Annotated in this window: 59 protein-coding genes and 1 other annotated feature (1 of these 60 cut by a window edge); of the genes, 32 read left to right on the top strand and 27 right to left on the bottom strand. The window is 46.5% G+C overall.

What is annotated here, in order from left to right; genetic code table 11:
- Together B4F99_RS03615 and B4F99_RS03610 are read right to left on the bottom strand one after the other, a co-directional pair.
- Positions 1-1486 carry the 5' portion of an MMPL family transporter gene (locus tag B4F99_RS03615; RefSeq protein ID WP_290755382.1) on the bottom strand. 605 nt of this gene lie to the left of the window's left edge, so the window shows 1486 of its 2091 coding nt (coding positions 1-1486); the start codon lies at positions 1484-1486; its stop codon lies beyond the left edge, outside the window.
- A 69-nt stretch (positions 1487-1555) separates the two neighbouring features.
- Positions 1556-2350 (bottom strand): hypothetical protein, encoded by a 795-nt coding sequence (locus tag B4F99_RS03610; protein WP_290755380.1) that lies wholly within the window; start codon positions 2348-2350, stop codon positions 1556-1558.
- Between the two features lie 115 nt (positions 2351-2465).
- On the opposite strand from B4F99_RS03610, the gene B4F99_RS03605 reads away from it, so the two are divergent.
- Complete coding sequence (locus tag B4F99_RS03605; RefSeq protein WP_082665887.1) at positions 2466-2639, top strand: YycC family protein; 174 nt, start codon at positions 2466-2468, stop codon at positions 2637-2639.
- 46 nt (positions 2640-2685) lie between these two features.
- Here B4F99_RS03605 and B4F99_RS03600 read toward each other — a convergent pair whose 3' ends face one another.
- Both B4F99_RS03600 and pulA read right to left on the bottom strand, forming a co-directional pair.
- Positions 2686-3168, bottom strand: a complete 483-nt coding sequence (locus B4F99_RS03600) for a site-2 protease family protein (RefSeq protein ID WP_058265683.1) — start codon at positions 3166-3168, stop codon at positions 2686-2688.
- A 183-nt stretch (positions 3169-3351) separates the two neighbouring features.
- Positions 3352-5358 carry a type I pullulanase gene (pulA, locus tag B4F99_RS03595; protein ID WP_290755377.1) on the bottom strand — a complete coding sequence of 669 codons (2007 nt, stop codon included), beginning with the start codon at positions 5356-5358 and terminating at the stop codon, positions 3352-3354.
- 111 nt (positions 5359-5469) lie between these two features.
- Between pulA and B4F99_RS03590 the strand changes: the two genes are divergently transcribed.
- Positions 5470-5964: a YajQ family cyclic di-GMP-binding protein gene (locus tag B4F99_RS03590; protein ID WP_023469671.1), complete on the top strand. Its 495-nt coding sequence runs from the start codon at positions 5470-5472 to the stop codon at positions 5962-5964.
- An 80-nt stretch (positions 5965-6044) separates the two neighbouring features.
- The gene (locus B4F99_RS03585; protein WP_290755375.1) at positions 6045-6641 is read left to right on the top strand and encodes a metallophosphoesterase family protein; all 597 of its coding nucleotides are present in this window, start codon (positions 6045-6047) and stop codon (positions 6639-6641) included.
- Between the two features lie 62 nt (positions 6642-6703).
- Here the strand turns inward: B4F99_RS03585 and B4F99_RS03580 are convergent, their stop codons facing one another.
- Both B4F99_RS03580 and argS read right to left on the bottom strand, forming a co-directional pair.
- Positions 6704-7309 (bottom strand): hypothetical protein, encoded by a 606-nt coding sequence (locus tag B4F99_RS03580; protein ID WP_214856656.1) that lies wholly within the window; start codon positions 7307-7309, stop codon positions 6704-6706.
- 30 nt (positions 7310-7339) lie between these two features.
- On the bottom strand, positions 7340-9022 hold the full coding sequence (gene argS / locus B4F99_RS03575) for an arginine--tRNA ligase (RefSeq protein ID WP_214856657.1): 1683 nt from the start codon (positions 9020-9022) through the stop codon (positions 7340-7342).
- A gap of 59 nt (positions 9023-9081) precedes the next feature.
- Positions 9082-9300, bottom strand: a binding site (T-box leader).
- Positions 9301-9429: 129 nt separating this feature from the next.
- On the opposite strand from argS, the gene B4F99_RS03570 reads away from it, so the two are divergent.
- Positions 9430-11106, top strand: coding sequence for a GGDEF domain-containing protein (locus B4F99_RS03570; protein WP_290755373.1), 1677 nt, complete (start codon positions 9430-9432; stop codon positions 11104-11106).
- Between the two features lie 15 nt (positions 11107-11121).
- Complete coding sequence (locus B4F99_RS03565; protein WP_290755372.1) at positions 11122-11904, top strand: alpha/beta hydrolase; 783 nt, start codon at positions 11122-11124, stop codon at positions 11902-11904.
- A 59-nt stretch (positions 11905-11963) separates the two neighbouring features.
- Here B4F99_RS03565 and B4F99_RS03560 read toward each other — a convergent pair whose 3' ends face one another.
- Entirely contained in the window at positions 11964-12878 is a 915-nt protein-coding gene (locus B4F99_RS03560) for a rhodanese-related sulfurtransferase (RefSeq protein WP_396136368.1), read from the bottom strand.
- Between the two features lie 238 nt (positions 12879-13116).
- Here B4F99_RS03560 and B4F99_RS03555 point away from each other — a divergent pair, with 238 nt between their 5' ends.
- The 4 genes from B4F99_RS03555 (at position 13117) to B4F99_RS03540 (ending at position 17092) form a co-directional block, all read left to right on the top strand.
- On the top strand, positions 13117-13764 hold the full coding sequence (locus B4F99_RS03555; protein ID WP_290755371.1) for a TVP38/TMEM64 family protein: 648 nt from the start codon (positions 13117-13119) through the stop codon (positions 13762-13764).
- Positions 13765-14240: 476 nt separating this feature from the next.
- Positions 14241-14567: a DUF485 domain-containing protein gene (locus tag B4F99_RS03550; protein WP_290755370.1), complete on the top strand. Its 327-nt coding sequence runs from the start codon at positions 14241-14243 to the stop codon at positions 14565-14567.
- Positions 14564-16120 carry a solute symporter family protein gene (locus tag B4F99_RS03545; protein ID WP_035412105.1) on the top strand — a complete coding sequence of 519 codons (1557 nt, stop codon included), beginning with the start codon at positions 14564-14566 and terminating at the stop codon, positions 16118-16120. The genes B4F99_RS03550 and B4F99_RS03545 overlap by 4 nt, the downstream gene beginning before the upstream one ends.
- A gap of 114 nt (positions 16121-16234) precedes the next feature.
- A complete protein-coding gene (locus tag B4F99_RS03540) occupies positions 16235-17092 on the top strand; it encodes a sulfite exporter TauE/SafE family protein (protein WP_214856663.1) in 858 nt (285 codons plus the stop codon).
- A 57-nt stretch (positions 17093-17149) separates the two neighbouring features.
- Here B4F99_RS03540 and B4F99_RS03535 read toward each other — a convergent pair whose 3' ends face one another.
- Positions 17150-18526 (bottom strand): alanine/glycine:cation symporter family protein, encoded by a 1377-nt coding sequence (locus B4F99_RS03535; protein WP_214856665.1) that lies wholly within the window; start codon positions 18524-18526, stop codon positions 17150-17152.
- A gap of 144 nt (positions 18527-18670) precedes the next feature.
- On the opposite strand from B4F99_RS03535, the gene B4F99_RS03530 reads away from it, so the two are divergent.
- The 3 genes from B4F99_RS03530 (at position 18671) to B4F99_RS03520 (ending at position 22161) form a co-directional block, all read left to right on the top strand.
- On the top strand, positions 18671-19888 hold the full coding sequence (locus tag B4F99_RS03530; protein ID WP_035395605.1) for a PucR family transcriptional regulator: 1218 nt from the start codon (positions 18671-18673) through the stop codon (positions 19886-19888).
- 121 nt (positions 19889-20009) lie between these two features.
- Positions 20010-21134, top strand: coding sequence for an alanine dehydrogenase (ald, locus tag B4F99_RS03525; RefSeq protein WP_029342897.1), 1125 nt, complete (start codon positions 20010-20012; stop codon positions 21132-21134).
- A 166-nt stretch (positions 21135-21300) separates the two neighbouring features.
- Positions 21301-22161: a tetratricopeptide repeat protein gene (locus B4F99_RS03520; protein WP_214856666.1), complete on the top strand. Its 861-nt coding sequence runs from the start codon at positions 21301-21303 to the stop codon at positions 22159-22161.
- A 3-nt stretch (positions 22162-22164) separates the two neighbouring features.
- Here the strand turns inward: B4F99_RS03520 and B4F99_RS03515 are convergent, their stop codons facing one another.
- Entirely contained in the window at positions 22165-22812 is a 648-nt protein-coding gene (locus B4F99_RS03515) for a diacylglycerol/polyprenol kinase family protein (protein WP_214856667.1), read from the bottom strand.
- Between the two features lie 111 nt (positions 22813-22923).
- Here B4F99_RS03515 and B4F99_RS03510 point away from each other — a divergent pair, with 111 nt between their 5' ends.
- Positions 22924-23547 (top strand): DUF1836 domain-containing protein, encoded by a 624-nt coding sequence (locus B4F99_RS03510; RefSeq protein WP_214856668.1) that lies wholly within the window; start codon positions 22924-22926, stop codon positions 23545-23547.
- A 45-nt stretch (positions 23548-23592) separates the two neighbouring features.
- Here the strand turns inward: B4F99_RS03510 and B4F99_RS03505 are convergent, their stop codons facing one another.
- Complete coding sequence (locus tag B4F99_RS03505; protein ID WP_214856669.1) at positions 23593-24069, bottom strand: hypothetical protein; 477 nt, start codon at positions 24067-24069, stop codon at positions 23593-23595.
- Between the two features lie 171 nt (positions 24070-24240).
- Complete coding sequence (locus B4F99_RS03500) at positions 24241-24585, bottom strand: restriction endonuclease (RefSeq protein WP_235147606.1); 345 nt, start codon at positions 24583-24585, stop codon at positions 24241-24243.
- A 345-nt stretch (positions 24586-24930) separates the two neighbouring features.
- Between B4F99_RS03500 and B4F99_RS03495 the strand changes: the two genes are divergently transcribed.
- Both B4F99_RS03495 and B4F99_RS03490 read left to right on the top strand, forming a co-directional pair.
- Positions 24931-27063: a PAS domain-containing sensor histidine kinase gene (locus B4F99_RS03495; RefSeq protein WP_214856671.1), complete on the top strand. Its 2133-nt coding sequence runs from the start codon at positions 24931-24933 to the stop codon at positions 27061-27063.
- Positions 27063-28127, top strand: coding sequence for an SDR family oxidoreductase (locus B4F99_RS03490; protein WP_251138013.1), 1065 nt, complete (start codon positions 27063-27065; stop codon positions 28125-28127). Before B4F99_RS03495 ends, B4F99_RS03490 begins: the two co-directional genes overlap by 1 nt.
- A gap of 51 nt (positions 28128-28178) precedes the next feature.
- Here the strand turns inward: B4F99_RS03490 and B4F99_RS03485 are convergent, their stop codons facing one another.
- Positions 28179-29570, bottom strand: coding sequence for a TrkH family potassium uptake protein (locus B4F99_RS03485; protein ID WP_290755368.1), 1392 nt, complete (start codon positions 29568-29570; stop codon positions 28179-28181).
- Positions 29571-29729: 159 nt separating this feature from the next.
- Between B4F99_RS03485 and B4F99_RS03480 the strand changes: the two genes are divergently transcribed.
- The 3 genes from B4F99_RS03480 (at position 29730) to B4F99_RS03470 (ending at position 31601) form a co-directional block, all read left to right on the top strand.
- Positions 29730-29969: a hypothetical protein gene (locus tag B4F99_RS03480; protein WP_214856674.1), complete on the top strand. Its 240-nt coding sequence runs from the start codon at positions 29730-29732 to the stop codon at positions 29967-29969.
- 98 nt (positions 29970-30067) lie between these two features.
- Entirely contained in the window at positions 30068-30853 is a 786-nt protein-coding gene (gene motA, locus B4F99_RS03475) for a flagellar motor stator protein MotA (protein WP_035412066.1), read from the top strand.
- Positions 30828-31601: a flagellar motor protein MotB gene (locus B4F99_RS03470; protein ID WP_035412064.1), complete on the top strand. Its 774-nt coding sequence runs from the start codon at positions 30828-30830 to the stop codon at positions 31599-31601. Before motA ends, B4F99_RS03470 begins: the two co-directional genes overlap by 26 nt.
- Positions 31602-31640: 39 nt before the next feature.
- Here B4F99_RS03470 and B4F99_RS03465 read toward each other — a convergent pair whose 3' ends face one another.
- The 6 genes from B4F99_RS03465 to B4F99_RS03440 form a co-directional block, all read right to left on the bottom strand.
- Positions 31641-32174, bottom strand: a complete 534-nt coding sequence (locus tag B4F99_RS03465) for a DUF420 domain-containing protein (RefSeq protein WP_056064864.1) — start codon at positions 32172-32174, stop codon at positions 31641-31643.
- A gap of 3 nt (positions 32175-32177) precedes the next feature.
- A complete protein-coding gene (locus tag B4F99_RS03460; protein ID WP_035412058.1) occupies positions 32178-33605 on the bottom strand; it encodes a dihydrolipoyl dehydrogenase family protein in 1428 nt (475 codons plus the stop codon).
- Positions 33602-33979 carry a DUF1499 domain-containing protein gene (locus B4F99_RS03455; RefSeq protein WP_056064860.1) on the bottom strand — a complete coding sequence of 126 codons (378 nt, stop codon included), beginning with the start codon at positions 33977-33979 and terminating at the stop codon, positions 33602-33604. The genes B4F99_RS03460 and B4F99_RS03455 overlap by 4 nt, the downstream gene beginning before the upstream one ends.
- Before the next feature lie 93 nt (positions 33980-34072).
- On the bottom strand, positions 34073-35458 hold the full coding sequence (locus B4F99_RS03450; RefSeq protein ID WP_290755366.1) for a sensor histidine kinase: 1386 nt from the start codon (positions 35456-35458) through the stop codon (positions 34073-34075).
- Entirely contained in the window at positions 35455-36147 is a 693-nt protein-coding gene (locus B4F99_RS03445; protein ID WP_035412051.1) for a response regulator transcription factor, read from the bottom strand. Before B4F99_RS03445 ends, B4F99_RS03450 begins: the two co-directional genes overlap by 4 nt.
- 20 nt (positions 36148-36167) lie before the next feature.
- Complete coding sequence (locus B4F99_RS03440) at positions 36168-37373, bottom strand: hypothetical protein (RefSeq protein ID WP_251138014.1); 1206 nt, start codon at positions 37371-37373, stop codon at positions 36168-36170.
- A 178-nt stretch (positions 37374-37551) separates the two neighbouring features.
- Here B4F99_RS03440 and B4F99_RS03435 point away from each other — a divergent pair, with 178 nt between their 5' ends.
- Complete coding sequence (locus B4F99_RS03435; protein WP_290755363.1) at positions 37552-38382, top strand: Cof-type HAD-IIB family hydrolase; 831 nt, start codon at positions 37552-37554, stop codon at positions 38380-38382.
- Positions 38383-38431: 49 nt separating this feature from the next.
- On the opposite strand, the gene ung is transcribed toward B4F99_RS03435, so the two are convergent.
- Positions 38432-39091 (bottom strand): uracil-DNA glycosylase, encoded by a 660-nt coding sequence (gene ung, locus B4F99_RS03430; protein ID WP_197026245.1) that lies wholly within the window; start codon positions 39089-39091, stop codon positions 38432-38434.
- Between the two features lie 80 nt (positions 39092-39171).
- On the opposite strand from ung, the gene B4F99_RS03425 reads away from it, so the two are divergent.
- Entirely contained in the window at positions 39172-39897 is a 726-nt protein-coding gene (locus B4F99_RS03425) for a WecB/TagA/CpsF family glycosyltransferase (protein ID WP_214856679.1), read from the top strand.
- A gap of 55 nt (positions 39898-39952) precedes the next feature.
- On the opposite strand, the gene B4F99_RS03420 is transcribed toward B4F99_RS03425, so the two are convergent.
- Both B4F99_RS03420 and B4F99_RS03415 read right to left on the bottom strand, forming a co-directional pair.
- Positions 39953-40585, bottom strand: a complete 633-nt coding sequence (locus tag B4F99_RS03420) for an NAD(P)H-dependent oxidoreductase (protein WP_023469709.1) — start codon at positions 40583-40585, stop codon at positions 39953-39955.
- A gap of 146 nt (positions 40586-40731) precedes the next feature.
- Positions 40732-41190, bottom strand: coding sequence for a MarR family winged helix-turn-helix transcriptional regulator (locus tag B4F99_RS03415; RefSeq protein ID WP_029342913.1), 459 nt, complete (start codon positions 41188-41190; stop codon positions 40732-40734).
- 171 nt (positions 41191-41361) lie between these two features.
- Between B4F99_RS03415 and B4F99_RS03410 the strand changes: the two genes are divergently transcribed.
- Positions 41362-41622 (top strand): hypothetical protein, encoded by a 261-nt coding sequence (locus B4F99_RS03410; protein WP_290755360.1) that lies wholly within the window; start codon positions 41362-41364, stop codon positions 41620-41622.
- Positions 41623-41636: 14 nt separating this feature from the next.
- On the top strand, positions 41637-42590 hold the full coding sequence (locus tag B4F99_RS03405) for a LacI family DNA-binding transcriptional regulator (protein WP_214856680.1): 954 nt from the start codon (positions 41637-41639) through the stop codon (positions 42588-42590).
- 54 nt (positions 42591-42644) lie between these two features.
- On the opposite strand, the gene B4F99_RS03400 is transcribed toward B4F99_RS03405, so the two are convergent.
- From B4F99_RS03400 to cbpA, 5 genes are all read right to left on the bottom strand, one after another.
- The gene (locus B4F99_RS03400; RefSeq protein WP_214856681.1) at positions 42645-43298 is read right to left on the bottom strand and encodes a C40 family peptidase; all 654 of its coding nucleotides are present in this window, start codon (positions 43296-43298) and stop codon (positions 42645-42647) included.
- A gap of 220 nt (positions 43299-43518) precedes the next feature.
- Entirely contained in the window at positions 43519-46689 is a 3171-nt protein-coding gene (locus tag B4F99_RS03395) for an efflux RND transporter permease subunit (RefSeq protein WP_290755355.1), read from the bottom strand.
- A 14-nt stretch (positions 46690-46703) separates the two neighbouring features.
- Positions 46704-47261 carry a TetR/AcrR family transcriptional regulator gene (locus B4F99_RS03390; RefSeq protein ID WP_290755353.1) on the bottom strand — a complete coding sequence of 186 codons (558 nt, stop codon included), beginning with the start codon at positions 47259-47261 and terminating at the stop codon, positions 46704-46706.
- A gap of 171 nt (positions 47262-47432) precedes the next feature.
- A complete protein-coding gene (locus B4F99_RS03385; RefSeq protein WP_290755351.1) occupies positions 47433-48203 on the bottom strand; it encodes a pyrroline-5-carboxylate reductase family protein in 771 nt (256 codons plus the stop codon).
- A 59-nt stretch (positions 48204-48262) separates the two neighbouring features.
- A complete protein-coding gene (gene cbpA, locus B4F99_RS03380; protein WP_023469717.1) occupies positions 48263-48901 on the bottom strand; it encodes a cyclic di-AMP binding protein CbpA in 639 nt (212 codons plus the stop codon).
- A 341-nt stretch (positions 48902-49242) separates the two neighbouring features.
- On the opposite strand from cbpA, the gene B4F99_RS03375 reads away from it, so the two are divergent.
- From B4F99_RS03375 to queF, 9 genes are all read left to right on the top strand, one after another.
- The gene (locus B4F99_RS03375) at positions 49243-49860 is read left to right on the top strand and encodes a DUF47 domain-containing protein (RefSeq protein ID WP_035412018.1); all 618 of its coding nucleotides are present in this window, start codon (positions 49243-49245) and stop codon (positions 49858-49860) included.
- 16 nt (positions 49861-49876) lie between these two features.
- Positions 49877-50881 (top strand): inorganic phosphate transporter, encoded by a 1005-nt coding sequence (locus B4F99_RS03370; RefSeq protein WP_035412015.1) that lies wholly within the window; start codon positions 49877-49879, stop codon positions 50879-50881.
- A 131-nt stretch (positions 50882-51012) separates the two neighbouring features.
- Positions 51013-51828: a pyridoxine/pyridoxal/pyridoxamine kinase gene (pdxK, locus tag B4F99_RS03365; protein ID WP_214856685.1), complete on the top strand. Its 816-nt coding sequence runs from the start codon at positions 51013-51015 to the stop codon at positions 51826-51828.
- Between the two features lie 61 nt (positions 51829-51889).
- The gene (locus B4F99_RS03360; protein WP_290755348.1) at positions 51890-52258 is read left to right on the top strand and encodes a YojF family protein; all 369 of its coding nucleotides are present in this window, start codon (positions 51890-51892) and stop codon (positions 52256-52258) included.
- Positions 52255-52905, top strand: a complete 651-nt coding sequence (bshB2, locus tag B4F99_RS03355) for a bacillithiol biosynthesis deacetylase BshB2 (RefSeq protein WP_214856686.1) — start codon at positions 52255-52257, stop codon at positions 52903-52905. Before B4F99_RS03360 ends, bshB2 begins: the two co-directional genes overlap by 4 nt.
- A 171-nt stretch (positions 52906-53076) precedes the next feature.
- Positions 53077-53733, top strand: a complete 657-nt coding sequence (gene queC, locus B4F99_RS03350) for a 7-cyano-7-deazaguanine synthase QueC (RefSeq protein ID WP_053452086.1) — start codon at positions 53077-53079, stop codon at positions 53731-53733.
- The gene (queD, locus tag B4F99_RS03345; protein ID WP_023469724.1) at positions 53730-54185 is read left to right on the top strand and encodes a 6-carboxytetrahydropterin synthase QueD; all 456 of its coding nucleotides are present in this window, start codon (positions 53730-53732) and stop codon (positions 54183-54185) included. Before queC ends, queD begins: the two co-directional genes overlap by 4 nt.
- A complete protein-coding gene (queE, locus tag B4F99_RS03340; RefSeq protein WP_214856687.1) occupies positions 54182-54898 on the top strand; it encodes a 7-carboxy-7-deazaguanine synthase QueE in 717 nt (238 codons plus the stop codon). Before queD ends, queE begins: the two co-directional genes overlap by 4 nt.
- A 13-nt stretch (positions 54899-54911) precedes the next feature.
- The gene (queF, locus tag B4F99_RS03335) at positions 54912-55400 is read left to right on the top strand and encodes a preQ(1) synthase (protein WP_035412002.1); all 489 of its coding nucleotides are present in this window, start codon (positions 54912-54914) and stop codon (positions 55398-55400) included.
- 53 nt (positions 55401-55453) lie between these two features.
- Here the strand turns inward: queF and B4F99_RS03330 are convergent, their stop codons facing one another.
- A complete protein-coding gene (locus tag B4F99_RS03330) occupies positions 55454-55741 on the bottom strand; it encodes a helix-turn-helix domain-containing protein (protein WP_214856688.1) in 288 nt (95 codons plus the stop codon).
- Positions 55742-56049: 308 nt separating this feature from the next.
- Here B4F99_RS03330 and B4F99_RS03325 point away from each other — a divergent pair, with 308 nt between their 5' ends.
- The gene (locus B4F99_RS03325; protein WP_396202273.1) at positions 56050-57660 is read left to right on the top strand and encodes a PTS transporter subunit IIBC; all 1611 of its coding nucleotides are present in this window, start codon (positions 56050-56052) and stop codon (positions 57658-57660) included.
- Positions 57661-57671 lie beyond the last annotated feature (11 nt).

The following is a 57671-nucleotide window of genomic DNA, read 5'->3' as shown; positions in this document are numbered from 1 at the left end:
CGTCCGCCTGCACCTTTCGTACCCAGTCTTGCGACGTAGCATCGCCGGGATCTCCTTTTAAATTGACGTTGATCCGTGCTTGATCGTTCTCTGATAGAAACGGCTTCAGTGCATCGCGCCCAGCCGAAACAGCGAGTAACTGCTCGAGCGGAACCTGTTGCTGTTCCGCGATCGTTGCGGCGGACACGACGGAACGCACTTCTGAATCTGATTCGAGTCGAATCGTCACATCTTCGATTTTTTCTCGTCCCACCTCTGAGGAAGCATCCGCAGATAAGATGAGAACGGCGTCCGTTCCATCGTTCCCGAATGTTTTTTCCCACGACTCAAAGGCGAGACGCGACGGATAGGATTCCGGCAAGGCAGTTGCTTGCGGAATGTTCAACGTCAAGTCCCGTAACGGAAATAAACAAGGTAAAAGAAGTAATAAAGATAGAATCGTCACTGTGACAGGGCGCTTCATGACGAAACGTGCGAGGCGGCGCCAACGATCTTCTCCACGACCTGCTCGTTGCCGGAAAAGTCGTCCTTTTTCTAGTACCTTCCCGAAAACGATTAATAGTGCCGGTAATAATGTCAACGCACTGACAACCGCCCCGAGTACCGAAACGAGTGTCCCGATTGCGACAGCGCGGAAGACATCAACATCAATCAACAACAATCCGGCAAGTCCGACGAATACACAGATTCCGGAAAATAAAATCGAGCGTCCTGCCGTCTCGACCGAACGAATCGCTGCCGACCGAATCCCTTGTCCGTCCTGCTGTTCTTCACGGAACCGATTAACGTATAACAGCGAAAAATCAATGCCGAGCGCCAGCGAAATCATTGCGACCGCATTCAAGACGAAGATCGATAACTCTTGTTGTCCGGCAACGAAATAAAGAACACCGGCACCAAAAACAAAAGTGACGAGTCCCATGATCAAGGGTAAGATGGCGGCAACGGGTGTACCGAAAACGAGTAGTAAGACGATCAATGCTGCCGGAATTCCGATTAACTCAGCTCGGATGAGGTCATTTTTGGACGCTGTATTCAAATCATCGACGACGACCGGTTCACCCGTTAACCGAATCGTTCCGGTGTCATCCAGTTGACGTGTGACCGTAGCTGCCCATTTCGCATCAAGTGTCGGTACACCGACCGTCACGTATCCCTTATCGTCCCGAATCGCTCGCGGATTTTCAACAGGTCCAGTGACGTTCCCGACACCTTTGATGTCACGGAAGCGTTCGACATGTTCCACCATCGTTTGTTGTAGATTCTCTTGATTCTCAAATAGGACGATGATCGTATGCGGATCCTGACCGAAGTCTTGATCGAGTACTGTCTCAACGCGTTGAAAATCACCGTCACGTGTAAATCCGTTTCCTTCTAGACGATCGGGTAATTGATAGGCGAAATAACCAAGCACGACGAGCAGTATCGCCCAAACAATCAACACTCCTCGAAAATACGTACTCATCAGATGACCAAGCCGTTCCATGATGCGTCCCCTTTCTGTATAAACGTACAAAAAACATCCTTCTTGCTGAAAAGCGAAAAGGATGTTTCGTTACGTCTTTTGAAAAATTTGAACCCATGTGTTGCCGAATGTCGCCGATGTCGATACGATCGCAAGACGTCGCGCCTCTTCATCGAGTAACACACTTTTGAGTAAAACGGAGGAATGACATCCCTCGAACTTATATTTCAGCTGATTCTTCTCATACAAGTAAAAACGAGATGAATCGGTGATCGAAAACAGTTGGTGCCGGTGATCAACGAGTGAGTACTCCGCGTAATCTGAAAAAGGAATAATCGATTCCTGATTCGTCGCAGCGTCCCAAATCACATACCATTCTTTTAGATCATCATAAGAAATAATTGTCGTAGGTGCGATGAATCGTTCGAACGTCAAACGTGTATCATATCCTCGCTCCACTAAGCGTCCGAACAGTGGCGCCTCTTCATAATTTGAGTACCGCCAGTCCCCTGTTTGAACGTTCACACAGACGACGTCTGTTTCTGCCGTGTACAGGAAGATCTCATCATCTTGCCACAAGAATAAATTACTGAACCATGCTTCGGAAAAAGCAGCGGGTCGCTTGATATAATCTAAATGCCCTTGCTCTAAATCTAGTAAACCAAAATAAGCTGACTCTTCAAATACGATGAACAATCGTCCACCGCCTGGCTCAATGTACCAGGAGAATGGAACATACGCACATGCTGTTTCCCATAGTGGTCTTAAATCCGCATCACATTTCATAAATCCGTGGCGATCTCGAAAAAGAAGCAAATCCTCCCCGATTCGATCGAACAGTGAGACGGATTCATGGAGTAACAGCTCTGCAGCAGGTTTATACATATGCATCACTTCCTACTTCATACGGTATCAACCTTCTCAGTTTCTCGCTACTATTGATGCGCTCGGCTTGCACCTCCTGTTATACTAACTTCATGGAAAAAGGAGGACGAACACGATGAAACCTTTACAATTATCAGCAGAGACGGCTGTCGAACTCTCGAAACGTCTGAACGTACCACTTGAACAACTGATGCATATGCCGCGCCATATCTTGATTCAAAAGCTCGTCGAACTCGAGCAGGAACAAGCGAAAACAGAATCTGATTCGTCTAGCGAATCGGAATCTTGAGTAAAAAGCCTCTATTCCAATGACGGAAGGAGGCTTTAATCTTCGTTTAAGATTGTGGATGATAGTCGGATTTACCGTAACGGAAGACATTGATGATCGCTTTTCCGTCACTCGGATAACCATTCGGGTGATCGATCGGGAAGAGGGAGAAAAAGACGAAATAAAACGAGAAATACGCAAATTGGTACGTAAAGATCGACGCCTCGAACACGCCGGCATAAATAAGACCATTTACGACTAAGATACTCACCAAGTTCGCGATCGATCCACCAGCATAGACCATGATATTAGCAAACTTCGTTTCATGACGTAGCGCCTCATATTGACACCATCCATCCCAAAAATAAACACGATTCAGTCGAATTGGACCAACACGAAGCAATGATTTGCCTGAACCAATATTGATTTCCATGTTTCCACCGAACAATCGGGCGAAAAAGTAATGACCCATCTCATGAATCAATGTCACGATAGGCAGCAGTAAAAAGAACGATAAAAAGAATTTCCATAAATCACCGAAACCGAACATACAACGTACACCCTCTCACTTCAAAACAACATCTTAAATACTACATATAATTTTTCCCGAAAGATGTATCTTCAAACAATGTTTCGATGATTTTCGCAAGTCAATTGCATGACAGACTGACATCGGACTGTCATCCGCGCACAAAAGAAGGACGAAGCCATTTAGTGCTTCATCCTTCTCCATTTAATCGGTTTTCTTTCGACGTTTGTTCGCTGCGTACAACAATCCGATAATCGTCAGTGCTGCACCGCCTGCTACCGCATATTTCTTGTAATCCGCTTTTCGTTCGGCGATGACCGTCGTCGTCAATGCTTGGACGACCAACTGTTTCTCTTCATGCAGTCGTGGTGCGTGCAACTTAACGGCACCCGACTCCACCAACACCTCGAATTCACCGTTTGGCAATTCAATCGTGATATCCTCTTCCGTCGCATTATGATAGACACGCTGCCGTTCGACGTATCCTTCATATGTTCGTTTCAGTTCAAAGGCAATGACACCTTCCCCTTCTTCGAGGAAACGCAGATGTTTTTTGATCATCGCTGCGTTTGCGAGACGGAACATCGGATACTGACGACGGAGGGCAATCAATCCTTTGACGTACTCGACTGCCGGACGCTCTGTTTCCGCCCGTTCATAGTCAAGACGATTGACGACCTCTCCGGCATTGAAGCTGTCACGAATTCCGTCCTTCGTCCGGAAGAACTCTTGTCCGGCATGGAGGAAAGGAATGCCTTGTCCCGTCAAAATGATCGCATTTGCAAGCATTTGCCGTTTCCGACGAATCTCTTCCGTGTCTTCTGGACGAGACACCGTTAATTTATCCCAAATCGTCAAATCATCATGAGCCTCGACGTACGAGACGACTTGATTCGGCTCATCGGCAAATCCTTGCGAAGAGACGTTACCAGCGATTCCCCGTTTGACTTCACTCGTCCGGTCAAATGCACCACTGATGAAACCACGGTCTTCTGGCGTTTGGACGTCGCCTTTGACCCCGTCCCGTAAGCCGTTGTTGAAATGAGCGATCCCTGGCATCTTCGGTGCGTTGAAATAGTTCGCTTTTTCTTCCGGATCAAGTGGCGTATCGAGATCCCAGCCTTCACCGATGATCAGAATCGACGGATCAATCCGGTCAAGTGCATGGCGCACTTGATTCATCGTCTCAACATCATGAAGTCCCATTAAGTCGAAGCGGAACCCATCGAGATGGTATTCTTTCGCCCAGTACGTCACACAATCAAGAATGAACTTTCGCATCATCAGACGTTCAGATGCGGTATCATTTCCACAGAAACTACCGTTTGAGAGACTCCCATCCGCCTCTTGACGATAAAAGTATCCAGGAACGAACTGACCAAGCGGAACCGTCGCCGCATCATACGTATGATTGAAGACGACGTCCATGATGACACGGATCCCGCGATCATGTAACGCCTGCACCAATTGTTTTAATTCAAGGATCCGCGTTCGTGGATCATCCGGATTCGAGGAGTACGAACCTTCCGGCGCAAAGTAGTTCACCGGATCATAACCCCAGTTATAGTTATCCGGGTCGTTCGGCGCTGTCTCATTGACCGAGCCAAAATCATAGATCGGTAGTAACTGGACATGTGTCACACCGAGGTCTGCCAAATAATCAAGCCCTGTCAATCCACCATTTGGTGTCCGTGTCCCAGCTTCCGTCAGTCCAGCGAACGTCCCACGTGCGACGACACCACTACCCGGATGACTCGTTGCATCGCGTACGTGTAATTCATAGACAACTGCGTCTTGCGAAGAATGGAACAATGGACGTTCTTCAATCCATCGTTCTGGTGTCACACTGGTCGGGTCAATTAATGCGCCGCGCTTTCCGTTCGTTCCGACGGCTTTCGCATACGGATCGACCGCCTCGACTTTTTGTCCGTTGATGCTCGCTTGAAACGTATAGAAATAACCTTCATATGTCGCTCGATCGAGTTCGACGACGTACGTTCCCCGTTCGCCTGCCACCATCTCGACCTCTTCGACTTTTCGTGCGCGTAGTGTCTTGTAGAGACGAATCACGACACGTTCTGCTGTCGGCGCCCACAAGCGCACGTGAATCGCTGTCTCTGAGAAGGTCGCTCCTAAATCATTTCCACTATAGGCAAATCGCTCATCCAGTTCTTGCGGTGTGAGCGTCAACATGTCTGCTGTTTGTTTCAAAGCCAAGCACCCCTTTCATTTCATGGTTTTTATTATAACAAAATTTCAAAGCAGTGGACGCTTCCGGTATTCCTCTCTAAAATAGAGAGTGGAATGAAAGGGGAGATTGAAATGGCAGCAAAAGATAATTCATTTGATATCGTGTCACAAATCAACATCGAGGAAGTCAAGAACGCGGTCCAAATCGCACTGAAGGAAATCACGAACCGCTTCGACTTCAAAGGTTCAAAAAGCGACATGAAGCTCGAAAAAGAGGATTTGATTCTAATCTCAGATGACGATTTCAAACTCGATCAAGTCAAAGACGTCTTAACAGCAAAATTGATCAAGCGAGAAGTCCCAACCAAAAACCTGCAGTATGAAAAAGTCGAGCAGGCTGCCGGGAATACAGTCCGACAACGTGTCATCCTGAAAAGTGGAATCGACCGTGACGACGCGAAAAAGATCAACAATGCCGTCAAGGAATCGAAATTAAAAGTGAAGACACAGATCCAAGATGATCAAATTCGTGTCACAGGTAAATCGCGTGATGACTTACAACAAGTCATGCAGATCGTTCGTGAGCTTCCATTATCGGTCGACGTTCAATTCATTAACTTCCGTTAATCGATTGATCTGAACGCTCATATTCAAAAGATAGGCATAGCGCATTTTCGGGTATCTCCTTAACAAAGGAGTGGTCGATCATGCGTTATGCCCTTTTTGCGGATCTTCACAGCTCAGTAGCCGACACAGCGGCTGTCCTAGCTGACATACGACAGCTCGCTCCCGATGCGCATTTGTTCTGCCTTGGTGACGTTCATGAATGTCATGTCGGTAAAAAGCGAGCGAAGCGCTATTCCTTCGAATCGCTCTCCCTCGTCGTGACGCTTGATGATGATTTTTTAAACCTAATTGATTTTAAGATGTTACTTGGCAATCAAGAAGAGCGCATCCTGTCGCTCGTTCCACCGCAACTATCTCCTGTCATCGATGCGTTACGCGATTGCCCTCGAAAACAACGCATCGAGGGTGCATTATTGATTCATGGAGATCAATTGAATTGGTCCCGTGATTTTTTGCCCGATCTGTCACAGCAACGTGAACCAGTACTCTTTTTTGGTCATAGTCATATCAGAGGTTTGTTTCGAAATGGCATTGCTATGTCGAGCCCATTGTATCAATCTTTATCCATTAATAATGGAGGACGATATGCCATCAATCTAGGTCCTGTCGTGTTCGAACGAGAATGGTGTCTTTACGATTCAGAGCAACAATCGATCGTGTTCCATCGGGCAAACTAAGAAGATACGACAAAAGCCGTCGGGCACAGGGCTCGACGGCTTTTGTTTGTGCATCCTATTGATCAGAGATAACGGACAAGCGATGCCTTGACGACATCCACTTGTGTGAAGTTCGTCTCTTCCGCGAATGCTTCGATGACTTGACGGACATCCCCTTGACGACGAACGAAGCTCGTCGGAACTGGTGTTGTACCGACAAGTTGCTCATGCAAACTCGTCAATCGATGATCATCGATGATCGTCGTCATCAAATCAAGGAACAGAAGAACATGCAGACGGTTCAAATAATCCCATGGCTTGTCTTCCGAACGGAATTCATTACGAGCGAGCCATTTTTTCAATCCGATCGCATCGATTTGACTCAACGTCTCTGTCGTGCGCGCCGACTTCCAAAGCGTCAACAGTTCGCCGAGTTTTTTTCGTGTCTGTTTTTTACGCATGAAGAATTCAAAATTGTCTTTCGTGCGCAACGCGTCTCCTTCGATCGGAGCAATCAAATCAGCTTCCGGCGCCGTCACGAAATCGTGAACGAAATCGACAGACTCTCCCGGTAACCAAGCAGCGAGTTTCCCGTGAAAATCAGCCATGAAGGCGACGGTTTCTGCCAAAGGCTCCTGCTTCATCCGTGAAGCAGCTTGCTGTAATCGGTCTTTCGTCTCAGTCTTCATAATCTACCTCTTCTTATTCGTGGATTGGTCTTACATTTCTTCCGGAGCGCCGACACCAAGTAAACGAAGACCTTCTGTCAAGACGATCGTGACGGACTTGACGAGTGCAAGACGCGATTGTTTTGCCGCGTCATCTTCGAGAACACGGACGTGTCCGTAGTATTTATTAAAGCTTTGTGCAAGATCTAAGACGTAACGGCTGATGATTGACGGCTCGCGACGTGTGAACGCGCGATCGATGACCGTCGAGAATTGGTTCAGCATCGATACGACACCCCATGCATGATCATCGGCACTGCCAGCGAATGGTGTGCCATCATAGCTACCTTTACGGAGCAATGAGTGCGCACGAGCATTCGTATACTGGACATACGGTCCTGTTTCACCTTCGAATTTCAACATCTGCTCAAGATCGAACTCGATATTGTTCATCCGTTCATTTTTCAAATCATGGAAGATGACGGCGCCAACACCTACTTGACGAGCTGTTGCTTCGGCATTCGCTAAGTTCGGATTTTTTTCCGCGATGTTTTGCTTCGCGACGTCGATTGCTTCTTGTAGTACTTCTTCAAGCAAGACGATCCGACCTTTACGCGTAGACATTTTCTTTCCGTCTTTCATAATCAAACCGAACGGTACATGGTGCATTCCGTCGACATTCTCAAATCCAAGTTTCTTCAGGACTGCGAACAATTGCTTAAAGTGAAGCGCTTGTTCGCCGCCAACGACGTAGAATGCTTGCTCAAAACGGTACGTTTCGAGACGATAGACAGCAGCTGCTAAGTCACGTGTCGCATAAAGCGTTGCGCCATCCTTCTTTTTAATCAAAGCAGGCGGCATACCTTCTGCTTCGAGGTCGACGACCATTGCCCCTTCTGATTCGACGAGTAAATCTTTTTCTTCAAGCAAATCGATGACGTGTTGCATCTTATCGTTGTAGAAAGCTTCTCCGTTCAAGCTATCGAATTTAACTCCGAGCATCTCATAAACACGATTGAACTCAACAAGTGAGACTTCACGGAACCACGTCCAAAGCGTTGTTGCCTGCTCATCACCTTGTTCGAGTTTTTTGAACCAGAGACGTCCTTCGTCTTCAAGTGCCGGATTTGTTTCCGCTTCTTCGTGGAACCGGACATATAATTTCAACAATTCCTTGATTGGTTCTGCACGGACCGCTTCTTCCTCACCCCACATCGTGTACGCAACCATCAATTTCCCGAACTGTGTTCCCCAGTCCCCTAAATGGTTGACACCGACGACATCATAGCCTTTTTTACGTGAGATTTGGTTGAGCGCGTTTCCGATTACCGTTGAACGTAAGTGACCCATCGAGAATGGTTTCGCGATGTTTGGTGATGAAAAATCAGTGACAATCGTTTTTCCATTGGCTTCACTTGATCCGAACGTCTCATTTTCCGTCAGAACTTGGTTGACGATTTCTTGCGATACGACTTCCCGGTTCAAGAAGACGTTGATGTAAGGACCTACAGCCTGAACGTTTGAGAACAATGGCGCGTCGATTTTTTCTGCGAGGTCCGAAGCAATCATATTGGGTGCTTTACGGAATGCTTTCGCGAGCATGAAGCATGGGAATGCTAGATCTCCATGATCTTCATGTTTCGGTTGCTCGATTAGTTGTTCGATTTGTTCAATCGATAAGGCACCTTCCATGACTTGATGTAATACTTCTGCGTATTGCGTTTTATAACTCATCTTTATTTCCTCCTGCTTCACTGATTTTTGGCAATAAAAAACGCCCCTTGCGCCACGCGCAAAGAGACGGAATGACCGCGGTACCACTCTTCTTGGTGTCCTTTTGACACCCACCTTGTTCGGGGATAACGGGGTTCCCCCGGCTACGCCTTTTCTTTCAGGAATCGGGTAGCGTCTCAGAAGTGCGCTTCACGACCGGTTCGTCCTCAGGCTTCCACCATTCCCTGATTCGCTAGTTGACGAAAATCAACCGTTACTCTCTTCATCATCGACTGTATTCGATATCTTTCACATTATACGCAATTCTTTCTTTTCTCTCAACCTTATTTTTTTGGTAAATGGCTTATCAAAATTTCCACAATTCGGGTATAGGAATAAAAGATACTTCTCAGGGGGAGGGATGTTTCATGCGCTACTACCAACAGGTAGCCCGGACGAGCTGGATCGTTTTCAGTCTCGTCGCCTTGACATTGTTATTGATTGGCATCGTTCATCCACCTACCTTCCCTCCTTCCATCTCCATCGTCAATACCCTTTATTTGTTTGGGCTCGTTCTCCTGTTTCAGTTCGATAATGTCCGTCGTGGCGGCATTTATTATACGTTTCAAGAAGGAATCATTTTATTTTTATTCCTCAATTACGGTTTGACGTACGCTTTGATTTTAAGCCAAGTCGGTATTCTCGTCTTTCAATTCATGTCTCACCGAAAAGCGATTCGCTGGAAACGTTTCGCCTATCTCTACCCAATCAACGCCTTGTTTGATTTAGTCTACATCTCGCTTCCGGTATTTGCGTATGAAGCGCTCGGTGGACCGATCGGCTCAAGCTTTACGTATACCAAAGCTCTGATTCCCTTCATCGGCTTTTTGATCACAGTCTTCCTTGTTTCTTACTTCCAATGTCTGCTCGTCAATCGCTTTCTTTTCTTGAAATACGATTGGCAACGTCTTGTGAAGCTTCAGTCCCTCGTTTACGGAATCAGCATGTTAAGTGCTCTACTTGGGATCTGGTTCTACGATGAAAGTCCTCTTGTCGCGGCTACAGTCTCCGCCTTGATTCTCTTTTTATTCAAACGTCTGTTGCAAGAACGTGGTGACTCACTTGAAGCAAATGATAATGCTAAACGATTTGATGATGCGAAGGAACACTTATTGATCTCCCGCTTCGAACGCGAGACGATCGACTCGTTACTTCTCGATTTACCGCATCTGCTACCGTTTTCTGAAGGCTGGATTTCGATTCAACAACAGCGGAAACAAGTCATCTATGACATCCGGACGAAGCAACCGATCGATGTGTTACCGCTGTTTCACTCTTTGACAGCCGACGATTTGCATACCCCGATCATCTATGGTCTTCGTTGCGACTGGGGAAACGATATTCAAATCGGATTGCCTGTCGATCGCCATTCAATGCTAGCAATTCCTTCGATTACGAGCGGAGAAGTCGATGTCTCGATCATTCTGTTCCATCAAGTCGCAGACGCCTATGATGCGACGAATGCCGACGAATTATCTCGTCTACTCCGTATCTTTTGTCGCGTCCTAGAACGCTCTCGTGAAACGGTTCAACTCTATACAGAAAGTCGGACTGACGCCTTAACGGAATTACCAAATAGTCGTGCCTTTTACGAACACGGTCGACAAGAATTCGCTGCTGATTGCTATCCGCTTTCCGTGATTCTGTTTGATATCGATCATTTCAAACACGTCAACGATACGTACGGGCATAAAGTAGGCGATCTCGTCCTTCGTGAACTCGGTCGACGCATCCAGGTGATCCAACTGCAACATGATGATGTCTTCGCTGCTCGTTATGGCGGGGAGGAATTCGTACTTTTGTTGCGAAATCGTAGTCAAGAGGCTGCCATTCAGATTGCCGAGACGGTCCGCCATGCGGTCATGGATCGCCCCTTCCTCGTCGATGGTCACCGACTTTCCTTAACTATAAGCCTCGGAATTGATACAGTGGAAGAAAGATATCAACGGACGTTCGAAGAATCGCTACGTCAAGCCGATCATGCACTCTATGTCGGCGGAAAACACAACGGACGCAATTGTACCGCGCACTATGCAAATCTTTGAAAGGTCGTGACTCTATTGTCGATTACGGAAATTGAAATGACGCTACCGACATCACAAACCCACCGGACGATTCGAATTCATCGTCCGCCACATTTTGATCCTTCTGAAGCTTTACCAGTAATTTATATGCATGACGGACAAAACGTCTTTAGTGGAGAAACCGCCTCGTTCGGAAAAGGCTGGGAGATTCATCTTGCACTACAACAGACACAGATTCCGGCAATGGTCGTCGCGATTGACAGTCCAGAAGATGGAATGGATCGGTACGATGACTATGCTCCTTGGAGTGACGAAGCCTTATTGATGCGAAGCGCCTATCCTTCGCACCGGACGTCAATCGGTGGCAACGGTAAGGTCTATATGGACTGGATCATCCGCGAGTTAAAACCATACATTGATGCCAACTATGCGACACGCCCTGATGATACGACAATGATCGGCAGTTCGATGGGTGGCGTCATCTCGCTATATGGATTATTCGCGTATCCGGAAGTCATCACGCGCGTCGCTGCCTTATCGACTGCTGGATGGGCAAACTTCTCCTCACTCCTTGAATTCATCGAGCGCAGTCCGTCTCTGTCTGCAACGCATCGCTGTTATATGGACGTCGGCACAAAAGAAGTGAGTGGTCCGATGACCGAGACGGATTATTTACACACGAATGATGTCTTAGCGCGAGCGGTCGAACAGAAACTCGCTCAAAGTCGCTATACGATCATTCCGGAAGCAATCCATCATGAAACGGCCTGGGCCAAACGTTTGCCAGATATTTTACGTTACTTGTTCCCATCCTCTTGAATACACAAAAAAGCCGGACGGTTTCTATTAAAGAAATCATCCGGCTTTTTACGCGTGCCTTATACTAATTCTTCTTGTTGCTCTTTTTCATAACGGTTGCGCGGATGCTCCCGGCATTCATCGGAACACGAACGCATGACTTTTGGTTCGCATTCTTCACAGCAGAAGTGCTGTCGATTGCATTCCGGGTTTGCGCAATTAACGTAGCGCGTCTCCGGTTTTCCACAGTAGTAACATTCTGAGACGACAGAAGGATTGACGGCATTGACAGGAACTTGTACACGCTCATCAAAGACGTATAGTTCGCCTTCCCAGTCTTCTCCTTGTGTCTGTTCATCTTTTCCGTACATGACGACTCCGCCTTTAAGGTGGAAGATATCATCACTCTGTTGCCGTTTACGGAAGTACGCCGTGAATTTTTCACAACGAACACCACCCGTACAGTATGTGAGAACCTTTTTTCCTTCAAACAAATGCTCGTTCTCGTCAAGCCACTCCGGGAATTCCCGTGAAGCATTGACATCCACTTTTACAGCATTCTTGAAGTGTCCGAGGTCGTATTCGTAGTTGTTGCGTACATCGAGAATGACGACGTCATCTTGTTTCATCATTTCTTTCCACTCTGCTGGTTCAAGATACGCAGCGTGTTCTTCTGGTACGTTGAATTCGTCCTCAAAACGCCATGTGACGAGTTCTTTTTTGTAACGGACGAACGTCTTTTTGAAGGCATGCTCCTCGACTTCATCGATTTTGAATTCGATGTCAGCGAATCGTGGATCCGCCGTCAAGTCCTTCATGTATTGTTCCGTTTGTTCGACTGTTCCAGAGAGTGTGCCGTTGATTCCTTCAGGTGCAATCAAAATCCGACCTTTGATACCGAGCTCTTTACAGTAAGCAAGATGCTCTTTCGTTAGCTGTTCCGCATTTTCAATTGGAACATACTTATAAAATAATAGTACGCGATAAGGTTTCATATTCCTCATTAGCCCCCATGTCAGTTTTTTGCAGTAAAACGAACGTTGGCAAACGAAGCGTCTAGCTATTGACTAGCTGGGAACGCCTGCAAAACGCACCCATTTAAGTATAATACCAACTCCCTTTCGAATGTACAATCCACAATTCCTGAATCCCTTTCAAGGAATTTCATTCCCTTTCTGAATCCGAAAGAGGTAAAATAAAACACAGTAGTACATCTCGCAAGGAGGATTCCGAATGCTCCATACACTTCGTGACTGGATCGAGCAGATGATTTTCTTTCTCCAAGACTTACCTGGAGGAGCTGCCACCGGTTTGATTGCCCCGTTTCTTGAGTCTCTATTTCCTTTCCTGCCACTCGTCCTGATCATTTCCGCGAATGCGGCAACCTATGGTTTTGGTATGGGTGTTCTCGTATCATGGGTCGGGAGCATGCTTGGATCACTCGTCGTCTTCGCTTGTATTCGATATCTATTTCGTCGTCCGGTCACGCGTTGGCTTGAAAAACACCATGCCGCGCAACAGTGGATCGAACGTGTTCGTCACATGAGTCCCATCTCACTCGGATTCTTTTTTTCGCTTCCATTCATGCCTGCGTTCATCATCACGTCCATTTCTGCCATGATTCAACTATCGCTGCGGACGTATTTGATCGCTGCTGGTGCCGGGCGTCTGATCGTCGTCATCATCTTCTCGCTAATCGGAAAGGAATGGTCCACGTTTCTTGAACGTCCGATGCGTCTTGTCCTTCTATTTTTGATTTTACTCGCCATCTGGGGAGTTAGTCGCGGGACGGAAGAATGGTTGAAGCGTCGTGCCCTTTCAAAACGTGCGGATCATTTACGAGAAATCGAAGATAAGATCGAACGTCCATTTGAAAAATGACTCGAGGCTGACTCAAAAAAAGAATGACGCGTCTTTTCACGCCCTTTCCTCAGGCGAGACACAAGCCAGTTTTCCTGCTCCGTTGAAGCAGGAAAGCGGGTCTTGTTCGTCTCTGACAGCGCATAAATGCGCTTTTCCTGTAGGAGTGGCGCGAAACGCGTCATTCTTTTTGTTACGAGATAAGGATGGCAGATCATCATTCTGCCATCCTTATCTTTGTAGAGACTGACTTTTGAGTCAGCCCCTTTAAGCTGTTCTCATTTTTCTAGGGACTAGGTCTTTTGAATCATTTTATAAAGTGGTTAATATATAAAAATAACGTTCAAACAATGTTCAATATTGAGAACGCTTACATTAAATTGGTATGACCAATATTAATATAATAATGATCTTTTCTTCTTAAAAATTAGGATAGCTTTTCCAGAAACGACATCCTTATAATGAATTTACATTCATTCCTTAAAGGAGGCGTCCTCATGCATCAAGCGTCCGAAGTCCAGAAAAATGAAGCGACTCAATCTGCTCCAGCCATTGTCGAGAGTGCTACCTTTCAACAATTGATGCGCCAAAAGAACGGCTTCATTCTTCCAGCTATTAGTTTTTGCCTTATTTTTTATTTTGCGCTTCCGATTTTGACAAGTTACTTCACGATTTTGAATGAGCCAGTATTCGGTGATATTACAGGAGCTTGGGTATTCGCATTTGCCCAGTTCATCATGACGTGGACGTTCTGCATGATGTATAGCAAAAAAGCACGTGCCTTTGATCGACTCGTCGAACAGATCAAGGAGGAGTCGAAATGAATTATACTGCCGTTGCCCTATTCGCAGCGATCGTCGGTTTGACGCTCGTCATTACATACTTTGCTGCCCGTAAAACAAAAACAGCTAACGACTTTTATACAGCGGACGGCGGACTCACTGGTGCACAAAACGGGATGGCGATTGCCGGCGACTACATGTCCGCCGCCTCGTTCCTCGGAATTGCCGGGATGATCGCTTTAGCCGGATTCGACGGATTCTTTTACTCGATCGGCTTCCTCGTTGCTTATCTTGTTGTCTTGTACCTCGTTGCCGAACCACTTCGGAACCTCGGAAAATACACGATGGCTGATATGATTGCCGCTCGTTTTAACGCCTCAAAAGTTCGTGGAGTCGCTGCCATGAACTCGATTGCGATCTCGATTTTTTACATGATCGCGCAACTCGTCGGTGCAGGTGCCTTGATTGAATTGTTGTTAGGAATTCCTTATACGACGAGTGTCATCATCGTCGGTATCTTAATGACGGTCTACGTCGTCTTCGGTGGTATGACTGCGACTTCGTGGGTTCAAATCATCAAAGCGATTCTCTTGATGGCAGGAACAGCCGTCATCTCGTTCATGGTCTTCGCGAAGTTCGATTTCTCGATCTTCAAGATGTTTTCAGAAGTGAAACAAGCCACGCCGCTCGGAGATTCATTCTTGAATCCTGGAAACAAATTTAAGTTACCACTCGATACGATTTCGCTCAATCTCGCGCTCGTTCTTGGAACAGCTGGATTACCACATATCTTAATTCGTTTCTTTACTGTTAAGGATGCTCCGACAGCTCGTAAATCCGTCGTGTACGCGACATGGATCATTGGTGTCTTTTATATCTTGACGATTTTCCTCGGCTTTGGTGCTGCTGCTTTCGTTGGTTCTGAAGATATCATCGCTGCTAATGCTGCTGGTAACATGGCTGCGCCACTTCTCGCTAAAGCACTTGGTGGCGATTTACTCTTTGCATTCGTCGCTGCGGTCGCTTTTGCGACAATCCTCGCCGTTGTTGCAGGACTTGTCTTATCCGCTGCGTCTGCCTTTGCTCATGATTTTTATAGTCATATTCTACGCAAAGGGCAAGCAACGGAAAAAGAACAGATGACGGCAGCACGACTTGCTTCCATTGCTGTCGCCTTGATTTCGATGGTACTGGCATTGTTCGCACAATCGATGAACGTCGCGTTCCTCGTATCGCTTGCCTTCGCTGTCGCGGCAAGTGCCAACTTGCCAGTCATTCTCTTGACGATCTTCTGGCGCCGTTTCAATACTGGCGGAGCTGTCACAGGTATGGTCGTCGGGTTATTCTCTTCACTGATTCTCGTCGCACTCAGTCCAAACCTTTGGGCAGTCGACGGTTCAGCCTTGTTTGTCGGGGAAGCCCTCTTCCCGCTGACGAATCCAGGAATCGTCTCCATCCCGCTTGGTTTCCTCGGAGCTATCGTCGGGACATTGTTGACGAAATCGAACGAGGTTGCCGGTAACTTCGAACGTATCTTAGTCAAGGCCAATACCGGTATCGATGCAGCAACGGAAGTCGCCGCGTCAAAAGAATAAGTTCCCCTTAACGGCTCCTTCAACCCCCTTGAAGGAGCCGTCCCCTTTTACATTCTTCTCATTCATTGCCATACTAAGTGAATAATAGAGAAGAAAAGGAAAGGAAGACTGTACATGGATCTCGCTTTTTATTATTTCTTAATCCTCGGATTTTTCATTGGAATCATTTCCGGATTTTTCGGAATCGGTGGCGGTATCATCTTGACGCCCCTGTTACTCATTTTAGGATATGCTCCGAGTGTCGCGATCGCGACGAGCCTCATGTTGACTCTCGGATCAACGGTTTCAGGTACGCTCTCTCACTTACGTCTTAAAAATGTCGTCTGGCGCGATAGTCTCGTCGTCGGTGGCGTCGGAATCATCGGTTCGACGATCGCGACACCACTCGTTCTTCGACTAGAGGCAGTCAATGGTGCTCATCTCGTCATCTCAATCGTTTATATCGGTCTCTTACTCTACTTCGCGAATAAATTCTTACGTCCGAAATCAACGACGGGTGAACAGACGGGGTGGAAAAATCGATATCTCGCTCTTGCCTTCACTGGTTTGTTCGCCGGATTCATTTCTTCATTACTTGGTGTCAGCGGTGGCTTCATCATCACCCCGTTACTCGTCGGGATCGTTGGCTATGAGTTGAAACGTGCGGTCGGAACGAGTATTGCTTCCGCGTTGCTGATTGTCCTATCGGGACTCGTCAATTACACGGTCGCAAGTACGAACATCGATATCCTGGTCGGAATCATGCTGATCGTCGGTGCCTTGCTCGGAGCACCGATTGGCGCGAAGCAATTGACGCACTTCGAAAGCCCATTCGTCAAAAAGTACCTCGGTATCTTCTATTTGACGGTTGCGATCAGTGTTTTACTCGAGGTCATCGGCTGGAACGTCGCTTCACTCTCTGTCCTCGTTGCGCTGAGTTTAATATTCTTACTGACACTCCTCATCTACAGTCGTCGTCGGACGAATGGATGAATCGTCTCATCACAAAAGCCGTGGTGCCTGTTTAAAGGCATCACGGCTTTTGTTCGTTTAAGCGACTCGTTTATGAGCCGTCCGTTCGTAATTCCTCGTTTGTTCAATGACCAAGTGCGACAAGAACAGCATCCCGATCAAGTTCGGAATCATCATCAATCCATTTGCGATATCTGCGACGAGCCACAACGGTTCTAATTGCGCGACGGCACCATAACAGGCTGCGAGTGCAAAGAATACACGGTATCCTTCGTTGAAACGTGTCGTACCGCTCAAGTACTCCAAGCACTTCTCTCCATAGACATACCAACCGATGATCGTCGAATAACCGAAGAAGAAGACGGAGAATGCGACAGTCCATTCTCCAAATGATCCAAGGACGCTCGCAAAGGCGGTTGCCGTTAGTGCTGCCCCGGAAAGGCTCGCATCGTGCGTTACACCTGAATGTAACCCGCCTGACGGATCCCAAAATCCTGTCGTCAGAAGAACGAGTGCCGTCATCGTACAGACGACCAAAGTCACGATGAAGGTACTTGTCATCGAGATCAATCCTTGTTCGACCGGACGTTCACTTTTCGCAGATCCGGCGATCAAGGCTGCTGTCCCGAGTCCTGCCTCATTCGTAAAAATGCCTCGTGCTACACCGACTTGCATTGCCATCATGATCGATACACCGGTGAAGGCGCCTGCAGGTGCAAGCGGCTGGAAAGCATACGCAAAGATTAAACCAAGGGCTGGTAGAATCTGATCTGCTTTCACTACCAAAAGCACACAAGCGGCACCGATATAGAGCAAGCTCATGATCGGAACGAAGATCGTCGAGATCGCACTGACGCGTTCGAGCCCACCACGAATCGATACATAGACTGCCAGCGCGAGCAGAATGCCGAAGAGTAGAAGCGGTACATGAAACGATTGCTCAAGCACCGTTGCCATCGCATTCGCTTGCACGGTGTTCCCGACACCAAATGATGCAATCAAACCAAATGCCGCAAACAAGATGGCGAGGAATTTAAATTTTGCACCTAGTCCCTTTTCGATATAATACATTGGTCCACTGACAGCTTCGCCGCGTTCATTTCGACTTCTAAAAAGAATCGCAAGAAGACTTTCCGCATATTTCGTCGCCATTCCGATCAAACCGATGATCCACATCCAAAAGACTGCACCCGGTCCGCCCATCGTTAAGGCGACCGCGATTCCCGCGATGTTTCCGTTCCCGATCGTCGCTGCAAGAGACGTCATTAACATCTGAAAGCTACTAATTTCCCCTTCACCCTGTCCTGATTTTTGAACTGACAATTGAAACGCTTGTTTCAAGCGACGAAACTGAAGACCACGTAAACGAATCGTAAAGTACACTCCCGTTCCTACTAACAACACCATGCTTGGAATTCCCCAGACCCAAGCAGATATCAGACGTAACACATCCATGCCATTTCATCCTCTCTCTTTTTCCGAGGCTTACCGTAGCATGGAGTTGTGTTTTCATACAATACGAAAGAATACTTTTTGTGATTTTACACAACAGAAGCTATACTAAAGATACTGAACGAGAGAGAAAGAAGGGATTCCTCCATGTTAGAAGCTTCATACCATTCGTTAGACGATTTAGCGGAAGCGATCGGTATCGCCTTAAATGCGCCGATTACGATTGAAGATCGTAATCACCGTCTCCTTGCCTATAGTACGCATACTGCTGACACGGACCCTGCTCGTGTCGCAACGATCATCGGTCGCCGGGTACCGGAATCGGTCATCGACCAACTCTGGAAAGACGAAGTCATCCAGAGTCTCGCTACTCAAGACGATCCGCTCATCATTTCTGCGCGCACGGATGTTGGACTGAATGACCGCGTCGCCATTGCCATCAAACAAGATTCAGAAATTCTCGGCTACATTTGGTCGATTGCTCGCAGTACCCCGTTCACTCCATCAGAACTAGCAGATTTAAAGAAAGGAGCTCTGCTTGCTCAACGTCAGTTACTAGCGATCGATATGCAGAAAAAACGGAAGGAAGAGCAGACGGAACAATTCTTCTTTGAGTTATTACATGAAGAACTATCCGAGTCGGAGATCCTGAAGATGTTTTCTAAGCTCCATGTCGCACCCCCTGGCATTAGTCGTTTGACGGTCATCCGTTTTTCAGAAGCAATCACACCACGACTTGCGGATCGTCTGCGCTATTTATTGACGATCCAACAGACGGTTCGTCCATTACTTTACGCATATGATGAAACAGATTTTATCTTGTGGATCAGCACAAACGACCGCGACGCAGAACAAGAACGTCTACAGTTTGACGCCTTCATCCAGTCCTTCCGCCAATTACTCGCGGAGCGGTTCGATTACACGGACTTTGTCGCAGCAAGTAGTGAAGTCTTCACAGGCGTCCAAGCGATTCCCGAGCGCTATGAAGAAGCGGGCATCGTCTTGCGTTTGAAAGATGCCTTTCCATTCGAACTGAAGAACGTGACGCGTTACGAACGTCTCGGCTTGTTTCAGCTCTTGCCAATTTTTTCAGAACGTCTGCGACGACGAACGGTCCGTCTCGAAGAAATCGAGCGATTGCGTGCTTACGATGTGAAACATGCCTCCTCTTTATGTGAGACGCTAGAATGGTTTCTTCATTATGATGGGAACGTCAAGCAAGTCGCTTCCCATCTCCATGTTCATCCGAACACGATCCTATATCGGATGCGACGGATCGAGGAGGAAGCTGGTATCCGGATGGAATCACTACCCGAACGTTCCTTACTCTATTTGTACCTAAAAGCAGACCGATATCCTTTGTGATTTTACACAAAGGATATCGGTTATTTTTGAAAACACCGATAAAGTAGAGCGTTTTCATTTCTCGTATACTGAAGAAGAAGAGAAATTGATTTGTTTATTTGCGAAAGGGGATCGCGTTCACATGATCATTGGAGTATTAAAGGAAATCAAAAACAACGAAAACCGTGTTGCATTAACACCTGCCGGGGTAGCAGCGTTACATGCACAAGGACATCGTGTCATCATTGAATCGATGGCAGGCATGGGGAGTGGTTTCACGAACGAGGAGTACGTCAAAGCTGGTGCTGAAATCATCGCGACTGCTGCTGAAGTCTGGGCAACAGCCGAACTGGCTTTAAAAGTCAAAGAGCCAATCGCTTCAGAGTACCAATATTTCCGTCCGGACCTGACATTATTCACGTATCTCCACCTAGCTGCTGAGCCAGAACTGACACGTGCACTCGTTGATTCGAACATCACAGCAATCGCTTATGAGACAGTCGAGAAGAACCGCACACTTCCATTGTTAACACCAATGAGTGAAGTCGCCGGTCGTATGGCATCACAAATCGGTGCACAGTTCTTGGAAAAACCACACGGTGGTATGGGCATCCTGCTTGCAGGTGTCCCTGGGGTTCGTCGTGGAAAAGTAACAGTCATCGGTGGCGGTGTCGTCGGAACAAATGCTGCGAAACTCGCTGTCGGTCTTGGTGCAGATGTTACAATCATCGATGTTAGTCCAGAACGCCTTCGCCAGTTAGATGATATCTTTGGTAACTCGATCAACACATTGATCTCAAACCCGTACACGATTGCTGAAGCGGTCGCTGAAAGTGATCTCGTCATCGGTGCTGTCTTGATTCCAGGTGCAAAAGCACCGAAGCTCGTCACTGCCGACATGGTCAAACGGATGAAGCCAGGTGCTGTCATCGTTGACGTTGCCATCGACCAAGGTGGAATCTTTGAGACGGTTGACCGCATCTCGACGCATGATGATCCAACGTACGAAAAATTCGGTGTCGTTCATTACGCGGTCGCGAACATGCCGGGTGCCGTTCCACGTACGTCTACCCTGGCATTGACGAACGCAACGCTTCCGTATGTCCTTGAACTCGCGAATAAAGGCACACATCGTGCGCTTGCTGAAAACGATGCTCTCGAAAAAGGATTGAATGTCGCGCAAGGCTTCGTCACGTATGAAGCGGTCGCACGCGATCTCGGATACACGTACAAATCCGTTGAAGATGTACTTCACTTACACGCATAATTTCGAAAGTAAAAATAGCCGATGCTTCCTTTTCTAGGAATGATCGGCTATTTTTTATGAAAAGAAGAAATTGCGGACGAATCTCTTTATTATTTCTTGAGGCACCACTCGGCTTGTCATATGATGAAAATATATGATTTTGAACTAATAGAGGTGATTTCATTACATGACACAAACCGTAACCGCTCATTCTCATGAACTTCAGAGCCATGTCGCTGAAGTTGCGTTACTCGAAGCACTGACATCTGATACAGAAGAGAACATACGTATTGCCGCAACCGAGCGCTTACGTGTTCTCGTTCCATCCCATCCATTGCTCAACATTGCTACAGCCCATTCCCTTTATTTCAAGAACGAACTCACTCAAGCGCGTCGACTTATTGAAGAGACGCACCAGCAAATCGGCGAGCATGTGCAAGGATACATTCTTCTCGGTATCATCAGTGAAGAGGAAGGATATATGCACGAAGCAGAACAGTTTTTCCTTTCAGCCATCACACGGTTCCCGGAAGAACCGGCAGGACATCGTTCTCTTGCCGTCCATTACAATCATCGACAATTTTATGGAGAATCAGCCGTCCATGCGTTTACATATTTAAAAAAAGTTGGCGCATCTGGAATCGATACGCTGATGGCTATTGATTCCATCCAACAACTAGACGGTCATTCGATCGATATGTTGGAAACACTCTATGCGTTAATCATCGGGGTATCTCATCTCGATAAAACAGCTGTCTTTCATGCGACTGCTTCTGCTAATCAAGGTATTCAATACGAGATGCTACATGCTACATTGCGTGAAGACAGCGACGATACACTCTACGCTAAACTCGACGAACGCATTTCCAATATGCTCGAGCACGGCTTGTACGCAGCTGTTTATGACGATTCCGAAGAAAAAATCTATCGCTATGTTTTCCGTGATATGTGTCGAGATATGACCATCCGACATGCAGGATGGCGTGCGTACCCAGACTATATTCGACTACGTTTTCTCTATTTCAAACAATTGTTGTTACGCGACTGAAAGTCAAAAAGCAAACGCAACGAGTGCCGCGATCGTCCATGGCAAGATTAAGTTGTCGAGATCGCGATATGAGATTGCTTCGATTAAGGCTGCGATGTTTGCAAGCAAGAAGCCGTAACTGACAGCGAGCCAAATCGGTTGTCCATAAAATAAGAACGTTACAGTCAAAACAAGGAATGACGCTAAAAACAAAGCGATACTTCCTTCAAAGGAACGTTTCGTCTCACCGCGGACGTAAAACGTCTTCCCGAAGCGTTTTCCGACGAGTGCCGCGAGACCATCTCCCCAAGCGAGCACCATGCTTCCCGCAACGAATGCCATCGGTTGTCGTTCGAAGAAGAATAGGACGAGTCCTGCCAATGCGAGCGGATAATAGACCGTTCCATAAGAAGGACGGTCGACGCCATGCATCTGTCCGATTCCTTTTCGTAATGTCAACAGATTGACGAGAGCAAAGAAAAGTAATGGTACGATGGCGATGTACCAGTGATCAAGCCATAGCAGCGCAAGAAATACCCAGTGACCGACAGCGACATGAATCCATTTCCGAACCGTCTCGGGAGAAAATCCGAAACGGCGTCCAACGAATTCAAGAATGACGAGAATGAAGCCGACGATTCCAATCGTGCCAATGGCAGCAAACCATTCCATCGTGATTCCCCCTTTCCTATTATTGTACGTTGTTTTAGTTGCCATTTGCCCTATTGAACCTTCATTTGATAACATAAGGTCAAATGACGTCCTAGAGAGGAAGTTTTGGAAATGTATGATGCTCAAGCAGTCCAAACATTATCAAGTTGTCTGCAACGCCTGAACGAGGGGAAAGGAATCGAACCCCTCGTCGCAATGGAAGGAACGGAATTGCCAAAGGTAATCAATCGCCTGAAACAATTCGATCCATTAAAAAATGGTTTATCGATCAATGAAATCGTCCATTTGGCAAATGCTCTAATCGGAGAACACATGTCAGCGACGACGATCCAGAACTGGACGAAACGTGAAGTTCGGGACATCATCGGCGTACCGCATCGTGGGAAAAAATACTCGATCAATCAAGCCGCCATCATCTACCTGTTGGATGATTTAAAACACCTCTTCTCGTTAGAAGAAACACGGGAACTGCTGACGATCGTCTTCCAGAACCCAAATATCGATGAGGATGATTTAATCAGCCCTCTTAATTTTTATCTCGTCTATACGCAGCACGCGGAGACAAGTGGACCGATCGAATTAACGGAGAAGCGTCTCAAACGCTCGCTCGAGCGGATTAACGCCTACCGCCCTGAAACCGTTCATGTCTTACAACTCTGCCTCTACGCCCGTCGTGTGTCGCATTTGACACATGAAGCTAAACAACGCCTCCATCATGTCCTGCAAACGACATGATGAAAAAAAGATGCCATCCATGTCATGGAAGGCATCTTTTTTTTATTAAACAGCTGTCAGTGATTTAAAGTGGACGTTATTCGTCAGACTTTTCAGGACAGAGAGTAGTTCGTACATTGAGAGCTTGTCAGCATCCTTGACAAGACGGTATTCATCACCGTCCTGCAATAATTCCGCAACGACTTCTCCGGCTGCACTCCGTACGGAGAATTTTCCTTTTGTCAGGTCGAAGGAAATCGTGAACGTACCACGCTCATATACGTTGTACTCACATTTCTTCGAGAAGAGCGAAAACTTCTCGCGCATTTGACCTACCTCTTGTCCATCATGGTTCATCACGACCCATTTCTTGCATGTCGGAATGAACTTACCAAACGCTACCCCTCTACCTTCACCATTCATTACTTGAACACGACCGTTTTCGTCGTGTTGAACCGCACCGATCATTTGGTGCGCTTCATCATAAATCGCGGCATGACCTTGCGAAAAAACGCAACCCTGCACATAGACAACTTTGCGCAACAGAAATTCTCCTCTCACTGCTAAAACGTGCTGGTTTTTCGTCCCCAGTTTATTTAGACATCCTGTATAGTTTAACTTTCTTTATCTGTATGATATTTCGTTAACGAAAATGATTATTGCACCGTTTCTTCAAATTGACAACCCCCTTTTGTCGACAATCATTCGACAAGTTCAATGCAGGTTCATCTCTTTTGCAAATGCGAGCAATTCTTCCCGATCGATGAGACGAACTTGATTCGGTTCTGCCAGTTGATACGCGGCTTCTGTAAAGGTCGAATTCGTAACGACCCATCCCTCGTCCATTCCGTAGAATGGAACCGAGGCAGCGACCTGTTGAACCGCTTCGAGCCCTACAGCCGCACTGTATCGCTTCGCCTGGATGGCAATCTTATACCCTCGTTCATCCTCTATCAACAAATCTGCTCCGAAGTCGCGTGAGGCAGGTGTCAACTCGACCCGATATCCTGCTGTTTCAAATAAATCGGCAAGCCATTCTTCAAATTCTCGTCCTTCCATTCGATCGAGTCTTTTTTCAAGCGACGGCGTTAAAACGGACAAAAGAAGAAAAAGGATACACCCTACTATACTGATGATTAAGATTAAAGGTTCCCAAGAACTTGAAAAAAAATAAGTTCCGAAAACTCCTATCATGGCAAACAAAGCTGCTAGTAACAATCGTTTTCTTTTTAATTGTTTCATCCTACTTTTCCCCTCTACTTCGTCGTGACCTTTTTTTCACTATACTAAAATTCTTCGTTGGTTGCTTCCTTCGACAGGAAACGCGGCTCGTCTTGCAGAAGTAAACTAACGAGGAAAGACTGTCTTAAAATCCATGGTCGAAGACCAGTAAGGAGGTAGCTCATGGCAGAACATTCATCCCCTTCATCGCTACGGATCATCCATTCGACGTTACGTGCTATGAAAGAACCCGTACTTCTTGTCGATGCAGATGGAAAGATTCACTTTCATAATGACGCGTTTCAACACCAGTTCATGACCACTCCGGATAAAGAAACGATCCAGAAACTTTTTTCGATTACGGATGATTTGTTTCCGATCCAACAGGAAACCGTCATTTTGACGACACATCAGTTAACAGTCACAGCGATTGAAGAGACTGACTATTTTCTTGTCCATGTCGCTTCTCTTAAAATAGAAGACTTATTTGATTCAACTTTTGATGCTGCCTTATTCATCACAGATCCGGAGTTTCGGATTCGAGCATATAACGAGGTTGCCAGTACCTTATTCCGATTCGATCATGCCGAAGACATCATCGGTCTAAAACCGACGATTCTCCATGACGCAAAGGAAGTTGCTACCCGCCGTCAACATCTTGAACAACTGAACCTGAAAGATTTATCCGATGAACAACTCTTCTTACTCCATGGTCGGGAAGCGGAAAATGAATGGACCTATCATCGTCTGGATGGTTCGACGTTCCATGGACGGCTTTATATGACACGTCTGCCGAATGATACGTACTTTTTACTCATTCAGGACATCACGACACAAAAACAAATCGAATGGCACCTGACGAAAAGTGAACGCCGCTTCCGACTCTTCTCGGAGTCCGTCGTCGAAGCCGTCATTTTTCATGACCATGGCATCATCATCGATGCCAACCGCGCAGCAGAGGTCATCTTCCGGACGAAGCTTGAAAAGATGAAAGGAAAAACGACGCTTGAGTTGATTCATCCGGATCATCATGCGCGTGTCTTACAACGAATCGAAGAACATCGAGAAGAACCCTATGAAGTTCTTGGTCAACGTGCCGACGGAACTTCTGTCGAAATTGAAGTTTTCCCACGTGAAATCATCTACAACAATATCCGTATGCGCGTCGCCGTCGTTCGTGATATCACGGAACGAAAAAAAATCGAGAAAATGCTTGAACGTGAAAAAAATGCCATCATGCGTCAACGTGACATCACACAATCGATTCTTCAAGCCTCTAATGAAGGATTCCTGCTGACGGAAGAGGATGGAAGTTTCATCTTCATGAACGTCAAAGCACGCAAGTTACTTGATGTACCAGGGATTGCGCCAAGTAAAATCCAAGAACGGATCAGTCTGATTCCGAATCTCGATTTGAACACTCGATTCGAGATGCTCCGACAAGTAGAAGAATTACTCGCCGGAAAACATTCTGAACTATCGTTTCGTTTTACGTTACAGCGACCGAACGAATCGAGTCCACTTTATTTTGAATTTTATGCGACGGCGATCAAGAAGGAAAAGAGTCGTATTTCTCGTCATGGTTTCTTATTCGTTTTCCGTGACCGAACTGAGGAAGCAAAGATGGATCAAGTCAAGGATGAACTTGTCAGTACCGTATCGCATGAGTTACGGACGCCACTCTCATCGATCCTCGGGTATATGGAATTGCTTCGCTACCGAGAGCAACCAGCTGATAAAATCAAACGTTATGTCGAAATCGTTCACGAAGAGACCAAACGGCTGACGACACTATTAAATGAGTTTTTAGATATTCAGCGTCTAGAGGGTGGAAAACAGGAGTATACCTTTACCTCGTTCTCATTACGCGATCTCCTCACATCGACCGTCGATACCTATCGGGAAACCGTCGAACACCGGATTGAATTGGAACTACCGGAAGATCCCGTACTCGTTTTTGCGGATGAGCACAAAATCAAGCAAGTCATGTTGAACTTGCTTTCGAATGCTATTAAATACTCTCCACAGGCGGATCACATTCAAGTCCGTCTCTCAGCAAACGAAGAGAAAGCGACGTTCTCCGTGACCGATTACGGACTCGGTATTCCACAAAATGCATTCGACAAGCTCTTTACGAAATTTTACCGGGTCGATAACTCGGACATCCGGAAAATTGGTGGTACCGGACTCGGTCTTGCCATCTGTAAGGAAATCATCGAATCACACGGAGGAGCGATTTCAGTTGAATCAGAAATCAATGATGGTTCGACGTTCACCGTCGTTCTCGAACGCGATCCAAGAAAGGAATGGAATTGATGCGGACCTATTTCATGACGGGTTTTCCCGGCTTTTTAGCGACTAAACTAATTGAACAACTAGCACGAATTCCAAATCAAATCGCTTGTTTTCATGTGCTTCATTTATCGTCAGAACGAAACGCAGCTGTTAAGCGACGCGATGACCTTTTAGAACGCACATCTTTACGACCCGAGCAACTCGTGTTGCACGAAGGCGATATCACGGTCGAACAACTTGCTTTATCGTCTGATATACGGATGATCCTGCAACAAGAGGTCACACATATTTTTCATCTTGCTGCGCTATACGATTTAGCTACGGCATATGAACCTGCCTTTCGGATCAATGTCATCGGTACCGCGAACGTGACACAGTTTGCCCACACGTGCCGTGCTTTAGAACGCTACATCTACTTCAGTACAGCGTATGTCTCCGGTCTGCGCTCCGGCACGATTCTCGAAGAGGAATTACAGGCAAGTCGCTTTAAAAATGCTTACGAAGAAACAAAATACCTTGCTGAAGTGCGCTTACGCAAAGAACTCGGAACGATTCCCTATACAATCATCCGCCCCGGCATCGTCGTCGGACATTCTGAAACAGGTGAAACACCGAAATGGGATGGTGTTTATTTTGTTTTGAACGCGATGCGTTTCCTGCAATCCTTTGCTCCTCTTCCGTATCCTGGTCGAGCAAACGCGCTCGTCAATCTCGTGCCATATGATTATGTCATTGAAGCGACTGCTTATCTCAGTCATGCACCCGTCGGAAAAAATAAGACATATCATCTGACGGATCCATTTCCACATGGCGCACGCGCGATTTTCGAGATGTTACATGTCGCCTATTATGGACGTTACCCGCGTGGTATCGTACCATTTCGGCTCATCAGTACAGCGTTGACACCCACCGTCGCAAAACGACTCCAGATGCAACGTCAGACACTCGATTATTTCATCCATCCCGTTCAATACGATACAACACAGGTCTTACGTGATTTACGAGATACCGGAATCATTTGTCCGGACCTAACAGAAACGATGCCTCGGCTCGTCCATTATTACCAAACACACGCGACACACTAAAAAAGTCCAATCGTTCTTCCTCAAGGGAAGTCGATTGGACTTTTTCATCGGTTACCCGATCAACATATTCTCTTTTGGATAACGAATCGTTCGATCTCGTTGCGTCGCGAACGTGAACAGAATCGTTAAGGAGCCGACACGTCCGAGTAACATCATGAACATGATCAAAAACTTCCCAAAGCTGTTTAACTCTGGTGTCACATTCAATGATAGACCGACCGTCCCGAATGCGGAGACGGTCTCAAAGAATAGACCGATGAACGAGAGGTTCGGCTGAGTCAACGCCAGGAACGTCGTAATTAAAGCAATGAACAGTAAACTGAAGACAGCAATCGCGTACGCTTTTTGGATTGCCTGTGCTTGCACCGTCCGTCGCATCAGCACGGTCTCACGCTGTCCGCGTAGATACGTCCAAACATTCTTTAAGATAACTGCCGCCGTCGTGACCTTGATCCCGGAGCCTGTCGACGCGGAACCTGCTCCGATGTACATCAAGACCATCATCAAGCCGATCGAGAGCGGCACCATCGTCGTTAAGTCGATTGTCTGGAAACCAGCCGTCCGTGTCGTGACGACTTGGAAGAATACGATATGAAGTGCATGAAAGAACGACTCGTCGCGTAATGAACCTAAGTGAGACACCCATTCATAGAGCATCATCGCTAAGACACCCAGTCCATTGATGACGAATAACGACAGCACCATCAATTTCGAGTGCAGAGAGATTTTTTTGAAGCTTCGTTTTCCCGCGATGTCAGCAATGACCGTAAAGCCTAATCCACCAATCATCAAGAGCGCCGCGATCGTCAGGATGAACGTCGTATCTTGTTGGAAACCAATCAAGTTATCGCCCCAAAGTGCGAATCCTGCATTGTTAAAGGCAGATACGGCGTGGAACAAACCGTAGTAAAGTGCTTTCCCAAAGCTATATTTGTATTGAATGAACAAATCGAGCGCAATCAAGAACATACCAACGATTTCGACAAGGACTGTCGTGACGATGATATTTCGAACAAGACGAATCGTTCCCCCTGGGCTATCGAGGTTGAACATCTCTTGGATGATGATGCGCTGACGAATTCCGATCTTTCGCCCTGTCACGCTCAGTAAGACGAGCGCAATCGTCATGAAGCCGAGCCCTCCTACCTGAATCAAGAGCATCATGATAAGTTGCCCGAACAGATTAAAGGCTTCCGCGATATTAATCGTCGAGAGACCGGTAACGGTTCCGGCAGAAGTCGCGACGAACAAACAATCGATGAAGGAGATATCTTGCCCCTCCTGTTGCGAAATAGGCAACCACAACAAAAAACCACCTAGCAAAATCGTCAATGTGAAACCCGTCGCGATGAAGCGTGCCGGTTTATCGAACAACTGATGGTACATCAATTCACCCACACGACCAAAACGTGCCAGTGGTGAACGTCTTTTATGCGAGAACATCTTACTCCCCCTAGATTTTTTCAGACAGAATTGTCTTTATCATACTCCCTCGAATTAAGAAGTTCTATCGAAATATGCAATCGACTAAACGTTTTCTTATTTTTTTGGTAAACTAGATAAAAGTGGACGTGTAATCATTAAAGGAGGTTGAGGGAAACAGTGGACCCTAAGATGGCTGATCATTCGATTGAGGATGTCTGGCGAAGGCTGGAACGGCAATCACAATGGATGCCTGCGCAATTGTATTATCAATTTGAGGAACTCTTGTCACTACATTTGGAGCAACCGATTCTAAATGAATTGTATCAAGTGTTAAAAAAATACGACGTACTGACCGATATAGAGCGTGACGAACGAAACGAAAGCATTCAAATGCTAATCGATGAAAACGGCGCTTGATTCTCGGTTTTTGGATTTCCGAGCAGAAGAAGTGTCTTCTGCTCTTTTATTTTTCGTTCTTATACGCATTACATACAGAAAGGTGGCACACATCAATCATGGATATCGTGTCGATAATCGGGATCATACTAGGTCTTATCACATTGATCGGAGGAATGATCTTAAAAGGTGCGCCTCCAGTCGCCCTACTTAACCCTGCAGCCCTCGTCATCATCTTCGTCGGGACAGCCGCTGCCATCATGATTTCCTTCCCGAAGGAACGCCTAAAGGTACTACCGGCACTGTTTAAAGTCATCTTTTTCGAACAAAAATTAATGACGAAACAAGTCTTACTCGGACAGTTTCTGACACTTTCGACGCAAGCACGGAAAGAAGGACTGCTGTCATTAGAAGCAGCTTTAGAAGAAGTCGACAATGCGTTCATGAAGCGTGGTGTCATGATGGTCATCGATGGGCAGCCATCTGAATATGTCGAGGACGTCATGACGCGCGACCTCGAAAACATGACGGAACGGCATCATGCCAATGCAAACATCTTCACGCAAGCTGGAACTTACGCTCCGACCCTTGGGGTTCTCGGTGCCGTCGTCGGTCTTGTTGCCGCTTTATCCGATCTGTCGGATATTGAAAAATTAGGTCATGCGATCTCAGGTGCCTTCATCGCGACGCTGTTCGGGATTTTCACCGGGTATGTCCTTTGGTTCCCGTTCGCAACGAAACTGAAGCAAAAATCAGCGAGCGAGATTCAACTGTACGAGATGATGATCGAAGGCATTCTGTCGATCCAAAACGGTGAATCACCAAAAAACTTAGAAGATAAGCTACTCGTGTACCTGACACCGAAGGAGCGTGCGAACTATGAAGCGGAAAAAGAAGCCGCATGACGAACATATCTCCGAAGGCTGGTTGATTCCCTACGCCGACTTATTGACCTTACTTCTAGCACTCTTCATCGTTCTTTTTGCTTCGAGTAATGTCGATGCCGTCAAGCTAAAAGCGATGTCCCAGTCGTTTAGCTCCGTCTTCAATGGTGGTTCAGGGATGATTACGAACAGCTCGCTCTCCACTCAAGAAGAAGAGGATTCGAAAAAACTCGACGCGCGAACGAAGGCACAAAGCTATGAAATCGCAGAACTCGAGAAGATTAAAGACGAAGCAAACAAATATATCAAAAATGAACAGCTCGAAAAAGACATCAAGGTGGAAATTACAAATGAAGGACTTGTCTTCACGATTCGTGACCGAGCCCTCTTCTCGCCAGCTCAAGCAGAAGTAAGAGGACGCTCGCTTCAAATCGCAGAAGGCATGAGTGCACTACTCGTCAAGGCAGGACAACGTCAGATTCAAGTCTCCGGTCATACGGATAATATCCCAATCAATACGGCACAGTATCCATCAAACTGGGAACTCAGTGCAGACCGGGCGATCAGTTTCATGCGTGCCTTACAACGCAATCCAAAGCTCGAACCAAAACGGTTTACTGTCAGCGGTTACGGAGAGTTCCAACCGATTGCGTCCAATCAAACAGAAGCCGGTCGTAGTCAGAATCGACGTGTCGAGGTATTGATTCGACCATTGATCGACTTAAAAGCAAACGTACTCGACGAAACGAAAGTTAAGTCCGGCACGTAAAAAAAGATCCTTCGTGGTTGGTTACCACGAAGGATCTTTTCAATAATACGGACGAATCATGATATAGACGATGACGCCAGTGAAGCTGACGTATAACCAAAGCGGCATCGTAAAGCGTGTCCATTTTTTATGCTTCTCGAAATTTTGATTCACAGCATGCGCGAGTGACATCAAGACGAGCGGGACGATGACTGCAGCTAGAATGATGTGCGTAATCAAGATGAAGAAATAGATCGGACGAACAAATCCTTCTCCACCGAACTTCGTCGATTCACTGACTGCATGGTACGTGACGTATGAAATCAAGAATAGCGTTGTCGTCGTCATCGCACCACCAATGAAGCGGCGATGATTCACACGGTTACCGCGACGAATCGAAATCCATGCCCCGAGCAACAGCATGAAGGTAAAACTATTAAAGATGGCGTTCAAAAAAGGAAGTAACGTCCAATCGAATCCTGAGTCGACTTGTACAGGTGGCGCAAAAAATAAGAGAGCCACGAGTAGGTTGATGACAAGAGTCAACAGAATGACGAGTGGGACAAAATTCCGTTTAGTAGCAGGTTGTTGCATGAATCATTCTCCTTGTTTCCAGTCGAAATAACGTTTCAACCATTTTGGGATCGGACCAGCGAATAAACGCTCACGCCAGTAGACATCAGCAGCACGCTGAACGGCAGCACCACGAATCGGATACGGATGCACGACACGTGACAGTTGACCGACCTTATCTTTACGTGCCATTGCATAGACGACTTCTTGCATCCACTCGCCGGCTTGTTCTCCGATCGCATGTGCCCCGATCAGTTTCCCGCGTTTATCGGCGATGAGCTTGACGCGCCCTTCCGTCTGACCATTGATGACGAAACGATCCACTTCATCGAGACCCGTCTGGTAGACTTTGATGTCACCGTGTTTCTTACGTGCTTCTTCTTCTGTCAAACCGAGATGGAACAATTCAGGCGTTGTGAATGTTACCCACGGGACCGCTCGATAATCAGGTTTCGTCCGTAAACCGAACAAAGCATTTGTGACGACGGTTTTTCCTTCTAGTCCTGCGACGTGCGTAAACGGTAAGGAATCAATCGTATCTCCGACGGCAAAGATATGCCGCTGACTTGTCCGGAGCGAACCGTCGACTTGAACGAATCCTTTTTCGACATGAACACCAGCCCGATCAAGACGTAACGCCTCGATGCGTGGCTTACGACCGACCGCGACAAGAACGGCATCCGTTTCGATGACACGTGATTCCCCATTTGCTTCGACCGTCACTTCGATGCCTCCAGCTGACTTGCGGACATGCGTGACCTTCGTATCGAGATGCAACGTCAATTCTTGCTCGAGCTGACGTTGAATGACTTCGACCATATCACGATCTTCTTTTCCGAGCAGCGTCTTCATGCCCTCGATAACTGTGACTTCCGTTCCGAGGTGCGCGTAAGCTTGCGACAGCTCAAGACCGATCGCCCCACCACCAATAACGAGCAGCCGCTCAGGACGCTCTGTTAATTCAAAGATCGTCTCGTTCGTTAAATAATCGATCGTATCTAGCCCATCAATCGGTGGAATGATCGGTTGGGATCCTGTTGAGATCGCAAACTTTTCACCAACGACAAGCTGTCCCGCTACTTCGACTTCATGTGCACTAAGGAATGTCGCTTCTCCGATATAGACATCGACACCAAGATCTTCAAATCGTTTCGTTCCATCATGGGATTGAATGATGTTACGCGCACGATCAACGCTTGCTTTCGTTTTAGAATAGACCGCGTCTCCGTTCAGCGTCACGTTGTATTTTTCAGCCGTCCGCTTCATGACGTGCACGTCGTGTGCGGCTTCAATCAAAGCCTTTGAAGGAACACAACCATAATGGAGACAATCTCCACCTAGATGTGCATGACGTTCAATCAGGGCAACATGTGCACCAAGGCTTGCTGCACCGGCAGCAATCGTCATTCCGGCTGCACCACCACCGATGACAACTAATTGATAGGTCTTCATCGCAAACCCTCCTCATACCGACGTGTGATGTCTTCCATCCGTTTACGGTTGACGCCCCAGTCAGAGTATCCGACACGTGATGCCGAACGGAAATGAATCACTTGTGCGGCTTCATCGAAGTAAAATTCGACGTCATCCTTGAAGCGAAAGACTTTACTCGTGAAGATGGCATGGATGTATGTTCCTTCCTCCTTAACGATTTTGACTCGGTCGAGGCTTTGTAGAATCCGTAAGAGGTGGAACTTCGAATCCGCAAGCGTTCCTTTGAACGGGAGCGGACGCATTTTCATATCCTGTAGATCGGTTTGAGTAGATACCGCATTCGGTTTTCCGGAGAGCGGTTGAAGCGTACCATTTGAAACACCAAGTGCCATGACTGATTCCTCCGTTTCCTATCATCTGATCCATTTCGTACTATAATCCACTTTACTTTACCAGTTTCTGTTTCACTCTGCCTGTCTGAGTGTTTACGCTTTCGTGACAGGTAACAGAATCGTCGCGATGACGCCGCCTTCCGGCTGATTGTCGATGAATAGCTTGCCTTCATGTGCTTCGACGAGTTCTCGGCAAATCGATAGTCCGAGTCCTGTTCCACCCTTCCCTTTTTGCACTTGATAGAACTTCTCTGTGACGTGACGTAAGTGCTCTTTCGGAATACCAGGTCCTTCGTCACTGAAGGAAAGGAACAATACACGCTCGGAACGAACGAGGCGAACCGTAATCGCTCCGCCAATCGGTGAAAAGCGGATCGCGTTATCGAGCAGGTTCAAGAAGACTTGTTTCAATCGGTTTTCGTCGTATAGACCGACGACTTGCGCCGGTAACTTTTGTACGATCTGAACGTTTTTCTCTTCCAGCTTTTGACGAAGTTGCGCTGTGACGGTCTCGATGATTTCTGTCAAGTTGACTTCCTGACGGTATAAAACGAGGCGACTCGTCTCGAGTTTTGAGAAATCGAGCAACTGTTCAACGAGCGAAATCAAACGCTCCGTCTCTGAATGGATGATGCCCATCCCAAGCGACGCCTCTTCCGGCAACTGATCCTGTTCGACGAGTAACGTCTCACTCCAGCCTTTGATTGATGTGAGCGGTGTCCGTAACTCATGGGAGATACCCGAAATGAATTCATCTTTCAATGTTTCCTGTTGTTTGATCTGTTGCCCCATATAATTGATCGTCCGTGCTAGCTCTCCAAGTTCGAACGAATACTCCTCGTTCACCTTGACGTCGTAATGTTGTTTTGCGATTTGGTCCGACGCACCGATGACTTCTTGGATCGGTCGAACGATCGACGAAACCAGACGTGAGGAATAGATGAAGGCAAGTCCCCAAATTACTGTACCCAGGAGGACGATCGCTAAACAAATTTCGATCACACGTCGGTCGATTCGCTCAAGCGATGTCGTATAACGGAGCGCTCCCGTCGTCTGACCAAACGATACGACAGGTTCCGTCACTTCAAGCAAATGCTCACCCGTCGCCTCATCGTCATATCGTTTCGTGACCGTCTGACCCGCCCTTACTTGATTGACCGCCTCTCGCGTCAATTTACGTTGCGAGATGAATCCGGTCGAGGAATAGCGTGGAATGCCTGTCGCATCCAGTACTTCGATTTCTGCATCTGGATAGGCATAAGAATCGAGTACATCATGAATCGTCGCTTCTGAATCCGTGTAATCATAAGCGAGACCACTATTTGCAAACAACACCGCACTCGCATTCGCATGACGTTTCAAGACATCCGTCGCCGTCACGTAATAATAGTTATAGGTCACGAATGAGAGAATCCCGATGACAAGTAGGACCGTCACCGTGATGATCGTCATGAATCGAATCAATATCTGGCGCTTCATTCTTCGTTACGCCACTTGTATCCATGTCCCCACAGTGTCTCGATGAACTTCGGTTCCGCTGGATTTTCTTCGATTTTTTGACGAAGACGGCGAATGTTGACATCGACTGTCTTTCGATCGCCGAAATAGTTCTCGCCCCATACCGCATCGAGTAGTTCATCTCGCGACATGACTTGATCCTCATTTTTAATGAAATGACAAAGTAAATCATATTCAGTCGGCGTCACTTCGACGTCAATGCCGTCTTTTTGGACACGCTTCGCTCCTAAATCAATTCGGAACGGTCCAGAAACAAGTTCACGCGGCTGTTTTCTGCGGCGTAATGTCTCTACCCGTCGCAGGAGCGACTGGATACGTGCGAGTAATTCTGCTGGACTGAACGGCTTCGCGATGTAGTCATCCGCCCCTACGCTTAGTCCCATGACTTTATCTTCTTCTCGCGTCCGTGCCGTCAGCATGATGATCCCGACCACTTCATCCTTCGCCCGCGCCTGTTCACAGACAGCGAAACCATCGACTTCCGGCATCATGATATCCAGTAACAGAATATCAAAGGTTTGTTGATCAAATTGCGCGAGTGCCTCTTTTCCGTTTTCTGCTTCAATGACGTCATAGCCTGCCCGTTTCAAATTGATGACGATGAAACTGCGAATCGCGTGTTCATCCTCGGCTACTAGTATTTTGGTCATTCTTTTCTCCCCCTGATTCTTTATTCCACGAGTGTGACACGATTGACGAACATTTCATAATCCTTCGTCGCATCGATCACATAGACATAGTCGATGCCCTCTTTAATTTTTCGTTTTTGGTCACTAGCAATGTATTGATTCTTTGGAATGATCTCTAATTCAAAATCAACCTGCTTCGTATCCCGATTGATGAAACGAACGCGATTTTCACGTTTTTCGATCGTTTCCCGTGTCGCCCAATTGGCCGGGAAACGCATAACGAAATTGTATTCCTGATCAATGTACTGCTCTTCCCGTAGTTCGAATCCACTCTCAAGAAATGGCGGATTGTCCGATCCATTCCATGTGTAGTACGCGGTAATACGTGGTTTCGGCTCACCTTCACGCCCTTCACTACCGCCCGGCGTATATTGATGACCGAACTCGACGATTCCGTCTTGATCGACATCCTTCGGAAACGTATACATTGGTTCAACGATCTCATCGACTTGACCGAAGCGCACTTGTTCCAACGTATCGTTCGCTAAACGGAATAATGCGATGTGCATCTTAGCATCACGTGTATAAGAGACAATCAAGCCTTTATTGCGCGCAGCATTGATCGTATCGACTTCAAATAAATCATGTTCTGCGAATAAATCGCCATCTTTTGTCGCTAGCGTCGTCTCTTGACGCTTTTCCGACAAGATATCCTTATAATAGATCAAACGAGATGGACTTCCCTTTTGTAGAAGCACCATATCTCGCTCGCGATCTTGATTCAAATCATTCACCGACAGGCGGTCATACCGATCCACCTTCGTGACATCTCGTTGCTTCGACAACAGCTGTTCAATGATATATAACGTGTTTTCACCATAACTGGTAATCCCGATGACTAAATGGTTTTGTTTATGTTGCGCGTCAGATACGACTTCGAGTCGATCGATGGCTCGCCCATCAGCAACTGTCTGCCGTGTCACAAGTCGCCATTTTTCACCTTGTCGTTCATGAACGAGAAGATGAATCGTGAAACGTCCATCCTGCTCACTACGGTAGAAGGTGATCGCCTCATCCTTACCGTTTCGATCTAAATCAACGAGTTCGTATAGACGGGATACTGCTTGATTTCGTGGCGCCACGATTTCTGCCTGTTTCGGCAAATCGCGGTCAATCCGCTCTTTCAACGACTGCTCCCATGCCGGAAGGGACGGATGTTCGAGTAGAGAGGCGGGATGCGGAAACATCGTACTGCATCCTGCTAATAATAGACTTGATATGATCATGAAGAGATATTTCATAAAGTTGGAATCCTTTCCGTACGGGCTCTGTTTCCACTTTATCATACTCTCTCAATGGAGAGTATATTGTCGAATGGGACACATGTTGTTACGATATACAGATAATTGAAAGGGGTTTGAATGTATGACGTACAAAATGATTGTTCTCGATTTAGATGATACCTTGTTGACAAGTGATCATACGATTTCACCACGTACGAAAGAAGCCTTACTTGCTGCGCAACGTCGCGGGAAGAAAGTCGTTCTTGCAAGCGGTCGTCCGACATATGCGATGCTTGATCTTGCAGAAGAACTAGAACTCGCACGATACGGAAGCTACATCCTGAGCTTCAACGGAGCTTCGATCATCGATTGCAAAACGAACGAATCACTTTTCCTCAGTACCCTCTCTCCGGAGACGGTCCATCGTCTTTATGATGTAAGTAAACGTGAGGATGTCTACATTCACACGTATGTCGGACATGAGATTCTGACAGAACAACCGAACGAGTATACGACACTCGAAGGACAATTGACTGGTATGGACGTCATTCCCGTCGCTGATTTTAAAACAGCGATTCAAACACCTGTCGTCAAGTGTTTAATGATGGCAGAAGAGACACACCTCGCGCGGGTCGAGCAGACGCTTCAACAAGAGCTTGCAGGGGAACTCGCGGTTGCTCGCTCAAAGCCATTTTTCCTTGAATTCACGGAAGACGGTGTCACAAAAGGCACAAGCCTTGCCTTACTGTCTGAGAAGCTTGGTATCGCTCAGGAAGAAGTCATTGCTTGTGGAGACGGCAACAACGATCTATCGATGATCGAATGGGCAGGTCTTGGCGTCGCGATGGCGAATGCAGCCGATACCGTTAAAGAAAAAGCCCAGTATATGACCGCTTCGAATGATGAAGATGGTGTCGCCCTCGTCGTCGAAAAGTTCATGATGGATGAAGAACCGACTATCTCAAGTCACTGAGTAAATCAAAAGCGTGTGTTCCGCATTCAACGGAACACACGCTTTTGATTTACGATAAACACCAGTCAATTGGCTCTCTTCCCTGCTCTTTCAGCCAAGCATTCGTTTGCGAATAAGGTTTGCTACCGAAAAATCCTCGGCTCGCTGATAAGGGACTTGGATGAACGGCTTCGAGAACAAGATGACGATTCGTATCAATCAGCACCTTTTTACTCTTCGCGTGATTTCCCCATAGGATGAACACGATCGGTTGTGTCTGTGTTCCTAGGACTTCAATGACCCGATCCGTGAATGATGCCCAGCCTTTTTTAGCATGCGATCCCGCTTTTCCTTCTTCAACCGTGAGCGACGTATTCAGTAAAAAGACACCTTGTCGTGACCAAGCTTCGAGATTTCCGGATGTCGGAGCCGGACAACCGATATCCGCGACGAGTTCCTTATACATGTTTCGAAGGGACGGCGGGATCGGAACTCCGTCATGGACAGAAAAGCTGAGTCCGTTCGCTTGTCGTGGACCATGGTAGGGATCTTGTCCTAAAATGACGCACCGGACGTCTTCCGGTGCGACCGCATCAAACGCATGAAAGATCCGCTCTTTCGGAGGATAGACGGTCGTCGTTTGATAGGCTTCCTTCAAAAAAGCCCACAGCTCCTGAAAATAAGGTTTTTCCTTTTCTTCTTTTAACACCGTTTGCCAAGATGGATGCACGTGGATCCGCTCCTTTTTCAGTCTCAAGTCGCTGTTCGTACGTCTTGATTCTGCTATGATGGATGATGAGGTGGGAAACTATGATTCAGACAAAACAATTATTTGGACTACCATTCGTCGATGCGACACCTTCGCAATGGTATACCCATATTAAAACAATCTTACACGACCGCGGAAAAGCCTTTCTTGTCACGGCGAATCCTGAGCTCGTGTTGCGTGCATTGCGCGAACCTTCTTACGAAGCCATTTTGCGGCAGGCGACGTTTATCACACCAGATGGTATTGGTGTGACCGCTGCCAGTAAACGAATGGGAGCGCCCCTCACTGCGACATTGCCAGGGATCGAGACGGCACGTGAACTATTGCGGACGGCAGATGCACTGAAGAAGCGTGTCTTTTTGCTTGGTGGACGCCCGGAAGTTATGAAATCGTTGATCCATCAGTTATCGATTCGTTTTCCGAACATCCGCTTCGTCGGTACGTTTCACGGTTTTGGAAAGACAGAGGAAGCAACGCGAGCGATCGCAGAAGTACAAGCTGATCTTATCCTCGTCGCACTCGGTGCGCCAAAACAGGAGGAATGGATCGCTTCTGTTTATGATCAAGTCGATCACGGCATCTTCATCGGTGTCGGTGGTGCATTCGATGTCTGGTCCGGACATAGTAAGCGTGCTCCAAAATTATTCCGTCGCCTCAAGCTAGAGTGGCTCTATCGTATCTCGACGCATCCCCGCGGCTTTGAGAAATTAAAAGATTTGTTGCTCTTCCTGACGCTTGTGCTTCGCAAAAAATCAACGCTCTCTTAACTCAATACAAATACAAAAAGGCTCCCGACACGGCGGGAGCCTTTTTACGCTTATCTTATGCGTTGACAGTCGAGAATGAACGACCGAGTTCTTTCGCTTTTGCGATTGCTGCTTCTTTGATTTCTTCTGCTTTTTCTGGGTTCATCGCCATACCTTCGATGAAGAGGGCATCGTAGTCTGTTACACCAGTGAAAGCAAGTGCTTGACGGAGGTAGTCATCACCGAAGTTAAGACCAGATCCTGTGTACACGCCACCTGTCGCTTGGATGTGGAGTGCTTTTTTGCCTTCCATCAAACCTTTAGGACCTTCTGCAGTGTAAGCGAATGTTTTACCTGCAAGAAGTACGCTGTCGATGTACATTTTGAGACGTGCTGGGAAAGAGAAGTTCCACATTGGTGTGACGAAGACATACTCATCTGCTTCCATGTATTGTTCGAGATGTTTTGTCATCGTACCAACTTTTGCGATCTCCACTTCTGTTAATTCTTCGCCTGTTGCGAATTTGCCCCATGCGCTTAACACGTCTGTGTCGATTTCTTGGACTGTTTCGTTATATAGGTCAAGAACTTCTACTTCAGCTGAAGGATTCGCTGCTTTGTAGCTTTCGAGGAATGCTTCACCGACTTGAAGGCTGAAAGAGTGTTCTGTAGCTTTCGGGTTAACAGTTACATAAAGTAATTTAGTCATTATTATTTCTCCCTTTTATTTAAAGTAAATTCTGTAACTAAACATACCAACCACCTTTTCGTTTGTCAATTAGTTTGACTTCCAAACGAACAAAAAAAAGCTCAAGTCTATGACTCGAGCTTTCTTGATCTTATGAGTGCTAATCCTTATACATTTTCGAGCGGCGTGTAATGTTCGGCTCGTAAACCGATTCGTTTCAATTGATCAATCAACTGTTCCTTTTCAGAAACCGACAAATCCTTGAACAAGTCTGCTAAAAAAGCTTCGTGTTTCGGGAATGTTTCTTCCATCAGTTCGCGTCCAGCTTCCGTTAGAGTTCCAAACGTGACACGACGATCCGTCGCACATGATTTTCGCGCAATCAATCCACGCTTTTCGAGTTTATCGACGACATACGTCACACTGCCGCTCGTTAACAGAATTTTATCGCCAATCTGTTGTAAAGGCGTATCCCCTTTGTGGTAAAGCAATTCAAGAACTCCGAATTCCGATAAATTCAACTGATGTGTTTTGATGTCTGCCTTCACTTGCTCCGTCACCGCATGCATCGTCCGAGATAGAACAACGAGCATTTTTAATGCCAGCTTCGAGTCTGTCGATTCCATTTTACGTTCGCCCCTCTTTGTGTTGTATCGTCACAATCATAGACTTCTTTGTCTACTCGGTCAATTCTTGCTGAATTTTCTCAATCAATCCGTTGCTCAAAAATAGTTCTTGCCGTGAAACGCGTTTCATAGCCTATCGTCTTGATATACACTAAAAAGGAGGTAATCATCATGTCGATCCATACTCGGTTAACCCAGCTATTCAAGCGGAATGTTGCTTTTGAATGGGCGATTGAACAATTGCGCACACCAGCAGGCTATTATTTGTGTCAACACACGTTGGTTGATCAATATCCTGATTTATCTCCTCAAGAAAAAACACGACTGCTCTCAAAAATCAATGAATTGGCTGAACAGACATCTCCATTCTCGGCTCCCGTCTCGCGACAGGATTGGCGCCGACTTGAACAACGATTATCTCGCCAGACCTAAAGGAGGGATGCGCGATGACGAACATCCGAGACTTGGCACGTGAAGCAAACGTGTCCGTCACGACAGTCTCACGTGTACTAAATGATCACCCTTACGTTGCTAACGAGAAGCGACAAGCTGTCCGAGAAGCGATAGTAAAACTTGGCTATATCCGTAATCAAACCGCTGTCCATCTTTCGACGGGCATGACGAAGACGGTCGGTGTCATGCTCCCATTCGTTGATCATCCATATCACGCCGCCATTCTCCAAGGCATCGCACAAGCTGCCTTTGACGCCAGTTATCGTTTCTTGACGTGGCAAACGAATTATGTGGAAACGCATGAGCAACTCGCTCTTGATGCGCTAGCGCAACAGGAGATCGACGCACTCATCGTCGTGTCGCACAGCCTTCCGTTATCAGCGATTTTATCGTATGAACGTTATGGACCGATTGTCTTTTGTGAACACCACGAAGACGTCGCTGCTGTCTATATCGATCACTATACGGCCTTTCAACAGGGACTTGCACATCTTCGTCAACAAGGACATACAAGTATCGGCATCTGTCTTGGGCGACCTGACAGCACAAATAGCTTGGCGCGTAAACATGCGTATCAAGAGGTCGTACGTGACGAGTTCGTCTACGAACAGACCTTAACGATCGAAGATGGTGCGACCGTCGCAAGGCGCTGGATGCAACAAAAACAACGTCCGACCGCCATCTTGACTGCCAGTGATCACGTGGCGGCAGGTCTGATCTTGGAACTACGAAAACAAGGCTATCAGGTCCCGGGAGATCTCTCTGTCATTGGCTTTGATGGAAGTGAACTCGCTGAAGTCTTAGCGATGACGACGATCGCGATTCCATATGCTACGATCGGACAACATGCTTTTCAATTGACCGTCCGCGAAGATCTCGTTGCTCGTCCACAAATTGAAGTACCCTCGGCGTTCATTGCTGGAACGACCGTTCTTCCTTATACCTGAATCCATATAAAAAAGCGACGAGTTCACCGATTTGAATTCGCCGCTTCATTTCGTTTAAAGTGCCCCTGCTGCTACATACCGTGATCCCCAGTAACCGCCACGGAACGATTCTTTGACGACTCTTCCATAATACGAGTTCGCATTGATCATCGTACCACCATCGACAGCGATTCCCACGTGTTGAATCCCACTTCCATGTGTAAAGAAGACGAGATCACCAGCGCCTGGTGCCGTACGTTTTGTTGCTGAGTATTGAGCCGCTGCCGTACGTGGGAGTGATTTTCCTAGTGCTTGATAAACGTAACGCGTAAATCCTGAGCAATCAAAGCTAACAGGACCTGTCGCACCAAAAACATAAGGACGTCCTTTAAGACCTTCTGCTACCGAAACGATCGTTGATCCTGTTTTACTAAGACCTTTCGTCGCTTTAGCGTTATATGCTTTCGTATATGTAGAGGCGATGTATGCTGATTTCCCCTGATGACGGATTTGATACCATTCTTTGAGTTGACCTACGACGGTTACAGCTTGTCCAAGTTTCAATTGCCCGACTCGTTTACTCGATACAGCAGCTTTTGCACGAATATTCAACACATCCACTGATACTACTACTTTTTTACTTGTTGCAGCTTGCGTTGATGCTGGGACGAGTGTCCAACTACTGATAAGTAACGTTAAGGTTAACAAAACACGAGTGACAGCTTTCATCGATTCATTCTCCTCTTATGTATGAATGTATTGTACGTCTGAATTGTCAGATAATTTCTGTATTTATCCTATCATGTTCCAGATTTTCATCATGTTACAGTTATTTAACGCGAATCCTTTCTTGTAATACTTTTGTAACAAAACAAAAAAACAGATATGCAGAATGGCTTATTCTCGCCATTTCTGCATATCTGTCCGTTTTAGTGATTTAATCGTTTTTTCAAGAATCAATTGACTTCTTTTTACGGAAACGTGCTAAGAATTCATAGACGATCGGCACGATAAGGAGTGTCAACAATGTCGAACTTGTAAGTCCACCGATGACCGTCACGCCTAATCCTTTTGAAATTAATGCGCCGCCTTCGAGTCCAAGCGCGAGTGGTGCAAGGGCACCGATCGTCGCAAGGGCTGTCATCAAGATTGGACGTAAACGTGTACCTGCTGCATCGAGTAGTGCTTGACGCGTCGATAAACCTTCTGCTTCTTTATGAATGACACGGTCGATCAAGACGATCGCATTTGTCACGACGATCCCAATCAACATCAAGGCACCGATTAAGGACGATACAGAAATCGTCTCGCCTGTAATCAGAAGTGCAACGAGCCCACCGATGATTGCGAACGGAAGTGAGAACAAGATGACGAGTGGCGTCAATGCTCCTCCGAACGTAATGACAAGGACGAGATAGACGATGGCTACAGCTGCTGCCATTGCTAAACCGAGTTGTGTGAACGATTCTTGGATCTGTTCAGTAACTCCGCCTTGCTCATATGAGACACCCGTTGGACGATCGATATTCTTGACGGATTTTTCAATCGCTTGAGAAGCTTCTGTTGCTTTATCCGTTTTCAGTTCTGCTGTCACCGTAGCAACGAGTTTTCCATCGCGTTCGTTGAGTGAGTCAGGTGTCGTTCCTTTTTTCACTTCAACAAAATCGGACAGTTTACGAACACCAAGTGGTGTCACGACATCTGTCTCTTCCAAGTCTCGTATCGAATCATATGTCGTTTGTTCGTTTGGAACGATGACATCGAGTTCCTTCCCATCCACCTTAATAGTAGAAAGTGGTTTTTCCTCACCTTGGACATTCGCGATACCTTGTGCGAGTTGTGCTGTTGAAACGCCGAATTCAGCCGCTTTTTGCTGATCGACTTCGAACGTATATTGCGTATACGCTTCTTTTAAATCTGTCGTTACTTTTCGAACATATTTCGTTTCGCCTTCGATCGCATCGACGAATTTCGGTGTAACTTTTTCTAAATCTTCAATATTATTCGCGAAGATCGAATACGAGACGCCTGACGAAGCTGCGCCACCACTAAAGTCTTGCTCTTTCCATTCTCCTGTCGGAATGTCAGCATTCAGCTGTTTGATGGCTGTCTGTTTAACATCTGCGAAATCTTCCGTGTCTGGATCGTATTGGACGATGAAGACACCTTGTTTCGTATTCCCTGGATTCAATGGATTTTCTCCACCGACGGTAAACTGAAGATTATCGATATTTTTTTGTTTGTTGAAATAATCTTCTGCTTGATCAGCTGCTTTTAACGAATCATCCAACGTTTGACCTGGTTTTGGATTGTACGTGACGTAGAGTGTCTTTTCTCCTTCTTGATTCAAGAAGTTGATACCAATCGTTGGTACGAGAGCAAAGCTACCGATCAAAAGCAAGACTGAAAGACCAAAGACGATGAGTTTATGGTTAAGAGACCAATTCAGCATACGGCGATACCCATTCGCCAACTTTCCGCCCTCTTCTTTTTCCGGTTTTGGTGCTTTACCACGCTTAAAGAGCGAATCCGCGAACATCGGAACGACCGTAACCGCAACGATCAAGGACGCGAACAGTGCAAAGACGACTGTCAAAGCGAATGGTAAGAACAGCTCACCAACGAATCCCGTAACGAATCCGAGTGGTAAGAAGACCGCGATCGTAACGATTGTCGACGAAGCGATTGGAATGAAGACCTCTCGTGTTGCACTGATGATCAGTTCTTTTCCTTTTAACTTTTCCGTCGGATCCGTCAAACGACGATAAATATTTTCGATGACGACGATGGAATCATCAACGACTCGACCAATCGCGACCGTCATCGCTCCGAGTGTCATGATGTTCAAGGAAATATCCATTTGCTTCAAGACAAGAATTGCCATCAGAAGGGATAACGGAATCGAAATAACAGCAATGATCGTTGATTTAATGTTTCGTAAGAACAGCAAGATGATGACAATCGCAAATAACGCACCAATCAATGCTTTACTGATCATCGTCGAAACGGATTCCTCAATTGGTTTACCTTGATCAAGTGTCACAGATGCATTGACCGAACCGTTTTCTTTTTCGAAGTCTTTGATCGTCTGCTTGACTGCATTGACGACATCGACTGTATTCGCATCTTGCGACTTTGTTACTTGAACACCAATCGATCGTTCACCATTCGAACGCGAGATCGATTCCTCGATCCCTTTATCCTCAATCGTCGCAACTTGCGACAACGTGACAGTTGGTACTTGCGTTGGCGCCGTCTGTGTTGCCTGACTGGACGTTGCGCCTGTCGCTGTTGTCGTTTGGGATGCCGCAGGGGCTGACGATGGAGCTTGTCCTGCTTGTCCTGCTTGTCCTGCTTCAGGAGTATTCGATACTGGCGGCGTATATGGAAGACGAAGATCTTTTAATTCCTTGACCGTCGTTGCTTTTCCATCTAATACGACTGCTTGTTCCTTATCTCCCAACTCGTACAAGCCAAGCGCTAAACGGGAATCATTAGCTTGAATTAATTGTTTCGCATTCTCTTCGGTTAGACCGTAACGTTCGAGTTTTTTCTCATCGAAGCGAATTTCGATCCGGCGAATCTCTTGACCCGCGACTTGAACCGTCTGCGCCCCTTCGATTCCTTCAAGCTTTGGTTGAAGTTCGTTTTCAACGAGTTTCGTCAATTCAGATAGGGATCGTTCCTTGTCTGAGACAGCGAATCCGATGACTGGAAATGCATCAAAGGAAATCCGTGATACTTGTGGATCCTGAACACCTTCTGGTAGTTCTACGTTTGAAAGAGCTTCTTTTACTTTTTGCTCGGCTTCTTCCATATTCGTACTGAAGTTATAGTCGATTTGTAGGTTCGATGCATTTTGGAAGGACGTCGAACGTACAGTATCGACTCCTGACAAATTTTCGACCTTACTTTCAAGTTCTCGACTGACTTCATCTAGGACTTGTTCTGGTGTAGCACCTGGATAAATCGTCGTCACCGACACGGTCGGTGTCGTGATGTCTGGCAATGTCTCGAGCTTCATCGATGTTCCCGCATAAATACCGGCAACCGTGATGATGATCGTCATGAGCCAGAGGGCAAACTTATTGTTCACCGAAAACTGGATGATCTTTTTCATCGTATGATTCTCCCTCACTCTTCAATTTGTTTATCTAGTCGTCGTGCACGTTCTATTAATTGCTGAATTAATCGTTGTCGCACATCTGGAGACGGTGCGCCAAACTGAAAATGCTCCGACAATTTCAAACCGTCTAATATAAAGCGAATCGATAACACTTCAACCGGATCCATCTGTTCTGTCAGTTGGCGGAAGAACTGCTCCGCTTGTCGCTTTCGTTCCTCGACGAACGTCGCATGATCCTTTAATAAGGACAACAAGTAAAGAAGCGCATCCATGTCGAGATGGAACTCCTCTTGTTGCTGGATTTGCAACGTCACGAACGCTTCCATCGGTCCCATCGTCAACAGATGCTGTTCATATAGTTCAAATTGTCGTGCTTCTTGCGCCTCGATGACCCCCATTAATAATGCTTCCTTCGAAGCAAAATGATACAATAGTCCACCTTTTGAGACATTTGCTTGTTTCGCTACTTCTTCAAGCGTCAATTGGGTGAATCCTTGTTGCAAAATAATCGTCGTCGTTGCTTCAAGAATCCGACGACGAGTCTCTTGCGCTTTTGCACTAGCCAAAAGCCTCCCCCTTTTCCTATCTATTTTACTGTACCGTCTGGACGGTTTCTTTTTATAGTGTACGGATTCTCATTTCGAGATGCAATCGCTTTGCTTATGTTTCACGTGAAACTTTCGTGAACGAAAAAAAACGCTTACGCATTTTATTATACGTAAGCGTTCTGAAGTGGATTATTCGTTTGCTTCACGTGCACTCTCTCGTAGCGCCGCTTGCATCGTTTCGAACAGGTGCCGCTCCCGTAACACTTGGACACCACGATCCGTCGGTCCACCAGGTGCTGCAACGTCAGCAATGAGACGATCTGTGCTCTCATTAGAACGCATGAGAATCTCTGCTGAACCTTTCATCGCTTGAGCAACGATTCGACGTGCATTTCCCTCTTCAAAACCGGCATCCGTCAAAACTGGTACCATACCAGCTACGATTTCATAGAAGAATGCTGGACTACATCCAGCTGCCGCCATGAACGCTGGCATCGTCGATTCATTTGCCTCCGCGATTTCTCCGACACGTCCAAATAATGCCTCGACTACACTTCGGATCTCTTCGTTCACGCGTGAGCCGAACCATAGTCCAGTCATTCCTAATCGATGGGCAACGGGTGTATTCGGCATGACAGCAACTGTCGGACGTTCTGTTAACCGTTCGATTTCGTCCGGTGTAATGTGAGCCGCAATCGAAACGATCGTTTGATGCGTCCATTGTTGGTTTGCTACGTAGGCAAGTACACCATCGGGTTGCATGCCAAGAATGACGACATCATATAAGGAGACATCTTCTTGCTCGACCGTTTGAATGCCGTGTCGCGCCGCGACTTCCGTCAAGCGTGCTCCACCACTGCGATTCGTCATCGTAATGTCCTCACGCTTAAATCCAGAAGCGACCCACCCTTGAACGAGCGCCTCACTCATCGCACCTGCTCCTACTACTAATAGTTTCATCGTCTATCCTTCCTTTCCCTCAAAAAAAGACCAGTCATGACTGGTCTTATGCGGGTCCATTATACACGAACAGCTAAATCTTCAACAGCGACGACACGAAGACCCTTGTCGTCAAGTTTCTTCACGATTTTTTTCTTCGTCTTCTCGTCACAATCCGTTGGTAACGTAATTAATACGCGACGCATGACACTACTCTTTGCATCGAGAGTCATCAGACTCGCCACCGTTGAATATTTGTTAACGATCTTCGAAATTTTCTCGAGCGCCCCTTTTTGTTCACTTAAGGCTACCGTTAAGACGTAACTTCCCGAATCACGATTCCACGCTTCCTCAAGCATTCCAAGCATCTTCCCGTGCGGTAAGATACCGAAAAAATGACCGTCGTCATTTAAGACCGCAATATACGGTAATTCCTTGATTGAGAAGAAGACTTCAAAGAAATTACTTCCTGTATAGATGTATTTGGATGTATTCTTAATCAGCGACATGACGTTGTCGTCTAAGCTGCCACCATTCATCCCATGCCGATAGATGTGCATCTTATAGATGTTCCCCTTGAAGTCCTGTCCTGATTGGTCAAGGACCGGGACACATCGGTATCCGGTTTTTTCAAGCGTGTCAAGCGCTTCACGGATCGTCGCTGTTTCGGAAATCGTGACACATTGGTGCTTCGGGATACATAAACTTTGAACGAGCATAATAAAATCCTCCTCTTTTACCTAATTACGCAGACTTAATCATATCATTCGATTTTCATACGCCATATCCTCTTTTCCCACTTCTGATGCGCTTTTATTCTTACAATCACAAGACATTCGCTTGTAATCACAACGCAATCCAACCTATTTCAATTAAGTACACATGTAATCTCCTATTGTCAGATAATTTATTAAATCTACAATCACCTTCATATTAAGATTTATTAAGATTTCGTAAAGACGCTTCATAAATGTATTCTTTTACAATACCGTCTGCTACAATCGAACTCGTGAAGTTGCTTCACTATTCTATTCTTGTTCTTAATATGGAGGCAGAAGAAATGTTTAGTAAAAAACAAGATCCATTCGCAGTTAAATTATCAGAAATCGCAGGACACTTAAAAACGACTTCGCAATTCTTCGTTGACTTTAAAATCAACGGCATCGCGGATGTAAAAGAATTTGCACATAAAGTAAAAGACTTCGAAACAGCTGGGGACGATTTGATGCATCAGTTGATCATCGACTTGAACAACGCGTTCATCACGCCAATCGATCGCGAAGACTTACTCGCACTCGCTAACGCACTCGATGACGTCTTAGATGGCTTTGAAGAATGTTCCGCTATTTTCGAAATCTACAATATCGTTCAAGCAGACGAGCACATGATTAAGTTCGTTGATGAAATCAACATCGCTGTTTCAGAACTCGCAACGTCAATGGATCTTCTTGTTGCACGTAAATTGCAACCGATGCGTGAACATGTCATTAAAATCAAAGAACAAGAGACGATTTGTGACAACTTACGCCGTAAATCAATCAAAGCATTGTTCGCAACAGAAACAGATCCAATTAAAATCATTCAATACAAAGAAATCTATGAATCGCTCGAATCAATCGCGGACTACTGCCAAGACGCAGCTAACGTCATTGAAACGATCATCATGAAAAACGCTTAAGTGAGGAGCTAACGAGATGGATAGCCTGTTTATCATCACCGCCATAATCGTGATTCTCGCACTTAGCTTCGACTTCATCAATGGTTTCCACGATACAGCGAACTCAATCGCGACTGCTGTATCGACTCGCGCTTTGAAACCACGCCATGCCATCATTTTGGCTGCATCGATGAACTTCCTAGGTGCAATCACATTCACTGGAGTCGCAAAAACGATCTCTGGTGACATCGTTGACCCGTCAACACTTGAACACGGGAGCTATGTCGTCATCGCTGCCTTGATTTCAGCCATTGCCTGGAACCTTTTGACTTGGTACTTTGGTATTCCGTCAAGTTCGTCGCATACACTGATTGGTTCGATTGCTGGTGCAGCTGTTGCCTCTGTTGGATTTGGTGGCATCGAAGCAAAAGGGTTCTTGAAAATCGTTGAAGCTTTGCTGATTTCACCAGTACTCGCCTTCACACTCGGTTTCATCGTATATGCAGTCTTTAAAATCATCTTCAAAAAAGGAAATTTGGCGAAAACGAATCGTCGCTTCCGCCACGTCCAAATCGCAACTGCTGCATTACAATCGTACACACACGGTACGAATGATGCGCAAAAAGCGATGGGGATCATCACACTCGCTTTGATTTCGTCTGGTTTCCAAACGGATCACGAAGTTGCCACTTGGGTTAAACTTTCCTGTGCGATCGCAATGGGTCTCGGAACATCTGTCGGTGGATGGCGCATCATCAAAACCGTCGGTGGTCAAATCATGAAAATCCGTCCAGTCAATGGTGTAGCAGCTGACTTAACATCAGCAGCAATCATTTTTGGTGCAACGGCGATTCATCTTCCGGTTTCGACGACACACGTCATCTCATCTGCCATCTTAGGTGTAGGTACATCGCACCGTAAGAAAGGTGTCAAGTGGGGAACAGCGCAACGCATGCTTATCACATGGGTCATCACATTGCCGATTTCAATGGCTTTAGCTGCTATGATCTACTATATTCTCGACTTCTTATTCATTAAATAAGTACGCACCCCGCCTATTCAAGATAGGTGGGGTTTTGTCTACGCTAGAAGCGTCGACAGTTGTTGTTTTTCCCATAATTCGCTATGATGAAGAACAAGAAGGATTGTCTATTTCTTTAGGAGGAATGCCCCATGACAAAACGTAAAGCCTTAACGATTGCTGGTTCCGACACGAGTGGTGGAGCTGGCATTCAAGCTGATTTAAAGACGTTCCAAGAACTTGGCGTCTACGGAATGAATGCCTTGACGGTCATCGTCGCTCAAGATCCTGATCACTCTTGGCATCATGCGGTTTACCCAATCGACACAGAACTCGTCCGGACACAAATCCACACGGTCCTTGGAGGTATTGGTGTTGATGCGATGAAGACGGGAATGCTCCCGACTGTCGAAATCATTGAAGCCGTTGCCGAAAAAATCAAATCATCCGGCGTCCAAAACGTCGTCATCGATCCTGTTATGGTCTGTAAAGGCGAGGATGAGGTGCTAAACCCTGATACAGCGAACGCACTTCGTGATGTCTTGACACCACTTGCGACAGTCGTCACACCGAACGTCTTTGAAGCAGGTCAATTATCGGGTCTTGGTAAAACGCCAGCAACGATAGACGAAATGAAACTTGCAGCAGCGCGGATTCATGAAAAAGGTGCGCAATACGTTCTTGTTAAAGGTGGCAGTAAGATTGACCATCCACAAGCAGTTGACGTGCTTTATGACGGAAAAGAGTTTATCCTGATTGAGGACGAACGAATCGAGACACCGTACACGCACGGTGCCGGCTGTACGTACTCTGCAGCAATCACGGCCGAACTCGCAAAAGGTGCATCGGTAGAAGCTGCTGTCCGTACAGCAAAATCTTTCATCACTTCCGCGATTCGTCATTCATTCCGTTTGAATGAATACGTCGGACCAACTGATCACGCTGCACATCGTACAGTCAAGTCTTGATCCGCTTAAGAAGTCCGCGATATCCGCGGACTTCTTTCTGTATAGGAGAGGAGAAAAGTTTATGCAAGCCATTGATTTACAAGAAATACAGCGTTATATCGACGAACATGCGAATACACCGTTATACGTACACGTTGAGACGACGAACGGTGCCTATGCGACGCACCAAGATCCAACTTTCCATAGCGCAGGGATGTTTTTCCGTAATGCGGAAATCACTTACGAACGTGGTCTGATCACAGGAAACGGACCTTACCGGATCGGTTTGAAACTTGCCCACGGCTGGTTATACGGTGAAGGATTGACTGAATTCGAATTTGCTGGGGATCAATTGTTGATTGCCGGTCACGATGTCGAAGGACGTCTTGCGATTGCTTTTGAACTTAGCCCGACACCATTTGCTCAAGGTGCAGAGGAGGTAGACGCATGACACACGAAGATCATTTACTCGTCGTCTTCCCTCACCCGGATGACGAAGCCTTCAGTTCTGCTGGTACGATCATCGAGCACGCAGAAAATCGTGGTCCTGTCACATATGCTTGTTTGACGCTCGGTGAGATGGGCCGTAACATGGGACGCCCTGTCTTTACGAACCGGGAACAGCTCGCAACGATTCGCAAACGTGAGTTGATCGATGCAGCTGAAAAAATGAAGATTTCGGATCTCCAAATGTGGGGACTTCGCGATAAGACCGTTGAATTCGAGGATGAAGCGGCACTTGCTGACCGTATCCTTACCTTGATTCAACAGACGCGCCCGACTCGCTTGATTTCATTTTATCCGGGTTACGCGGTCCATCCCGATCACGAAGCGACAGCTCGCGCCGTCGTTCGTGCCCTTCGGATGATGGATCCTGCCGATCGCCCTGAGTTCCTTGCGGTCGCTTTTGCGAACAATACGAAAGAAGAGCTTGGAGAAGGAACATTCATTCACGATGTCAGTGCCTATACGGATCAAAAGATCAAGGCACTCGAAGCACACGCTTCACAAACAGGTGGTTTGATGAAAGTCATCTCGGAAGACTCGAACATCCGTGACCTGCTCGTCAAAGAACGCTATTACCACTATCCGCTGTAATTTCCTATTAAGAGATGCCGATCGTCCGAGCGACAATCAGCATCTCTTTTTTGGCCTTCATTAGAAAACGTCGACTTTTTTGACGGCTTCTGCTAGTGTGAATAGTTGAGACTACGTCTCCGGAGTTCGTAACCTCCTCCGTTATAAAAACTAGGAATGGAAGTGTACATTATGAAAAAAGAACGTGCTCTTGTCGTCTTTAGTGGCGGCCAAGACTCGACGACTTGTCTGTTTCAAGCATTGAAACAGTATGAAGAAGTCGAAGTCGTGACGTTTAATTACGGACAACGTCATGCACAAGAACTCGAAGTCGCACGCGACATCGCCTCTGAGCTCGGTGTCAAACACCATGAGCTTGATCTCTCTCTTCTCAGTCAACTAACGAGTAACGCCTTGACTGACCACAGCCAAACCATCACGACGAATGAAGATGGTCTCCCTTCTACTTTCGTAGATGGACGAAACCACCTGTTTCTTTCGTTCGCAGCCGTCCTCGCGAAAGGACGCGGAATCCGTCATATCGTCACTGGCGTATGTGAAACGGACTTTTCTGGTTACCCAGACTGCCGTGATGCCTTCATCAAGTCACTGAACGTGACATTGAACCTTGCAATGGACTATCCATTCGTACTGCACACGCCACTCATGTGGCTCGACAAAAAAGAAACGTGGGCGCTTGCCGACTCGCTCGGTGCGTTTGATTTCGTTCGAAATCGCACGTTGACGTGTTACAACGGCGTCATTGGAGATGGTTGCGGCGAATGCCCGGCCTGTGAATTACGAAAAAATGGATTAGATGCATACATCAAGGAGGTTCAACACACATGACATTCAATTACGAAGCACCTGAAACGGTCGAGCGCCCGACTGGCGACTCGCTTATCTATACGAAATCTCGCGTCATGATTGTCAAAAAATTAACGTTTGACGCAGCGCACCACCTATATGATTACGATGGAAAATGCCGTGCGCTTCATGGTCATACGTACCATGTCGATATGGGCATCAGTGGTTTTCTTGATCACCGCGGTATGACACTTGATTTTGGTGATCTTAAGAAAATCTTTAAAACACATCTCGAACCACTTCTCGATCACCGTTATTTAAATGAATCATTACCATACATGAATACAACAGCTGAAAACATGGCGGCGTGGATTTTTGAGACGCTCGGTCAACACCTTCCAGACGAACGTGGACTTCGTGTCGAATTCGTCAAACTCTATGAGACGCCGACTGCTTTTGCTGAAGTCCGTCGTGAGTGGATGAACGAAGCATGAGTGCCTTAACGAAAACGCCAAAAATTCCGGTTCTCGAGATTTTCGGACCAACGTTCCAAGGGGAAGGACGATCAATCGGTCAAAAGACGATGTTCGTCCGAACCGGTGGCTGCGACTATTCCTGTTCGTGGTGTGACTCCGCCTTCACATGGGATGGTTCTGAAAAACCCGAACTCTTGACGGCAGAGACGATCATGGAACGCCTCGATGCACTCGGCTCTTACGGACATGTCACGATTTCCGGTGGGAACCCGTTACTTCATGCTTCGATCGGTACGCTGGTTGAGGCATTAAAAGAACGAAACATCACGATGTCGGTTGAGACACAAGGTTCTTACTGGCAAAATTGGTTGCTTGATATCGATGACGTCACACTCAGTCCTAAACCCCCTTCAAGTGGCATGAAGATTGATTTTGATCGTTTGGATGTTTTTTTCAAGCGTCTACCGGAACAACAGCGTGCCGTTAAAATCGTTATTTTTGATGAGGCAGATCTCGACTTCGCGGCGATGATTTCAGAGCGATATGCCTTAAAAACGCTCTATCTATCACTTGGAAATCCGGATCCGCACGAAGAAGGAACGATCGCCCCACGGATGTTACACGATCTAAAAACACTTTGGGAACGCGTCGCCCGTGATGAACGCTTTAATCACGCGCGTGTTCTACCACAATTACATGCCCTCGTTTTTGCAAACGACCGTGGCGTTTAAGGAGAAATGATTCATGCGACCTGAAGACTTAAACGATTTGTCATTACTCGGCCAAAAAGCCGTACCTTATATTTTCGAATACCAACCAGAAGTACTCGAAGCGTTTCCGAACCGCCATCCGGAAAATGATTACTTCGTGAAATTCAATGCACCAGAATTTACGAGCCTTTGCCCGATTACGAATCAACCGGACTTCGCGACGATCTACATTTCGTATATCCCGGATGAAAAACTCGTCGAATCGAAATCACTTAAATTGTATCTATTCAGCTTCCGTAATCACGGTGATTTCCACGAGAACTGCATCAACGTCATCGGGAAAGATCTCGTGAAATTGATGGAACCGCGCTACCTCGAAGTGTGGGGGAAATTTACGCCACGTGGTGGAATTTCGATTGACCCGTACTACAACTACGGAAAACCTGGTACAAAATATGAACGAATGGCAGAACATCGTCTATTCAATCACGATCTCTATCCTGAGACTGTCGATAATCGTTAAACGCTCAAAAGAGGAACAGTGGACTTTTCCACCGTTCCTCTTTTTCATACCTATTAACTCGATGGGATGTCGATCAAGGTCGTACGATCGTGCTGACCGATGACTTCAGATGACCAAATATAAATATGCCGTAACAAATGATCCGAAGTAATCTGCAAAGCACGGACCAGCCGCTCAATCATCGAAAAAGACGGATCCACAATGCTATTTTCTATACATCGAATCACCTCAGGTGTCATTTTAGTCAATTCAGCTAATGTATGCTGATCTAACTGATGACGTTCTCGTAATGTACGAATCCGCTGACCGTACTGCCCGATCGGTTGAATCCCTTCTTTCATCCGCCCAACATCTTTTCTTTTTGAAACCAAACAACGTTCACTGTAGTCTTATTCCCACTTTTTTTAAATCTGAATACCTTTCCGAACTATCAATTTTTAATCAAAATAAAATTTAAATATTTTTCTTATAAAACACTAGCTTTTTAAAAAGTTATCGCTTACAATTCTATATGCAAACGGTTGCATTAATCGCTTACATTATTGCGCTGTTCTTACACACATATTAGAGAAAAAGAGATAAAAAGGAGTGAATGATCTTGAAAAATGCTATTTCGTTCGATTTTTGGCAAAAACTCGGTAAAGCCTTGATGGTCGTCATCGCGGTTATGCCTGCTGCAGGAATCATGATCTCGGTCGGGAAACTGATCGGCATGTATGGAGGCGATATCGCGTTAATGCAAACGATTGCTCGAATCGTTGAAGATTTAGGTTGGGCCATCATTACGAACCTTCACGTCTTATTCGCCGTCGCGATTGGTGGGTCATGGGCAAAAGAACGTGCTGGTGGTGCGTTCGCAGCGTTACTCGCCTTCATTTTGATCAACCGCGTCACAGGAGCTATCTTCGGCGTCAACACTGACATGATCGCGGATCCAAAAGCAACGGTCGATTCATTGCTTGGTTCTGAGCTCATCGTAAAAGATTATTTCACTTCAGTTTTAGGGGCACCGGCTCTCAACATGGGAGTATTCGTCGGAATCATCTCTGGTTTCCTTGGTGCCGTTCTCTTTAATAAATTTTATAACTTCAGTAAATTGCCAGATGCGCTTGCCTTCTTTAACGGAAAGCGTTTTGTTCCATTCGTCGTCATCGGTGGATCAGTCGTTGCAGCATTCGCCTTATCACTCGTTTGGCCGTTCGTTCAAGGCTTATTGAATGACTTCGGTCGCTGGATTGCCTCTTCACGTGATTCTGCACCGATCATTGCACCGTTCGTATACGGTACACTCGAGCGTCTATTACTTCCGTTCGGTCTTCATCACATGTTGACTGTCCCGATGAATTACACGGAACTCGGTGGAACGTACAAAATCCTGACAGGTGCTGCTCAAGGATCGACGGTTGCCGGTCAAGATCCGCTTTGGCTCGCTTGGATCACTGACCTTGTTAACTTAAAACAAGCCGGTAACACACAAGGATACAATGATTTGATCAACAGTGTCGTGCCTGCTCGTTTTAAAGAAGGACAAGTCGTCACATCACTTGCTTCATTGATCGGTATTGCTGTCGCAATGTATATGTCAGTTGATGAAGATAAGAAGAAAGCATACAAACCGGTCTTCTTATCTGCTGGACTTGCAGTCTTCTTGACAGGTGTCACGGAGCCAATCGAATTCATGTTCATGTTCATCGCTCCTGTTCTTTACGTCATCTATGCTGTACTAACCGGTGTTGCTTTTGCACTAGCAGATGTCATGCATCTTCGGATTCACGCATTCGGTGCGATCGAACTCTTGACGCGGATTCCATTGATTGCAAAAGCTGGTTTGATTGGTGATTTAATTCGCTTCATCGGTGTCTGTGTGTTCTTCTTCTTCTTGAACTTCTTCACGTTCCGTTTCGTCATCAAGAAGTTCAACTATGCGACACCAGGTCGTAACGGGAACTATCTTGACGATATCAACGTATCGACAACTGAAGCTTCAGGTGAGGCTGCTGCGACATCATCTCCTGCCGACGGTTCGCAAGCTTCACAAATCATCGATTTGCTTGGTGGACAGCAAAACATCGAGGACGTCGATGCCTGTATGACGCGTCTTCGTGTCACTGTCAAAGATCCAGCGCTTGTCGCAAAAGAAGCAGACTGGAAAGCAAACGGTGCACTTGGTCTGATCCTTAAGAACAATGGCGTGCAAGCCATCTACGGTCCAAAAGCCGATATCTTAAAATCAGATATCCAAGACCGGATCGGCGCATAAACCTGCGAGAT

The organism is Exiguobacterium sp. UBA3491 (assembly GCF_002377745.1).
Taxonomy (GTDB): domain Bacteria; phylum Bacillota; class Bacilli; order Exiguobacteriales; family Exiguobacteriaceae; genus Exiguobacterium_A.
Note: the sequence above shows the minus strand (reverse complement) of the source record. Positions and strands in the feature narration are given on the sequence as shown.

What these genes read in the sequence shown, in the direction of transcription:
- B4F99_RS03610 (WP_290755380.1), bottom strand. Translation starts at nt 2,350, where the DNA reads ATGTATAAACCTGCTGCAGAGCTGTTACTCCATGAATCCGTCTCACTG.
- B4F99_RS03605 (WP_082665887.1), top strand. Translation starts at nt 2,466, where the DNA reads ATGAAACCTTTACAATTATCAGCAGAGACGGCTGTCGAACTCTCGAAA.
- B4F99_RS03600 (WP_058265683.1), bottom strand. Translation starts at nt 3,168, where the DNA reads ATGTTCGGTTTCGGTGATTTATGGAAATTCTTTTTATCGTTCTTTTTA.
- B4F99_RS03590 (WP_023469671.1), top strand. Translation starts at nt 5,470, where the DNA reads ATGGCAGCAAAAGATAATTCATTTGATATCGTGTCACAAATCAACATC.
- B4F99_RS03585 (WP_290755375.1), top strand. Translation starts at nt 6,045, where the DNA reads ATGCGTTATGCCCTTTTTGCGGATCTTCACAGCTCAGTAGCCGACACA.
- B4F99_RS03580 (WP_214856656.1), bottom strand. Translation starts at nt 7,309, where the DNA reads ATGAAGACTGAGACGAAAGACCGATTACAGCAAGCTGCTTCACGGATG.
- argS (WP_214856657.1), bottom strand. Translation starts at nt 9,022, where the DNA reads ATGAGTTATAAAACGCAATACGCAGAAGTATTACATCAAGTCATGGAA.
- B4F99_RS03570 (WP_290755373.1), top strand. Translation starts at nt 9,430, where the DNA reads ATGCGCTACTACCAACAGGTAGCCCGGACGAGCTGGATCGTTTTCAGT.
- B4F99_RS03560 (WP_396136368.1), bottom strand. Translation starts at nt 12,878, where the DNA reads ATGAAACCTTATCGCGTACTATTATTTTATAAGTATGTTCCAATTGAA.
- B4F99_RS03555 (WP_290755371.1), top strand. Translation starts at nt 13,117, where the DNA reads ATGCTCCATACACTTCGTGACTGGATCGAGCAGATGATTTTCTTTCTC.
- B4F99_RS03550 (WP_290755370.1), top strand. Translation starts at nt 14,241, where the DNA reads ATGCATCAAGCGTCCGAAGTCCAGAAAAATGAAGCGACTCAATCTGCT.
- B4F99_RS03545 (WP_035412105.1), top strand. Translation starts at nt 14,564, where the DNA reads ATGAATTATACTGCCGTTGCCCTATTCGCAGCGATCGTCGGTTTGACG.
- B4F99_RS03540 (WP_214856663.1), top strand. Translation starts at nt 16,235, where the DNA reads ATGGATCTCGCTTTTTATTATTTCTTAATCCTCGGATTTTTCATTGGA.
- B4F99_RS03535 (WP_214856665.1), bottom strand. Translation starts at nt 18,526, where the DNA reads ATGGATGTGTTACGTCTGATATCTGCTTGGGTCTGGGGAATTCCAAGC.
- B4F99_RS03530 (WP_035395605.1), top strand. Translation starts at nt 18,671, where the DNA reads ATGTTAGAAGCTTCATACCATTCGTTAGACGATTTAGCGGAAGCGATC.
- ald (WP_029342897.1), top strand. Translation starts at nt 20,010, where the DNA reads ATGATCATTGGAGTATTAAAGGAAATCAAAAACAACGAAAACCGTGTT.
- B4F99_RS03520 (WP_214856666.1), top strand. Translation starts at nt 21,301, where the DNA reads ATGACACAAACCGTAACCGCTCATTCTCATGAACTTCAGAGCCATGTC.
- B4F99_RS03515 (WP_214856667.1), bottom strand. Translation starts at nt 22,812, where the DNA reads ATGGAATGGTTTGCTGCCATTGGCACGATTGGAATCGTCGGCTTCATT.
- B4F99_RS03510 (WP_214856668.1), top strand. Translation starts at nt 22,924, where the DNA reads ATGTATGATGCTCAAGCAGTCCAAACATTATCAAGTTGTCTGCAACGC.
- B4F99_RS03500 (WP_235147606.1), bottom strand. Translation starts at nt 24,585, where the DNA reads ATGGAAGGACGAGAATTTGAAGAATGGCTTGCCGATTTATTTGAAACA.
- B4F99_RS03495 (WP_214856671.1), top strand. Translation starts at nt 24,931, where the DNA reads ATGGCAGAACATTCATCCCCTTCATCGCTACGGATCATCCATTCGACG.
- B4F99_RS03490 (WP_251138013.1), top strand. Translation starts at nt 27,063, where the DNA reads ATGCGGACCTATTTCATGACGGGTTTTCCCGGCTTTTTAGCGACTAAA.
- B4F99_RS03485 (WP_290755368.1), bottom strand. Translation starts at nt 29,570, where the DNA reads ATGTTCTCGCATAAAAGACGTTCACCACTGGCACGTTTTGGTCGTGTG.
- motA (WP_035412066.1), top strand. Translation starts at nt 30,068, where the DNA reads ATGGATATCGTGTCGATAATCGGGATCATACTAGGTCTTATCACATTG.
- B4F99_RS03470 (WP_035412064.1), top strand. Translation starts at nt 30,828, where the DNA reads ATGAAGCGGAAAAAGAAGCCGCATGACGAACATATCTCCGAAGGCTGG.
- B4F99_RS03465 (WP_056064864.1), bottom strand. Translation starts at nt 32,174, where the DNA reads ATGCAACAACCTGCTACTAAACGGAATTTTGTCCCACTCGTCATTCTG.
- B4F99_RS03460 (WP_035412058.1), bottom strand. Translation starts at nt 33,605, where the DNA reads ATGAAGACCTATCAATTAGTTGTCATCGGTGGTGGTGCAGCCGGAATG.
- B4F99_RS03455 (WP_056064860.1), bottom strand. Translation starts at nt 33,979, where the DNA reads ATGGCACTTGGTGTTTCAAATGGTACGCTTCAACCGCTCTCCGGAAAA.
- B4F99_RS03450 (WP_290755366.1), bottom strand. Translation starts at nt 35,458, where the DNA reads ATGAAGCGCCAGATATTGATTCGATTCATGACGATCATCACGGTGACG.
- B4F99_RS03445 (WP_035412051.1), bottom strand. Translation starts at nt 36,147, where the DNA reads ATGACCAAAATACTAGTAGCCGAGGATGAACACGCGATTCGCAGTTTC.
- B4F99_RS03440 (WP_251138014.1), bottom strand. Translation starts at nt 37,373, where the DNA reads ATGTTTCCGCATCCCGCCTCTCTACTCGAACATCCGTCCCTTCCGGCA.
- B4F99_RS03435 (WP_290755363.1), top strand. Translation starts at nt 37,552, where the DNA reads ATGACGTACAAAATGATTGTTCTCGATTTAGATGATACCTTGTTGACA.
- B4F99_RS03425 (WP_214856679.1), top strand. Translation starts at nt 39,172, where the DNA reads ATGATTCAGACAAAACAATTATTTGGACTACCATTCGTCGATGCGACA.
- B4F99_RS03420 (WP_023469709.1), bottom strand. Translation starts at nt 40,585, where the DNA reads ATGACTAAATTACTTTATGTAACTGTTAACCCGAAAGCTACAGAACAC.
- B4F99_RS03415 (WP_029342913.1), bottom strand. Translation starts at nt 41,190, where the DNA reads ATGGAATCGACAGACTCGAAGCTGGCATTAAAAATGCTCGTTGTTCTA.
- B4F99_RS03410 (WP_290755360.1), top strand. Translation starts at nt 41,362, where the DNA reads ATGTCGATCCATACTCGGTTAACCCAGCTATTCAAGCGGAATGTTGCT.
- B4F99_RS03405 (WP_214856680.1), top strand. Translation starts at nt 41,637, where the DNA reads ATGACGAACATCCGAGACTTGGCACGTGAAGCAAACGTGTCCGTCACG.
- B4F99_RS03400 (WP_214856681.1), bottom strand. Translation starts at nt 43,298, where the DNA reads ATGAAAGCTGTCACTCGTGTTTTGTTAACCTTAACGTTACTTATCAGT.
- B4F99_RS03395 (WP_290755355.1), bottom strand. Translation starts at nt 46,689, where the DNA reads ATGAAAAAGATCATCCAGTTTTCGGTGAACAATAAGTTTGCCCTCTGG.
- B4F99_RS03385 (WP_290755351.1), bottom strand. Translation starts at nt 48,203, where the DNA reads ATGAAACTATTAGTAGTAGGAGCAGGTGCGATGAGTGAGGCGCTCGTT.
- cbpA (WP_023469717.1), bottom strand. Translation starts at nt 48,901, where the DNA reads ATGCTCGTTCAAAGTTTATGTATCCCGAAGCACCAATGTGTCACGATT.
- B4F99_RS03375 (WP_035412018.1), top strand. Translation starts at nt 49,243, where the DNA reads ATGTTTAGTAAAAAACAAGATCCATTCGCAGTTAAATTATCAGAAATC.
- B4F99_RS03370 (WP_035412015.1), top strand. Translation starts at nt 49,877, where the DNA reads ATGGATAGCCTGTTTATCATCACCGCCATAATCGTGATTCTCGCACTT.
- pdxK (WP_214856685.1), top strand. Translation starts at nt 51,013, where the DNA reads ATGACAAAACGTAAAGCCTTAACGATTGCTGGTTCCGACACGAGTGGT.
- B4F99_RS03360 (WP_290755348.1), top strand. Translation starts at nt 51,890, where the DNA reads ATGCAAGCCATTGATTTACAAGAAATACAGCGTTATATCGACGAACAT.
- bshB2 (WP_214856686.1), top strand. Translation starts at nt 52,255, where the DNA reads ATGACACACGAAGATCATTTACTCGTCGTCTTCCCTCACCCGGATGAC.
- queC (WP_053452086.1), top strand. Translation starts at nt 53,077, where the DNA reads ATGAAAAAAGAACGTGCTCTTGTCGTCTTTAGTGGCGGCCAAGACTCG.
- queD (WP_023469724.1), top strand. Translation starts at nt 53,730, where the DNA reads ATGACATTCAATTACGAAGCACCTGAAACGGTCGAGCGCCCGACTGGC.
- queE (WP_214856687.1), top strand. Translation starts at nt 54,182, where the DNA reads ATGAGTGCCTTAACGAAAACGCCAAAAATTCCGGTTCTCGAGATTTTC.
- queF (WP_035412002.1), top strand. Translation starts at nt 54,912, where the DNA reads ATGCGACCTGAAGACTTAAACGATTTGTCATTACTCGGCCAAAAAGCC.
- B4F99_RS03330 (WP_214856688.1), bottom strand. Translation starts at nt 55,741, where the DNA reads ATGAAAGAAGGGATTCAACCGATCGGGCAGTACGGTCAGCGGATTCGT.
- B4F99_RS03325 (WP_396202273.1), top strand. Translation starts at nt 56,050, where the DNA reads ATGGTCGTCATCGCGGTTATGCCTGCTGCAGGAATCATGATCTCGGTC.